This is a genomic window from Methyloceanibacter sp., from assembly GCF_041573655.1.
In the GTDB taxonomy this organism is placed as follows: domain Bacteria; phylum Pseudomonadota; class Alphaproteobacteria; order Rhizobiales; family Methyloligellaceae; genus Methyloceanibacter.
Window position 1 is genome coordinate 1 of sequence record NZ_JBFFQD010000006.1, and the last position, 56,332, is coordinate 56,332.

A 56,332-nucleotide genomic window follows, 5' to 3' on the forward strand; every position below is an offset into this window, starting at 1 on the left:
AAGCCGACATTGTCGTAGGAGACCATGGGCTCCGACATGGCGGTGATCGTCTCGGGGAGTGCCTGCAACATCTCCGCCGTGGGGATCATGATCTTGGTGTGATCGGTATCGAAATGCTCGGCGATGATGTCGGAGTATTTGAACTCGTCGCCTGCTTCGCCGTGGGCCGCCTCGAATCCAATGGAGAACGTCTTGAGGTGTTGCTGACCGGCTTCCGCTAGAAGTCCGACGATCAGGCTCGAATCGACGCCACCCGAAAGCAGCACGCCAACAGGCACGTCGGCGATCATGCGCCGGTCGACCGCACGGCGCAGCGCATCGCCCACACGCTCTTTCCACACCGCGTGGTCCAGGGTCAGGTCATCGCGCGACCGATTGAAGGCAAGCTCCCAGTAGACGCTGTCTTTGATGCGGCCGTCGGGCTCAACGATGCGCAACGTTGCTGGCGGCAACTTACGGACCCCGCGCAGAATCGTGTGCGGCGGCGGGACGACTGCGTGGAGCGTCATGTAGTAGGAGAGCCCTACGGGATCGAGCGCGGTGTCGACATCGCCTGCGGCCAGAAGGGCCGGCAGCGAGGAAGCAAAGCGCAAGCGCTTTGGACTTTGCGTGTAGTAGAGCGGCTTGATGCCGAGCCGGTCGCGGCACATGGCGATCCGGCCTGTGTCACGCTCGTGAATGACGAAGGCGAACATGCCGTTGAAGCGCTTCGGCGCCTCCGGTCCCCAGGCGTGCCAAGCCTTGAGAATGACTTCGGTGTCGCTGGTGGAGAAGAAGCGGTAGCCGCGCCCCTCCAGCTCTTCCCGCAGTTCCTTGTGATTGTAGATGCAGCCGTTGAACGCCAGGGTGAGACCCAGCTCCGAATCGACCATGGGTTGCTGGCCGCGTTCGGAAAGGTCGATGATCTTGAGCCTGCGATGGCCGAGCGCCACCTCACCGCGCGCCACGATGCCTTGCGCGTCAGGGCCGCGCGGCACCATCGCGCACGTCATGGCGCTGAGCGCCTCCAACGAAACCGGCGAGCCATCGAATGTGACTTCGCCGCACAAACCACACATAGATTAAAGCCTCGAGCCGGTGAGAATTTCAGGCCGCCTTGCGCGCATAGCGGAAGATAAGAGCAAGATTGGGGCCGATTTTCGCGTGGCTCTGGAAGCCCGCGTACCGCCATTTCAAAATCTAGCCATCTGGCTGAATGGGCGACTTATTGCATCGATGACAGCATCGATCAAATCTCCGGTGGCACAATGACTGGGCGAGGGGGGTCTCCATGCACATTTTTGGTGCAAATTTGGCCCATAGATACATCAAACTGCTTTGAGGTGGCCCGCCAATACGCCGCCAATTGCGCCTAATGGCCCAAACGGCGATTAACTGTACTTTAAGCCCCGGAAACGCCCTGTTTTACCGGTATCTGTTAGGCTTCTCGGGAGATCGTCAGTGATTTCAGGGTGGCCGTTGGCAGTCCTGCGGACTACGTTGAGGCGTTGAGGGGACCAACAAGATGGGCGGACGACCCCAAGTACTGGGGCTACTCGCTTTAGCTGTGGCGGTGTGGTTTGCGAGTCCTGTCGTGGCCCCGCCAGCGGCTGCTGAGATTCGCGTTCCGCTTCCGGGCGTCGACGCCAAAAAGAAGGTCAAGCGGAAGCGCCACGCCCGGCCCACGATGCCGCGCCGTAATCCGACCCGCGCGACGGCAGGCTTGTCCGCCAGTGCGGTGTCGCCCCCACAAGCGAAGAACAGCGAGGTCGCGACCGCGGCCGGCGCCACATCGTCAGCCACCGTGTCTCTTGCTCTGCCGCCCAAGCCCGAGCAGCGGGCCGAGACCGAACAGCAAACCAAGACAGCCGCAGTGGACACCGACGCCACGACCGAGAACGCGGAAGCGGAGGCTCCCGCACCGAGCGCGGTAGAGGAGGCCAAAGAGCAGATCGACGAAGGCGCTGATGCGCCAGAGGCTGCGGACGCCGAGACCGCTGCCGACGACGCCAAAGAAGAGATCGTCAACGAGACCGCAGAGGCTGCAAGAGAGTCTGCAAGTGAGGCAGCGGAGGCAGCAGAGGAGACCGCAGAGTCTGCCGCCGAAACCGTAGAGACGGCCACCGACGCCGCCACGGACAACGCCGAACAAGCCGCCGAAGACACCGCGCCGAGCTCTGAAACGGACGAAGCCGTCGAGCAGACGGCGGCGACTGATGCAGATGCGACGGCCGCCACGGACGACGAAAAGACGGCAGAGGCCGATGCCGCGCCCGCGCCGTCCAAAGACAACGAGGACGCGCAAGAGAACGCCGAGAATGAGTCGGTCGACTTAAAACCGGCGGATCCGAAACCGGCGGATCCGGAACCAGAGACAGCTGCAACGGAGACCAAGGAAGAGGACGGCCCGCCGAAGCCTGCCGAAGTTGCCGACCAGTCAGAGGATACCCCCGCCCCCGCAGAAGATGCGGCGGCGGACGCGTCCGCTGCGAAGGATACGGAGTCCGAAACGGTCCCAACCGAGACGGCGGCGCTGCCGGATCATGACGCGACCGTCGTTTTGGATGTCGCGCCCCCGCCGGACGACATCTCGTCTACCGAGGACACGAAACCGGCGACCGGTTCGGGCGAGAAGGACGTCGCGGTGCTAACGCCCCCGAGCACGCCGGACAAAATGACCCCGGACAGCGACGCCAAGGCAAACGAAACGGCGGAGCCAAACAGCGCACCAACGGACGCTGACTCCGAAGAGACAACGGCGGACGGTGACGCGGACGCCGTCGACGGTGAAGCCGAGGCCGAAGATGAGGTCGTGGCGGAGCCCGCCCCGCCGCCGGCCCATCCCGTGGTCGCGGAAATTCGCGAGAAGCTTCAAGACCCCGCGCTTGCCAAGACCGTTGCGGCGTCCGATTTGGAGGCGCTAAAGGCTTTCTATGGCACGCATGAGGGACCGCCGCTTTGGGTAACCGAAGACGCGTTCACGACGAACGCGCAAGGCGTGATTGCCGAGATCGGAAAAGCGGACGATTGGGGTCTTACGGCCAGTTCGTTCAAACTACCCAGCACCAACGATCCGCTGACGACGCCGGACGCGCTTGCCGACGCCGAACTTCAACTTTCCATCGCGACGCTCGGCTACGCGCGCGATGCACAGATTGGCCGCTTGACGCCAAAGCGAGTCAGCAAGCTGTTCGACCAACGCCCCTCGCTGCGCGATCCGGCGAGCGTACTGAAAGAGACTGCCGCGGCGAGCGATCCGAGCGCTTATCTCGTCTCGCTTCATCCGCGGCACGATCAGTTTAAGAAGCTGCAGAAAGCGTTGCTGAACGCACGACAGAGCGCCAAGGCAACGGGCCGCGATCCGGCAACGGACCAAAACGTGCAGTTGATTACGATCAACATGGAGCGTTGGCGCTGGTTGCCGCGCAATCTCGGCAACTACCACGTCTGGAACAACGTGCCCGAGTTCCAAGTGCAGGTCAGAAAGGACGGCCGGACGATCTACCAAGGCAAGACAATCGTGGGCCAACTCAAATACGCCACGCCGTTCTTCTCTGCGAAGATGCGTAACATCGTGTTCCACCCGAATTGGACGGTGCCTCCGACGATCGTCAAGGAGGACATCGCGCCGAAGCTACAGGGCACCGGTGGAGGGTTCTTTGGCGCCTCGAAAGAAGCCACGCTGCGGCGCTACGGCCTGAAGGCCAACTACAAAGGCAAGCCCATCAACGCCGACACGGTCGACTGGAAGAACGTCAACGTCCATGCCTACACCTTTGTCCAAGATCCCGGCCCGGCCAACGTGCTTGGAAAATTCAAGTTCAACTTTCCGAACAAGCACGCCATCTATATGCACGACACGGTCCAGCCGGAGCTGTTCTCCCAGCGGATGCGCACGTTGAGCCATGGCTGTATCCGTGTGCACCAGCCGGCCCAGTTAGCCACGCTCCTGCTGGGCCAAGACAAGGGCTGGAGCGCCGGCAATGTTCATAGCCTGGTAGCCAGGAACGAGAGCAAGGTGATCGCGCTGAAGCGCCACGTGCCGGTGCATCTGACCTACTTCACTGCCATCGTCGATGAGTACGGCAACCTCAGCAAGCCAGGCGATATCTACGGCATCGACAATCTCATGGCGCCGAAACTGTTCAGAAGTCCGGCCGCGTTCCCGGTACCGCCGCCCGCCGTCGTTGCCGAGTCCAGCCCCTCACGCACGCAGCAAAGGCGCAGCCAGCGCCGGCGGGGCGGCGGCGAATTCAACAACTTCATCTCCGGTCTGTTCGGAAATTGAGGCGGGCCAAGCCTGGCTGCTAAGTCTAGCCAACAAGCCTAGCTGCCGAGAGCGCCCAGAATATCCTTGGCGAACGCGCTGAGCGAAGGGTCGCGCGCGCCCATCACAAGAACGATATCGCCTTCGGTCGCGTCTTCGGCAATGCGCTCGATCAGCCACTCCCGCGATGGTGCGAACGCAGCCTGCGTACCGCGAGCCTCGATTTCCTCGATGATGTCGGCGGCGGAAAAGTCGCGCGTGGCCGTGCCGCCCGCATAGAACACTTCGAGCATCCACAAACGATCGTCGGCGTCGAGCTCATCTGAAAACGTCCGCACGAAGTCTTGGCGGAGAAAGCGGGTCGGGCCGTAGCCGTGCGGCTGGTAGACCGCCAGCACGCGCTTGCCGCGCAGCTTCGCGGTTCTGATTGCCGCGGCGATCTTCTCCGCGTTATGTGCGAAGTCATCCACGACTTCGATTCCGCCCGCACGCCCTACGGTCTGAAACCGCCGCCCAATTCCTGAGAAGCGCGACAGCGGCTCGGCCATTTCGGGAGGCGCAACGTCCACGGCCCGGCAGGCCGCAATCGCCGCAAGTGCGTTCATGACATTGTGCGCGCCCGGGACCGGCAGTTCGAACACCGTATCTTCGACACGGAAGCGGCTCGATTGGGGACCCATCTGGACGTCCAGCCCCCGCACATGCGCGCGTTCCGAAAGACCAAAGCGCAGCGCCCCCCCGGCGAATGGATCGAGCGCCGCGTCATCGCCGACAACGAGCGTCTCGCGCGTGCGGGCGCGCAACGTGGCAAACATCGCCGCCACCTCGTCCACCTCTTTGTGGTCGCGCTGTAGATTGAGAATGACACCGATGGCGGGTGTGTAGCGCACTAGCGAGCCGTCGCTTTCGTCCGCTTCCACGACGAGGAGGTCGGACTTGCCGGCATACGCGTTGCCGATCAAACCGTCGGCTTGAAGCGCGGGCAGGTCACCGCCCGTGATGACCGAAGGATCGCGATCGCTTCCCCGCAATATCTCAAAAACCATGCCCGTGACCGTCGACTTGCCGCTCGTGCCCGTGACCGCGATGGAGCGGTTGCGCGCAACGAAATAGGCGAGCATCTCGGAGCGATGCACGATAGGCACGCCGTTTGCGCTTGCCGTGGCGAAGTCCGGCACATGTGCCTCGACGGCGGTGGAGACGACGAGCGCCGCGCAGTCCTCGCCCACGCCGCTGCCGTCTTGAGGGTAGACGCCGATTCCCAGTGCTTCGAATTGCGCGCGCAAGTTTCCGCGCTCGCCGTTGTCGAAAGCGCGGTCGCTGCCGCTTGCCCGTGCTCCGGTCATCGCGTGGAACTGTGCGATAGCGCTCATGCCCGATCCGCCAAGCCCCGCATAGTGGAAGCGGGCGCCGGCGTAAGGGTCGGGGATCTCTCTCTGCTCCGGCGCGGCGATGAGCACGAAGTCGCCTTCGCGGACGCGGTCAAACAGCGCGCAGACATCCGCGTTCGTCAGACGAACGCAGCCGCGCGAAGTGGCCCGGCCGATCAAGTCCTCTTGATTGGTACCGTGGAAATAGATGTAGCGCTCCAGGGAGTCCTGCCCGGTCCCCCGGTTCACGCCGTCCTCCAGGCCGTCGAGCGTGAGAATACGCGTGAGAATGAGATCGTCGTCGCGTTGTTCGCCGCACCATGTGTCGCCCGTCGGTGCGCGCGACTGGAACACGGCGCCCGGGCACGCAGCTTCGCCGATGCGGGCCTGGATGCGATGCCAGCCGGGGGGAGTCTTGAAGGAATTCTCCGCGCCGCCGATACCGTTCAAGGCCGTGGAAACCGGCCACACGCCGGTGGCGCGCTCCTGCTCAAGCAGGGCAACATTCTGCCGCTCCACGTCTACCACGAGCAGGCGGTCGGGCAGCGCCTCCGGCGCGCCGGGGCGGCCAAGTGCAGCGCGCGCGATTTCGAGTGCGCGGTCGGATATCGAAGCGGGCGGGCTCACGCGGCGCACTCTGCCACAAGGAACAGGCGTAGCGTCACCCTTTAGTTTTCGCTTAGGAAAACAAAGCGAGGGGACCGGCGGGACGCCGCCGGCACGATCCCTCAGCCTGGCCGCTTAGAAGAGCGGGCCGCCATAGGGGTAGTAGAACTGCCAATAGCGGTACTGGTAGGGGCGCCAATAGGGCATGCAGGTCCACTTGGCGCGCCGCCGATACTGCTTGCAGCGGCGGACTTGACGGCGATAGCGAACCTCTTCGACGCCTGCATTGGCGCTGCCGACAGACTTGGTCAGGGCCGCGTGGTCGGACAGGGCAAGCGGTGCTGCGCTGACGACCGTAGGCGCGAGGAACGCCACCCCACATATGAGCGAGAACGCAATCACGATGCGCATGACAATACTCCCTGCAGTTCTCGAGCCTGATGGGCTCTTGTGTTCTACGGGGACTCTAGCACAAGGCCGTTTCCGGCCCGTTACAGCGTCGTTATCTATTCAGTCACCATAACGCCTCGCGGCCTCTCATAGCAGGGCCGCGGCGGTCAGCAAGATCACAATCTCGGCAGCCTGCTCCAGGGCGCCGATCACGTCGCCGGTCTGCCCGCCAATTTGCTCGCGGGCAAGGCGCACCAGGCCCAGCAGAACGAGCGCTACGAGTGCCGCGGCGATCAGCCCTGCGCCGAGGCCAAGGCAAAGTACGAGGGCGAAACCGCCAAGTGCGACGGCGATGACGACGGGCCCCCTTTGGGGCGTGCCAATGCTTGCCGAAAGCCCATCCAGGCGAGCCTGCGGGAGCATCGACATGAACAGCGGCATTACCGCGCGGGCACCCATATGCGCCGCGATCAGTGCCGCCGCGACGGGTGCCGGGGCGGCGAGGCTTGCAATGGCGCCCGCCCGCAACATGAAGGAGAGAATGAGCGCCGTGACGCCAAAGGCGCCGCTGCGGCTGTCGTGCATGATCTCGAGCTTGCGCGCCTTTGTCGCGCCGCCGCCGAAGCCGTCTGCTGTGTCGGCAAGGCCGTCTTCATGGAGGCAGCCGGTCAACAGCGTGGCGGCAGCGATGCCAAGCGTGGCGGCGACAAACGACCCAAGCGGCGAGGTCAGCCAATAGACGAGCGCCGCGACCGCGCCGACCAGGAGGCCGGCGAGCGGGAAGGTCCAGACCGCCTCGCCGAGATTTGCGTTCGGGGGCGCGGCAATCGGCAGCCGCGTGCAAAAGGCTAGGCCCGTCCTGAGGTCCGTGCTAATGCCGCCCATTCCCGTCCATCTCCTTTTCGTTCACAGCGTCAACGGGACACTACGCTGAAATGCCGAAGTTTTCTTCGATCGATGATCTGCGCGCCGCCGTGTCGGACCTGCCTGCGGCCAACCATGAGGTGGCGGACCAGGTGGCGGGGCGTGAGGCGCAGCTGACCAAGCCGCCTGGCAGCCTCGGCCGTCTTGAGGACCTCACCGCCTGGCTGGCGGCTTGGCAGGGGCAGAACCCGCCGCGGCTCGAGGTGGTCGAGATCCTGGTTTTCGCCGGCAATCATGGGGTCACAGCGCAAGGGGTCTCCGCCTATCCGGCCGAGGTGACGGCGCAGATGGTGGCGAATTTCGCGGCCGAAGGCGCTGCGATCAATCAGCTTACCCGGGAAGCGAAAGCAAACTTGCGGGTGATGCCGCTGTCGCTCGACACGCCCACGGCCGACTTCACCGAAGGCCCCGCCATGGCTGAGGCTGAATTTCTGGAGGCGGTTTCGGCCGGCTACGAGGCTGTGCCGGCGGCCGCCGACTTGCTCGTCCTTGGCGAAATGGGCATCGGCAACACCACGGCGGCGGCGGCGCTTTCAGGCGCGCTGTTCGGTGGCGGGGCGCGCTTTGCCGGAACCGGCACGGGCGTCGACGATGCTGGGCTCAAACGAAAACGCGACGTCATTGAGCGCGCATTGCAGCGTCATTCCGGCGCAATTGCAGATCCTCTGCACGCGGCAGCGGCGCTCGGCGGCCGCGAGCTCGCTGCCATGTTCGGCGCGTGTCTTGCCGCGCGTCACAATGCTATCCCCGTGCTGATCGACGGCTTCGTTTCCACAGCGGCGGTCGCACCGCTCAAGGCGTTGCGCGCCGATGCGCTCGATCATGCCCATGTCGGACATGTGTCAGCCGAGGCCGGACATTGTCTTCTGTTGCGCGAGCTTGGTATGACGCCACTGCTCGATCTCGGCATGCGTCTTGGCGAAGGTTCCGGCGCCGCCGTTGCGGTGCTGGTGCTGCGCGCCGCGCTCGCTTGCCACACCGGCATGGCGACATTCGAAGAGGCACAAGTCTCCGACAAACAAGTCTCAGACAAAGACGCGTGAGCTAGCCTACGGCGATGGCGTGAAAGAACGTGCCGGTAACTTGGCCGCGCCGTCCACCAGCGGGGCCGAGCTCGTTGCCTTCGCCATCGAACATCTCGGCCAATGGCGTATCGTTCCCGGTTTCCGTCACGCTCGCATAGTGGAATTCATGACCGCGCACCTCAGCGCCATTTTTGCCGAGCGCACAGTCGTACAGAAGCCGCGCCTCCCGATAACCGAGGTGAAGCTTGCGCTCTGCGAAGCTTGTCGAATGGCCCAACAGGCCCGTCATGGCATGCCGCTCGCCGTCCGCATCGATCAGCGCTTCTCCGAGAACCATGTATCCGCCGCACTCGCCGTGCACGGGACGCGTCTTGGCGAACGCGGCAAGCTGCGTCTTGAATGTGTTTCTTGCTGCGAGCGCGCCCGCGTGCAGCTCCGGATAACCGCCCGGGAGCCAGCAGGCATCGCAAGTGTCGTCGGGACCTTCGTCGGCAAGCGGTGAAAACGGTACGATCTCCGCGCCGTGTTGCCGCCAGCCTCGAACAATGTGCGGATAAAGAAACGTGAACGCGGCGTCCTGCGCGAGCGCGATGCGCGCACCGGGCGGCGGCAACGCGATCGCCGACCCGTTTCCCGCAATATGCGGCGGCGTGGCGCAAGACGCAATCGCATCGAGATCGAGATGCTGCGCCGCCAATTGCCCTAGCGCATCGAGCGTGGCGTCGAGGTTGTCGTGCTCGCGCGCCTGCACCAACCCAAGATGCCGCGACGGCAGGGCGATCGTCTCATCGCGCGGCAACACGCCGAAGATCGGAATCTCCAAAGCGCCGATGGCTTGGCTCAGAAACCGCGCGTGGCGGTCACTTGCGACACGATTGAGAATGACGCCGGCAATGCGCACGTTCGGATCGTGGCTGGCGAAGCCGCGTAGCAGCGCCGCTGCGGACTGCGATTGGCCGGAGGCATCGATCACCAGGATCACCGGCAGCGAAAAGCGCGCGGCGAGATCCGCCGTGGCTCCCGTGCCCGCACTGCCGACCCCATCGAACAGGCCCATGACGCCCTCGATGACGGCGATATCGCACCCCGCCGTCGCCTCGCCCATCAGCGCATCGAGCAACCCCGGCCCCATGGCCCAGCTATCGAGATTGACACTGTCTCGGCCCGTCGCCGCGGCGTGGAAGGCCGGGTCGATATAGTCCGGGCCGGTCTTCGCAGCCCGCACGCGACGCCCCCGGCGGCGAAGGCCGGCAAGCAACGCCAAGGTCGCAGTGGTCTTTCCGGCCCCGGACCGGTGGGACCCGACGATCAGAGCGGGCGCGCTCGTCGCGCTCATGAGGCTCTCCCCGCGTGACGGGAGGGCTCCGGCGCTCTATAGCCAAGAGCATGGATGAGACCGCCCGCCCGCTCCGCAAGGGCTGGACCACTGGCGCTTGTGCCGCCGCCGCCGCCAAGGCGGCGTATGCGGGGCTGCTGACGGGCGAATTCCCCGACCCCGTCGAGATCGGACTGCCGGGCGGTCAGAGGCCCGCTTTTGCCCTCGCGGCTACGGCGCGCGGCAACCGCGCCGCCACCGCGGGCGTGGTCAAGGACGCCGGCGATGATCCCGACGTCACCCATGGCGCGTTGATCCTGGCGACGGTCCAGCCCGGTGCACCCGAAAGCGGCGTGACGTTCTGTGCCGGCGAGGGCGTCGGCACGGTGACGCGGCCCGGGCTTGCTATTCCGCCCGGCGAACCGGCGATCAATCCCGTGCCCCGCCAAATGATCCGCGATGCCATCACCGAGGTCGCGACCGCGCTTCATGACGCGGGCGATGTTGAAGTGGAGATCGCCGTGCCGAACGGAGCCGCGCTCGCCGAGAAGACGCTGAACGGCCGGCTCGGCATTGTCGGCGGGCTGTCGATCCTCGGCACCACCGGCATTGTCGTGCCGTACTCCTGCTCGGCGTGGATCCATTCGATTCATCGCGGTATCGACGTGGCGCTTGCCTGCGGACTTGACCACATCGCGGCTTCCACCGGATCGACGTCTGAGGCCGCCGTGCAAAATATGTACGGCCTGCCCGAGACGGCGCTCATCGACATGGGCGATTTCGTCGGCGGCACGCTTAAATACGTAAAGACCCATCCCGTGCCGCGCGTCACGATTGCGGGCGGCGTGGGCAAGATGACGAAGCTCGCCCAAGGCTTGCTCGATCTCCACTCCAAGCGCGGCAGCGTCGATCTCGACATGCTTGGCGAGCTTGCCGCGCGGGCCGGCGGCTCGGACGAGGCGTGTCAGCGCATCCGCGCATCCAACACGGCGGCGGAGGCTTTCGATCATGCGCGCACCGAAGGTATCGCGCTTGGCGATGCGGTTGCGCGCGCCGCGCAGGAGACCGCATCCGGCGTCGTGGCCGGCAAGCCCGTTGAGATCGAAGTCGTGGTGTTCGACCGTCAAGGCGAACTCGTGGGCCAGGCGCCGTGTCCTCATGCCGGACCTTCCCGGTAGCGGCGTCGATAGTCCGGATCGTAGAGCGCGCTCTCCCGAAAATCTTCGGCTGCTAACGCGCGTCCTACCAGAATCAGCGCGGTGCGTTCGATGGGATCGCCTGCGAGTGCTGCACAAATGTCGCCGAGTGTGCCGCGAACGATGCGCTGTTGCGGCTGGCTGACATGCGCCACCACCGCGACAGGGCAGTCCGCGCCATAGAGCGGCAGCAATGTCTCCACCACATTGTCGAGTGCGTGGATAGCCAGATGGATGGCGAGCGTTGCACCCGTCGCGGCGAACGCTTCCAACGTCTCGCCGTCGGGCATGCGCGATGCGCGTCCCGGCACGCGGGTCAGCACCACGCTCTGCGCCACTTCCGGCACGGTGAGTTCGCGATGCAGCGCCGCAGCGGCGGCGGCGAAGGACGGCACGCCCGGCGTCAGCGTATAGGGAATGCCGCGCGCATCGAGCCGGCGCATCTGCTCGGCGACGGCGCTGAACACGGATATGTCGCCCGAGTGAAGCCGCGCCACGTCCTGTCCCGCCTCGTGCGCGGCGGTGTACTCCGCTTCGATCTCATCCAGCGATAGCGGCGCCGTATCTACGAGCCGCGCATCTGGTGGGCAGTGGGCCAGCATGTCCTTCGAAACAATCGATCCGGCGTAGAGACAGACCGGACAGCGCGCCAGAAGATCGCGCCCGCGCAGCGTAATGAGGTCGGCCGCGCCTGGACCAGCCCCGATGAAGTGGACGGTCACGCGCCGTCCTTGTGGCCCGCCAACGCGCAAGTGGCGGGACCGACAACGATGCGTGGCACGAGCAGCGCCGCGTCGGGGCCCGCAGCCGCTAGCGCCGCGGCCTCCGCCACGGAAGGAACGCCGAAGAGCTCCTTCACACGGGGCGATGAACTTTGCGTGCGTGGGCCTGCCGCTTCCAAGGCGGCTGGCTTCACCAGAACGAGTTGGACACCGCGCGCCGCGGCCGCCTCGATGATGCCGGTTTCGCTGCCCTTCCCGTCGGAGGTGGCGATGATCTCGATGGCTTCGCGTGTCTCGTCAGCCGCCGCGAGGGCCGCGTCGATCGCCGCCTCGACCTCCTCCACTGTCGTGCCCCGCTTGCAGCCGATCCCCGCAACAATCATGTCTTTCTCCAAACCCATTGTGTGACCGGCAGTGCCGGCCGCCATCCTGTCTTGCCGCCGACTCGGTCGGCTCTCGATATCGCCGCGCGTGTGAGCTCGCCACCGCGCAGCGCGTGCAGGGCGATAAATTCAGATTCGGTCTCAAGTGTGACGGCGTTGGCAACAAGGCGGCCACCCGGCTTCAGCGCCGCGATGCACGCATCCAACACACCCGTTGTACTTGCGCCGCCGCCAATAAAGATAGCATCGGGCGCTTCGAGGCCGGCGAGCGCGTCGGGTGCTTCGCCCTCGACCACTTCAAGATCGGGAACGCCGAAAGCGAGCGCATTGCGGCTGATGCACGCGGCACGCTCCGGCCGCGCTTCGATGGCAATGGCGCGGAGCGACCGATGCGCCAGCATCCATTCGATGGCGACGGAGCCGGCGCCCGCGCCAACGTCCCACAGAAGTTCGCTGCGCCGCGGCGCGAGCGACGACAGGGTGATTGCCCGGACTTCCCGTTTGGTGATCTGTCCGTCGTTCTCGAACAGGTTGTCGGCAAGGCCCGGCGCGTAGGCGATGATGCGTGCGTCCGGTGACGCCGCGACGACGTCGATTGCCAGCGTATTCAGCGCCGCCACGTCTTCGATATCGAAGGCGTCGGCGCGCACGCTGCGCACGCGTTCCCTCTCACCGCCAAGGGCTTCGAGAACGGTCAAGTTCGAAGCGCCGAACCCAATCTCGGTCAGAAGCCGCGCGAGCGTCGCCGGACCCTCTGCGTCCGAGGTCAACGCAAGAATGTGCGCACCCGGATGGAGGTGCGGCCGGATACGATCCACGGCTCGGCCATGCACGGAAAGCAACGTGGTTTCTGGGATTGCCCAACTCAAGCGCGCCGCCGCCAAGCTAAAGGCAGACGGCGCCGGGACGACCCAGACCTCCTCCGGTGGCACATGGCCGGCGAGAGTTGCGCCGACGCCATAGAAGAACGGATTGCCCGAGGCGAGCACGCAAATCTGCCGCCCCCGCATGCCCAGAACCTCGCCCACCGCGAGCGAGAAAGGCGATGGCCACGGCTTGGACTGGCCATTAATCAGAGGTCGCGCCAAAGAGAGATGCCGTGCGTGGCCGAACACGATCTCGGCATTGGCGATGAGGTCGCGGGCGCCCCGGCTCAAGCCCTCCACCCCGTCCTCGCCGATCCCAATGATGGACAGCCAGCGCGGCGATGAGGCAGGGTTCGGCATGGTTGGTTCAGAGCGCATCATGAATATCCTCATTCTTGGTGGCACCACGGAAGCCCGCGTCTTGGCTGGAGCGCTCGCGGGCCGGGCAGATTTGACCGTCACGCTGTCGCTCGCCGGACGCACGGCAAAGCCGTTGCCGCAAGGCGTGCCGACGCGTGTCGGCGGCTTCGGCGGGGTGGATGGGCTTATAGAATATTTGCGGGCTGAGAAGATCGGCGCGCTGGTCGATGCCACGCATCCCTTTGCGCAGATAATCTCCGAGAACGCGGCGCGCGCGGCTGAGGCGTGCGGCGTCCCCTTTCTCGCCTTGCGCCGGCCGGCGTGGGCGAAGATGGACGGCGATCAATGGATCGAGGCCGGAAGCGTCGCAAGTGCCGTTGCCGCGCTTGGGCAAGCACCGCGGCGTGTGTTCCTCGCGCTCGGCCGCAAAGAGATCGCGCCGTTCACGGCCGCGCCGCAACATACCTATCTGGTGCGCAGCGTCGATCCTATCGACCCGCCCCTTGCTGTACCTCATGCCATCTATCTTACCGCGCGCGGGCCCTTCAGCGAGGCGGATGATCGCGCGTTGCTCGAACGTCACCGCATCGACGTCATCGTCGCCAAGAACAGCGGCGGCGATGCCTCCTACGGCAAGATCGCCGCGGCACGTGCCATGCGCCTGCCTGTCGTGATGCTGAGGAGGCCTTCTCTGTCCGAAGCCCCGTCCGTCGAGACCGTCGACGCTGTTGTGGCTTGGCTCGATCATGCGCTCACCGCTGCCGCGGTGCGCGGCGTGTAGACGAGCGGCGCGTGGCCCTGGCGCGCAATGACGCGCGTCTCAGGTGATCCGACAATCACCAGCGTGGCCATGTCGGCTTTGACATCGTGAGCCTGGTCCAGCGTCGTGATGGTCATGGCTTCATCGTCGCGGCCTGCCGCGCGCCCGAACACAACAGGCGTCGTCGGCGCAAGATGTCGGGCAAGGCGCGTGAAAGCCTCGCCGAGCTGCCAGGGCCGTGCCTTGGAGATGGGATTATAGAGCGCGATGACGAAGCCGGCCGAGGCCGCCGCATCGAGCCGCCGTTCAATGAGGTCCCAAGGCTTCAGATTGTCCGACAGCGACATGGCGCAGAAATCATGACCGAGTGGTGCGCCGGCCCGCGCCGCCACCATAAGCATCGCCGTGATGCCGGGCACCACGACCACATCCAACGTGCGCCAGCTCTCCGGCCCGGCTTCGATCTCGCCGCACACGGCCGACGCCATGGCGAATACGCCAGGATCGCCGCCGGAGACCATGGCGACTTGCGCGCCGGACGCGGCGTCGCGCAAGGCAGCTTCGGCCCGCGCGCCTTCGACGCGGTTCCCGGACTCATGCCGCGCCTGGCCGCAGCGCTCAGGCACGCGATCGAGATAAGGCCCATAGCCATAGAGCGCATCGGCGCCATCGAGCGCCTCGCGTGCCTCAGGCGTCAGGTAACGGTCGTCGCCCGGCCCGAGCCCGACAATGGCGAGCCGCCCGGTCATCTGCGCTGCTCCCAGCCGGGCACCAGCACGATGGCGAAATAGGGTGCCGCCGTATCGAGCTTGTCGGTCAGCTTCATGACTGCCGCGTTCGCCATCGTGCCGCGTTCCACATAGATGGCGCGGTCGAGGCAACCGGCGCGCTCGCAGGCGCGGCGAATCTTCGGCAGATGCCGTCCGATCTTCATCACCACCGCAGCGTTGGTATCCGCCAGCCGCCGCTCCAGCTCGTATTCGGGCAGCGTCCCCGGCAGGACGGTGAAGATGTCGTCGCCTTGGGTCATGGGGGCGTCGGTCATGGACCAGCACCCGGACATCCCCGTGACGCCCGCGACAACTTCGGTGGGGTAGCGCTCGCTCAGCCGCACATGAATATGCATGTAGGAGCCGTAGAACATCGGGTCGCCTTCGGAGAGCACGGCGACGTCACGCCCGTCATCGAGGTGCGACGCCACGGCGGCGGCCGAGACATCGTAGAAGTTACGGATCGCATCACGATAGGCTGGTGTCTCTTTCGGCACTTCGGTGGTCACGGGATAGAGCAGCGGCAGCTCCTCGGCGCCATTCAGATGCGCAGCGACGACGGCGCGCGCGTTGCTCTCGTTTCCCGCCTTGGCGAAATACGCCACCACGTCCGCTGACTTCAACGCATCGAGCGCCTTGAGGGTGAGAAGCTCTGGATCGCCGGGCCCGACGCCGACGCCGATCAATCGTCCGGTCATATCCCCTCCTTGGCGAGCGCGTTGATCGCCGCCGCCGTCATGGCGCTGCCGCCCATGCGTCCGCGTACCACGAGATAGGGTACGCCATGTGTGTTGTCGGCGAGCGCGTCTTTGGACTCCGCCGCGCCCACGAAGCCCACGGGAACGCCGAGGATCGCTGCGGGCTTCGGCGCACCGGCCGCCAGCATCTCCAGCAAATGAAACAGCGCGGTGGGCGCATTGCCGATGGCGACGACACTGCCTTCGAGCCTATCGCGCCACAACTCGAGCGCAGCGGCGGAACGGGTTGTGCCAAGTTCAGCGGCAAGCGCAGGCACGCGTTCGTCACGCAAGCTGCAAACCACATCGTTGTCGGACGGCAGCCGCGCCCGGGTCACACCATGCGCCACCATCTGCGCGTCGCAGAAGATCGGCGCACCTTGTTGAAGCGCGCGCCTTGCCGCCGGCACCAGTTCCGGTGAGAAGTCGATCACCTCCGCCGCATCGACGCGCCCGCAAGCATGAATCATGCGGACCGCCACTTCCGCCTGCTCCGGCGTGAAGCGCGACAGATCCGCCTCGTCGCGAATGATGGCGAATGACCGCTCATAGATCGCCGTGCCGTCGCGGATATAGTCCAGCTCACGCATCACTGCTCTCCCCGGCAGACAACGCCATGCCCAACAGCTCATGCGGTTCGACGTAACCTTCCGGCTCGCCGCGCGCCGTGCCGTTATGCACGAAGCCGTAGCCTCGGCCGGTGCCGACGGCAGTGAGCGGCGCATGCGCGGGATGCGCGCAGCCCTTTGCACAGCCGGACACATGCACGGCGATACCGCCTTCCGAGGCCGGCAAGCTCTCCGCGATCTCGGCGGCGAGCTTGCGCGCCGGGATGAGCCCCGAGTTGCAGGCCGGCGCGCCGGGGCACGCCACCACGCGCCGCCGCGAATCTCGTGCATCAACGACAAAGCCGAGCGTGTCGGCTGCGGTTGCGAGCGCAAAGCCCGTCATTTCACCGATCGGCCCGATCAGCAATGTGCGTTCCGGCGCAGTTGCGAGCCATGCCGCCCCGTTGGCGCGCGCGATCTGAGTTAGCGCGATCAAGTCGAGCGCACGGGCCTGGCCAAACGGCAAAGCAATGCCGACGGCGCAGCGTCCATCCTTCAATCCGTGAAGCCCGATAGTCTGCGCGCGCTTGCGCGAAGACACCGCGACGGACGACTCCAACCAGTCACGCACTGCCGAAGCGAAAGCGTTGACGTCGGAGACATCGCGCGCACGCGTCAAAGCTCCGTGCGCGGCAATCACGGCCAACAAATCCGCCACGACGGCGGGCGCATCGCCAAGCCTCACCAGACCAAGCGGTATCGCTGTGGCCGCATCGCCGCCAAGCGAGACGAGAAGCTTCGGCCCATCGGATAATGCAACGGCGCGGAGCCGGATATCGGCGGGCAGTGCATCGAGATGGATGCGGCCGCCCCCATCGACGATCACGGAGACCTTCGGTGCCAAATTAAGATCGCGAGCGCCGATGCTGTGCCGGATCTCGGCGGCCAGTCCATGCGCATCGATCAGCGCTGCGGGATCGTCGGGAAGCGGCGTGGCGAGTACCGGCGTGCCGTCGCCTGCATCGAGCCCGAGCCGCGCGGCAGCGTCGGCGAATAGGGGCGCCGACTTCTGTGTGAGCCCGCGCACCTGCAAGCTGCCCCGCGCACTTATCTCCATGAGGCCGTTGCCGCAAGTCTGTGCGGCGGCGCAGAGCGCGGCGAACCCATCGATCCCGATCGGCCCAATAGGCACGATGCGTGCCAGGAGACCATCACCCGTCTCCATCGGCGCGGCAAGGCGCGGACAATCGCCGCGTGCGAGAGCAACGGTCATAACGCAGCCTCGCTCGCACGCGCGATCATCTCAGTGTTCAAGTCGTTGCGCCTTGGATGCCACAGGCCTTTGGCGCGCGCTGCCTCCAACCGTTCGGCAATGGCGCGCGCCGCCTCCGGATTTTCGGAGACGAGAAACTCGCGCACAGCCTTGTCTCCGAGATAAGCGCGATGCACTTCGTCGAACAGCGCGCTTGAGACGGCACCCGTCGTCTCGGCGAAGTCCACCAGCCGGTCCACGGTCTCGGCGAGCTCAGCGGCACCGCGCGCCCCATGGCGCATCATCCCATTGATGAATTTCGGGCTCGTGGCGCGGCCGCGAACGATGCGGGCCAGGGCCTGGGGAAGCGGCCGCGCGCGTGGGCGCTCCGGATTGGTCACGTCCAACATGACCAGATCGGGTGTGGCGCCCAGCGACCGGGCCGCCGCCGCGAACCCACCGATATGCGCCACGTCCTCCGCGCCCTCGAGGATATCGCGGCTCGGATCGTCCGAGGTGTGCAGCAGCAGGTCGGCATCCGTCACGCGGGTCGCAAACGCTCCAGGCCGGGCGAGGCCTTCCGCCTCCGCGCCGCCATAAGCATGCGAGGTGGCCGCCAGGTAAGCCGCGCCGAGAACGTCGTCCGGCGCATCGCGGCCCAGCAGGTCCTCGACGCCGGCCCCGTAGGCGCCCGGCGCATTGCCGAAGATCCGGGCCGGCGCCGCATCGTCGTCGCCCGCGCGCCGTGCCGCCGCCAGCGGATTGTCGTGATCGTCTTCGTCGCGGGCCGCGACCAGCTTCACGGCCGCATCGATCAGTGCGATCTGCGCCGGAAAGAGATCGCGGAACAGCCCCGAAATGCGCCAGGTAACGTCGACGCGCGGCCGGCCCATGACCGCAGGGGGCAAGACTTCCATGCCGGTGACGCGGCCCGTGGCCGGATCCCAAGTGGGACGGCAGCCCATCAGGACAAGCCCTTGGGCGATTTCCTCACCGCCGGTGCGCAAGGTCGCGCTGCCCCACAGATCGATGACGAGTGCGCGTGGGCTTTCGCCATGGGTTTGCATATAGCCGCGGATGACCTCATCGGCGGCGGCTGCGCCAAGTTCCATGGCCGTGCGGGTCGGCAACACGCGCGGGTCGGCGGTGAAAAGATTGCGCCCCGTGGGCAGAACGTCGCGGCGCCCGCGCGACGGCGCGCCTGCCGGCCCCGGCTCCACGCGTTTGCCGTCGAGCGCCGTAAGCAGCGCATCGCGTTCGGCATCTGCGCAAGCCAGCCACGCCGCGTCGTCGGTGTGCGGCGCGCGGCCGTAAGTGTGCAAGCCGTCCTTGACGGCGAGATCTTTGAGATCGCAAAGCCAAGCATCGATCTTGCGCAGCGCATCGTCGTCGCCTTCGTCGCGTGCAACGCCGGCTTCGCGCGCCAGCCCCGAGCCTTGCGCCTTGTCGACGATGAGCCGCGCCAAGCGCTCGCGCCGACGCCGGTCGAGCCCGTCGGCAATGGCGTACTCGTCGACGAGCTGCTCCAGTTCCAACGCCGCGCCGGACATTTCAGTGCCCGTCAGCGGCGGCGGCAAATGCCCGATGGTGACGCCAGCCACGCGGCGCTTGGCTTGCGCCGCCTCGCCCGGATTGGAAACGATGAAGGGATAGATCACCGGCAGCGCGCCGACGACGCTCTGCGGAAAGCATGCCGCCGACAGCGCGACCGCTTTGCCCGGAAGCCATTCCAGCGTGCCGTGCGCGCCGAGATGAAGCAACGCATGCGCGGCGACCTCGTGCTGCAGCCAAAGGCCAAAGGCGAGCAGCGCATGGCGCGGCGGCAAGGTCGGATCGTGATAGTCGGCGCGGCGATCATGTGTGTTGCCCCGATCGGGCGGCAGCGCCACGGTGATATTGCCGAAGCGCGCGGCACGGAACCGGAAGGCGCCATCGCGAAAATCGGGATCGTCCTCCGGCGCGCCCAAGCCGGCGTTCATCTCTTCGGAAATGCCTTCAGGGAGCGCGGCGAGCAGGCGGGCGTAGTCGTCCCGTGACAGCGCGAGCGTACCGTCCTCACCCAGCGATGCGAGAAGCGCAGGCGCATCCGCAGGTACGTGATCGACCGTGTACCCCGCCTCGCGGAGATCGGCGAGAAGCGCAAGCACGCTTGCCGGCACATCAAGCCCGACCGCGTAGCCATCGCGGCCGCCCGCGCCGGGATAGTCGGGCATCACCACGGCAATGCGCCGTTCGGCGCGCGGCGCTTCCTGGAGACGGACCAGCGCGGCGATCTTGTCTGCCGCCGCCTCGATCAGCTCCGGCTCCGGCCTGCTCACATAGGCGGTGAAAGCGAGCGCATCGTCCTTGGGGAGCGCCTCCTTGAAGGCCAGCGCGCCGGTAAGTACGCGCCCATCCAGCTCCGGCAGCACGATATGCATGGCGAGATCGGAGGGCCCGAGCCCGCGGGGGTTCTCGGCCCAGGCCGCGCGCCGCGTGGTGGCGATCACCGCTTGCAGGATCGGCGCGTCGGTGCCGTCGAATGGCGAGGCTGCGCCGTCGCCCGCGGCAAACGCAGTTGTGGTGACGACGGCGGCAGGCGAGAACATTTGCAGCGTTTCGCGCACGAACGCGGCGGCTTCTTTGTCTTTCAGGCTCGGCACGAAGAGCGGGGCTGGGGTCAATCCGCGTCCGGCAAGCGCCGCGCACAACGCATCGATCGGCGCGGTATCCGTGGAAAGCAGCGCGGCCCGGTAGAACAAGATCGGCACGAGAGGATTTCCGGTGGCGATTTCATCGCGCAGCACATGAAGCGGCACGGCGCCTTTGCCAGGAACATAGCCCGCCATGCGGGGGACGCGCGCCGGCTTCGGCACATCGAGGTTGCGTCCAGCGTGGCACGCAAGGCAGCGGAGGAGACCGCGCAAATTGTCGGGCCCGCCTTCGCGGAAATAGGCAAGCAACGTCTTGAGATCGTCTGTCCGAAGCGTTCCTGCTTCGAACAGGCGCGCATCGTCACGGTCCTCGCCGGGCAGGACCGCAAGCGCAATGCCGTGTTCATGCGCAGCCGCCGCGAGCTGTTCCACGCCATAGTGCCACCAGTCGAGCCCGCCGAGCAGTCGCACGACGATGATCTTGGCGTGGCGCGCCACCGTATCGATCCACAAATCAATGGACATCGGGTGACGCAACTCGCGCAAATGCGCGAGCCGCACGCGGGGCAGGACATCGCGCTCTGCGGCATAGGCGGACGCAAGCCCAGTGAGATCGCTGTCGACAAACGACAACACAACGATGTCGCCGGGCGTCTGGCCGAGATCGACCGGCTCGACGATGTCGTCGAGTGTCGCGGCGTCTGTCTGCAGCAAATGCATGCGCGTTACCCGGCGAGCGACTTGGTGACGGCGTCGCGATCGAGGCCTTTCAAGCCGATAACGACGACGCTGCCTTGGCGATCTTCCGATGGCCCCCAAGCGCGATCGTAATAATGACTGACGCGCGGACCAACGGCTTGGACGAGGAGTCGCATGGGCTTGCCCGCAACCGAGGCGAAGCCCTTCACCCGGAGCACATTGTGCGTCTCGGCGAGCGCGGTAATGCGCGCGGCGAGGGTCGCCGGATCGCCAACTTCGCCAAGCGGCACCACGAAGCTATCGAAATCGTCGTGGTCGTGATCCGCTTCGGCGTCGTGATGGGTCATGCGGTTCTCAATATCGTTCTCGGTGCCGACGCCGAGGCCCAGCAATGCGCCGGGGTCCACTTTGCCCTCGGCTACAGTGACGATGCCGATTGTGCGCGGCAGCGCGCCCGCAACCGTCGTCATCGCTCGTTTCATGCCAGGCTCGTCCAGCAGGTCGCGTTTGTTCAGCACGACGAGATCGGCGCAGGCGATCTGATCTTCGAAGACTTCCTCGATGGGATCGTCGTGGTCGAGCGCATCGTCCGCCGCGCGCTGCGTGGCGAGCGCTTCGAGATCGGCGGAGACTTGGCCGTCGGCGAGCGCGGCGCCATCCACCACGGCGACGACCCCATCCACGGTCACGCGGCTCTTGATCGCCGGCCAATGGAAGGCCTGCACGAGAGGTTTCGGCAGTGCGAGCCCGGAGGTCTCGATGACGATGTGATCGACTTCCGGCTTGCGCGCCAAGATCTCATCGAGCGCCGGCACGAACTCGTCCGCCACGGTGCAGCACAGGCAGCCATTGGCCAGCTCGACGATGTTCTCCTCTGAGCAGTTGGAGTCGCCGCAGCCTTTGAGGATCTCGCCGTCAATGCCCTCATCGCCGAATTCGTTTACGATGACTGCGAGCCGGCGGCCATTCGCATTGGCCAGCACATGGCGAATCAGCGTCGTCTTGCCCGAGCCGAGAAAGCCGGTGACGATGGTGCAAGGAACGCGGGCGAGTGACGTCATTTAGTCTCCTTCCGTGAAGCCGAGTGGCGGCGTGCGGGCAATCAGCCCGCGCTTGAGAATGTCGGGGCGGCCGCGCCAGGGGAGCAAGCCGTCTTCCGCGCGCGCCACGAGTTGCGCCCCCTCGATCAGGGCCTTCGCGTCGCGACCCGCCTCCAGGCCGCCGAAAATGTAGGTCCAGCTGCCGTGACAACGTAATGCGGCGCTGAGCGAACGGCTGCAATTGGCGAGGCATTCGATTTCGCACACGGCAACACCCGTCCCGTCGGCCGCTAGCGCCGTCTCGCGGGCGAGCTTGAGCCCTGGGCGCGGACCGTCCTCGGGGTCGCCCGGCCTGCGGCAAGTCACGCAGACATAGACCGTTGTTCCAGAACGGTTTTCTGCGTCATCGTCACGGGTAATGTCGGTGAAAGTCACCCCGGAAAGCCGCTCCTCGGGCACATGCGTCTGGGGTGTGGGACCGGAGTTTAGCTCCGGCCTTCGAGCTAACCGCCGCCGAGGCACCCCGCCCGGCCGGCCATCAGATCGACGGTAGGTCTCCTGGCTTTGCGGGTCTTTGCCGTTTGCCGCCTTCCCGGGAATGACCTCCCAGTGGCTTTAGGCTCCGGCTCGCCGCTTACAGTTGCGGGGGCAGCCGCGGATTTGGAGGACTTCCGTACCGCGTTCCCTGTTGGCTCGAAATGAGCGACCGTCGATCAGGCACTTAAGGGGCCGGGGCCCCCCTTTGTCAATCCGCTGTCAATGCGCCGCGCGGGGGCCCGCTTGCGGCGGCGGCGAACCCCGCTATAGTCGCTCCCGTCGTCGGTTCCCGCATGAGGCGGGACGCGAGAAGGGAACGCGGTGAGGGATTTTCCCGATTCCGCGGCTGCCCCCGCAACTGTTAGCGGTGAGCGCCCTCGTTAAGGCCACTGGAGCCAGTCTCCGGGAAGGCCGGGGGAAGGCGTTGACCCGCGAGCCAGGAGACCTGCCGGCGGCTCAACCTGGAACCGCGCCCTCGGGTGGAGGGCGAGAGGGGGACAATTGATGACGACTCATTCGACCAAGCCCGACACGACGGGCCTCGACGCCGCAGCGCTGACGACATCGCGCGCGGTCCCGATCTTTGCAGCCGCTCTGCTCGGCATCTTCATTGTTGGCGGCGTGGGATTTTCCCACATGGCGGTGTTCCATAACGCCGCCCACGACTACCGCCATTCCATGGCCTTTCCCTGCCACTGACGTCCAGGGAGGACCAGGACCATGGATTATTTCCGCAACATCGTTGTGGTGGCTGCGCTCGCCGGCGCGCTGGCCGGCCTCGGCATGACAGTCGCCCAGTACTTCGTCACCGTGCCCTTAATTCTCAAGGCTGAGACCTTCGAGGGGCAAGGCGCAACTCAGGCCACCGACGCAAGTGAGGCCACCGAAGCAACAGCGGCGGCTCACGAGCATCACGCGCACGAAGAGAATGCCGCCGCGCACGACCACGGAGAGGGCTGGGCGCCAGAGGACGGTTTTGAACGCACCTTCTTCAACTTCCTCGCCAATCTGATCACGGGCGTTGGCTTCGCTTTGCTGCTGGTCGCCGCGAGTGAATTATTCGGCGGCCTGCACGGTTGGCGCCAAGGGGTCTTTTGGGGGCTTGCCGGCTTTACGATCTTCACACTCGCGCCAGGATTAGGCCTGCCACCGGAACTTCCCGCCATGCCGGCGGCGGAGCTTGGGGCGCGGCAAGCTTGGTGGGCCGGCACGGTGGTGTCCGCTGCGATTGCGCTCGGCCTTCTATTCTATAGCCGGTCGCTGATCGCCACGATCGCGGCGATCGCGCTCCTCGTGCTTCCGCACGCAATCGGCGCGCCGCAACCGATCAGTCACGACAGCCCGGTTCCAGCGGGGCTGCATCACAGCTTCGTCGTGGCCGTGGCGATGACGACGCTCGTGTTCTGGGCGTTGCTCGGCGGGCTTGCGGGCTATTTCCGCGAGCGCTTCATCCGCGCCGCGTGACATGACACAGATTGAGGCAGCCGGGGACGAAGGGACGACCTTCGTCCTCGGCGGCGCCCGTTCCGGCAAGAGCCGCTTCGCAGAATCTCTCGTCACCGCGCGGCCTCGGCCTTGGGTCTACATCGCGACAGCCGAGCCGCATGACGATGAGATGGCCGCGCGCATCGCCGAGCATAAAGCGCGGCGCGAGGCAGGCTGGGAAACCATCGAAGCGCCGCACGAATTGCCCGAAGCTCTCGATGCGGCGCCGCGTGGTGCCACCGTCCTCGTCGATTGCTTGACCTTGTGGCTGTCCAACGTGATGCACGCCAAGTTCGATATCGAGAAGGTTACGCAGCGTTTGGAGGAGGCACTGCACGCCCGCGTCGGCACCACCGTGGTCGTCTCCAACGAAGTCGGCCTCGGACTCGTGCCCGACAATGAATTGGGCCGCGCCTTTCGTGACGCGCAAGGCCGCCTCAATCAACGCATTGCGTTTCACGCGGGCCGGGTGGTCTTCGTGGTCGCAGGCCAGCCGCTCATCGTGAAAGGATCGTCATGACCAAGGCCGTCGACGACAAGGACGCCGAGCGTCATCGCGCCAAGATGGCGAAGCGAAAGTCCGTTCAAGACGACGAGGTTGCCGGCAAGACTCTGGAGAAGGGCCTGCTGATCGTCCACACCGGAACAGGCAAGGGCAAGTCGACCGCGGCCTTCGGGCTGGCGCTGCGCATGATCGGCCGGGGCAACCGCGTCGGCATCGTGCAGTTCGTCAAGGGCGCCTGGCATACGGCCGAGCGCGATGCGCTTGAGAAGTTCGGCGATCAAGTCGCCTGGTATTCGATGGGCGAAGGCTTCACCTGGGAGACACAGGACCTTGCCCGCGATGTCGCGGCGGCGGAACGCGCTTGGGGCAAGGCTGTCGAGCTCATGGACGATCCGAGCTTCAGCCTGGTCATTCTCGATGAGCTCAACATTGCGATGCGCTACGACTACCTGCCGCTCGAACAAGTCATCGCCACGTTGAAGTCGCGGCGCCCCGATCTTCATGTCGTGGTCACGGGCCGCAACGCCAAGCCGGAACTCATCGAAGCCGCCGACCTCGTCACCCATATGACGCTGGTCAAGCACCACTTTGCCGCCGGCGTTAAAGCGCAGCCCGGCATCGAGTTCTGACCCATGACCGCCCGCACGCTCATGTTCCAGGGCACGGGCTCCGATGTCGGCAAATCGCTGATCGTCGCAGGGCTGGCGCGCGCGCTTGTCGCGCGGGGGCTGCAAGTGCTGCCTTTCAAGCCGCAGAACATGTCGAACAACGCGGCCGTGACCATAGACGGCGGTGAGATCGGACGGGCGCAAGACTTGCAGGCGCGCGCCGCACGCGTACCCCCAAGCGTGCACATGAACCCGGTTCTGTTGAAGCCGCAAAGCGAAACCGGCGCGCAAGTCATCGTGCAAGGGCGCGTTTACGCCACAGCCAAAGCGGCGGACTTTCAGTCGTTAAAAACCGAGCTCATGAAATTCGTGCAAGACAGTTTCGAACGCCTCAAAGCTGACGCCGACATTGTCCTCGTCGAAGGCGCCGGCAGCGCATCCGAAGTCAATCTTCGTAACAACGACATCGCCAATATGGGATTCGCCCGCGCGTGCGACGTGCCGGTCGTGCTGATCGGTGACATCGACCGGGGCGGCGTCATCGCTAGTCTCGTTGGCACGAAGGCCGTGATCGACGTTGGCGACGCCGCGCAGATGGTCGGCTTCCTGGTCAACAAGTTTCGCGGCGATCCCAAACTTTTTGAAACCGGCATGGAAAAGATCGCGTCCGTAACCGGCTGGCCGGCGCTTGGTCTCATTCCATTCTTTGCCGAAGCTCGTGCGCTCCCGGCAGAGGACGCGTTGGCGTTGGACGGTGCCGGCACGGAAAAGAACGACGCTGTGCTTAAAGTTGCGGTGCCCATCCTGCCGCATATCGCCAATTTCGACGATCTCGATCCGCTCGAGGCGGAGCCCGCCATTGAGCTCGTGCGTGTGCGCCCCGGCAGCGCGCTGCCCGGTGATGCGGGCCTCGTCATCCTGCCGGGCTCGAAATGCACGCGCGCCGACTTGGAGGCGCTGCGGGGCGCCGGCTTCGACATCGACATCGCCGCGCATGTTCGCCGCGGCGGTGCGGTGCTTGGCCTGTGTGGCGGCTTCCAGATTCTTGGCCGCGTGGTGCACGACCCTGACGGCATCGAGGGCGCGCCCGGCAGCACGGCAGGCCTTGGCCTGCTCGACGTCGAGACAACCTTGACCGGCGAGAAACGCCTGGAGCCTGCTCAGGGGGAGACCTTCGACGGTGCACCCTTCTCAGGCTACGAGATGCATATGGGCGAGACGCTGGGTGCGGATTGTACGCGGGCCTTCGCGCAGCTCACCGACGGAGCCAAAGATGGTGCGATGTCGCCGGATGGCCGCGTAATCGGCACCTATGTCCATGGTCTTTTCGCCGACGACCGCCAACGCGGCGCGTGGCTGGCACGGTTCGCCGCCGGCACGCCGCAGATTGCCTACGACTCATCCGTCGATGCGATCCTCGATCGTCTCGCCGAACATTTGGAAGCTCATGTCGATATCGATCGCCTGCTCACAATATCGCGGTAACTGCGACCAGCACGAACACAAGGGCGATCAGCAGCCCGTCCGCGCGGCCGTAGACGTCGAGTGCGGCTTGGACGTCGGCTGCCTTGAGATCGCGCCGCCCCTCGCCGAGCCACGCGCCGTCGGTCTCCTCGCCGTCATAGCGGTGCGGGCCGCCGAGAGACACGTCGAGCGCGCCGGCCATGGCCGCTTCCGGGTAGCCGGCATTGGGCGAGGCGTGTTTTCCGGCATCGCGCACCATCGTGTTCCAGGCGCCGCTGGCCGACGCACCGCCCGTCAGCGCGGCCGCTGCGACGATCAGAAGTCCGGACGCCCGCGAGCCCGGCAGATTAACAAGGTCATCCAGCTGCGCCGCAGGCTTGCCGAAACTTTCATACCGCTCGCTGCGGTGTCCGATCATGCTGTCGGCGGTGTTGATGGCCTTGTAGACGGCGCCGCCCGTCAGCCCAGCGAGCCAAATCCACAACACCGGCGACACGACGCCGTCGGAGAAGTTCTCGGCGAGACTTTCGATCGCCGCGCGCGCCACACCAGCCTCGTCAAGCTCTGCCGTATCGCGTCCGACAATATGCGCGACCTCCTTGCGGGCCTTGACCAGATTGCTGGACTCAAGCGCATCGGCAACGTTGGCGACATGCATATAGAGGCTGCGCTGCGCGATGAGCGTGCTGCAGGCGGCCCCGGCGAAGATCAGCCCGAACGGCAACAGCAGCAGCGCGGTCTCGGCGATAAAGGCGATGGCGCCGACCACGAGGATCAGGACGAAGAGCGCGATGGCACCCGTCCGGCGGCGCGACTCCGCAGGCGCGCCGTCCTTGTTCAGGCTCTTGTCGAGGAAACCGATCAAATGGCCCATCCAGGTGACGGGATGGCCGATCTTCTTCATGATCGCGTCCGGGTAACCGACGACGAGCTCGATCAGCAAAGCGAGAAGCGCTAGCGGTGCGGCCATGATCCCTCCCAACGCCTATGCGCCGCTCGTTCACGGCGGCGATCTGAACGCCGCGCGGCGCCTGTTCCCCGACGCGCCCGAGCCGTTTCTCGACCTATCGACGGGGATCAATCCCAATCCCTACCCTATTCCCCCGCTTTCGCCGCAGGTTTTTGCGCAGCTCCCACAAGAGGACACGCTCGCAAAGCTGTTAGCCTGTGCAGCAGCCGCTTATGGCGCGCCAGATGAGTCCAATGTGGTTCCGGCCGGGGGCATGCAGATCCTCGTGACCTTGATTGCAGGAGCGGCTCCACCAGGCCTTACCCGTATTGTCGGACCGACATACGCGGAGCATGCGCGCGCGCTTGTTCTCGCCGGTCATGACGTCGAGACGGTGCCTGACCTTGCCCCGCTCGGCGAGGCCGCGCTTTCACTGGTGGTCAATCCAAACAACCCCGATGGCCGGGTCTTTGCCCGCGAAGATCTGCTTGCCATTGCGGCGCGGCAACGCAAGTCCGGCGGGATGTTGATCGTCGACGAAGCGTTTATGGAGATTGGGCCGCGCGAAGAGAGTCTCGCCGGTGACGTCGAGGAGGCCAACGTCATCGTTCTGCGCTCTCTTGGCAAAGCATATGGGCTGGCGGGTCTTCGTCTCAGTGTCGCGCTTGCTGCAACGACGGCGGCCGCGCGTCTTCGCGCCGCGCTCGGCCCCTGGCCATTGTCAGGGCCCGCGCTCGAGGTCGGCGCGCAAGCATTGTCCGACATGACTTGGCTGACCGCAACGCGCGCCGCGCTGGCGAAAGACGGGAAGCGTCTCGATGAATTGCTGGAGACCGCAGGCTTGGCGCGGGTCGGCGGCACGCCGCTCTTCACGCTGGTCCGGCACGATGACGCACCGCAAGTCTTCGATCGTCTGGGACGTGCAGGGATCTTCGTGCGCCGGTTCGCCGAGGAACCAACATGGCTGCGCTTCGGTCTTCCCGGCGCGGAGGCCGACTGGCAACGTCTGGAAGTCGCGCTGCGCGGTTAGTGCGCCCAGCGGCGGCTGTAGTGCTCGGCGAGCTCGAGATTGCCTTGTGCTTCCTCAGGCAGGAGCCTGGCGATCACACCCATGGCAAGCTCGACGGAAATCTCGCTGCCGCCGCACTCTTTGAGTTGGTCGCGCAGCCAGCCATAGACTTCCTCATCGCCGGCCTTGAGCCCGATGGCGATCTCTTCAAGCATTTGGACCAACGATTCGGCTGCCATCGCGCCCCTCCAATCGAACCAAGCCCAAAGGCTTATGGCTGCGGTCTTGCGTTACTCCCGGTGCGAATCCCCGAAGAGGACCATATCGCCAATTCGCCAGGCGCGACGTTGCCCGCAGGCCACAGTGGAGGGGTTTCTGGTGAAGATTAGTCCGGCGGGCCGGTGAAGGGGATCGGCTTGATGGAGGCGGTGGAGACCGGGTCGGCCGCCAGACCGCCTGCCTCCGCGAACAACCCGCGGCGGGGCTTGGGCCGGCAGTAATGGCGTCCCTTGGACACGTTGGTCACGAGCAGGTCTAAGTGGAAGTGATTGTAGTGGTGACGGTCGCTGCCCGGGCCGAGCACGGTGTAGAACTCATCGCAGGCGCCAGCGAAGACGTCCCGGAGGAAAGCCTTCTCCCGCCGAGAGCCGCGCCACCAGCCCTTGACCACGGTGATCTGCCTGCCATCCGAAAGGCGGAACCCGGCGATGTCGATGGCGTTGCCGTAGGAGTGTTCGGAAAGCGGACCCCGCTTGCGGCCGTTCCGCCCTCGGCAGCTATAGGATGAGATCTGCTTGATCTCGACCACCGGCTTGCCGAATTGGCGATAGGCAGCCTTCTGCACCGATTTGTGAATCCAGCGATCGAGGCTTGCCGTTACCGGGCAGCCAATGGTCGCGGTCGGAGTGATGCGCACGCGACCCCCCAAGGCAGCTGACACCTTGAGCGGTGCCCGGATGCCGCAAGAGCTCGGCCCGCTGATCATGGAGACCTGGCTCACATAGGACGATTTGCGCACGCGGCCCGAGGCCATGCATTGCGCCTCCGCCCGGTCGCGCCATTCCGCGCGATCCTCCCGCGGAACGCTGCCCCCGCCACATGCCTTGAGGAAGGCGGCCGTCACCAGAAGTGCGGCCACAAACGCAATACGAACACCCACCATGGACGCCACAATGGGGCCAAGGGTCTGAAAAAATACTCAATGGCAGGAGTGCGGAGCGCCTAGATATGCGGCGCGGGCGGCACAAAAAGAGAACGCATCAGGCAAACAACAGCCAGAGCCCCATGCCGATCAGCGCCAGGGTCCAGGCGAGATCGAGATTGATCCAGCGCCGTTTCAGGATCTCAAGCCCTGCCGACTGGTAGACCAGGATCGCGATGCAGCCGGTCACAATCAGCATGGCGAGGGTGTGGACGATGACCCCCAGTGCGGCAACTCCAAACGAGTCCGTCGACACCATATGACCGCCGTGCCCGCCCATATGGGTGTGCACATGCCCCATCGGCATGAGCACCGGGATCAGCATCATGCCGGCGCCATGCGCCATGGCCATGAGGAACGACCACACGCCGATTCCTGTAAGCCCCGTCGCCGCCGTGATGCGGAGGTGATGCTGATGGCCGAAGAACCAGTGATAGAGCCCCCACGCGATCAGCAGGGCGCCTGAGAGGATGCGGAACGTGTCGGCATCGATGGTGAACCCGAGCCCGATCGCCGCGAACACCACGACGGCAATAGCGGCGGCATGGCCCAATGCAATGGGGATCAGCGAAAGCAGGATCACGCTACGGCTCTTGCGGAAGAGCCCGAGGGACGCGGCAAAGAACCAGCCCATGGCCGGGTTGAGGCCGTGGAAGGCGCCGAGCGCGATAAGGATGAGCCAGGGGGAAGAGTCAGACATGAGGCCGCGTTGTTGACACGAAAAGCCAGCCGAATGGACGTGAGATTGAGGGCACGCGTCCTTGATCGAGCGCAAATACCTCGCGGCACGAGGTCTCAGTCAAGGCCGAGAGCCTTCCGAGCCTTTGCCGTGATCGACTGGCGTGTGCTGAAAAAATCTTCCCAAGGGTCGGACTTCAGACGCTTGAGGCGCGCGGGCACACTCTCGACAGTGTAAGGCGCGCCGCTTTTTAGCCTCTTGAGTTCGTCCCAACGCAGCGGCGTTGCCACGGTTGCTTGCCGTTTCGCGCGCGTCGAAAAATTGCAGATCGCCGAGCTGCCACGCTGATTGCGAAGATAGTCGACGAAAATCTTGCCGACGCGCGTCCGCTTCAGCGGGTTCGCCGTGTAGCGGTCGGGCCGCGCGACAACGAGCGCATCCGCCACAGCTTTGGAAAAGGTCTTGACCTCATCCCAACCGGCCTTCGGGGTGAGCGGTGCGACCACATGCAAGCCCTTGCCGCCGGTCGCTTTGAGAAAGCTCGTGAGCCCCAGGTCGTCAAGAAAGCCGCGCACCTCTGCTGCGGCAGCCTTCATCACCGCGAAGTCCAGCTCTTCGTCCGGGTCGAGGTCGAACACCAGTCGGTCGGGTTTGTCGAGAGCTTTGAGTGACACGCCCCAATCATGGATCTCGAGCGCGGCGATCTGCACCAGCCCATACAGCCCGTCCACGTCGTCGATATAGAGATACGGCTTCTTCGATTGGCCGCCCGGTATCGGGATCTGCTTGATCGCCCTGCTCATGCCCTTCATGGCATGGCGCTGAAAGAACCGCTCACCGTCGACGCCCTGCGGGCAGCGCACCAGGCTGATGGGCCGGCTCGCTGCGTAAGGCAGCATGGCCTTCGCGATGCCGTCGTAGTAGCGCGCAAGGTCAAGCTTGGTGAAGCCGATTTCGGGATAGAGCACGCGGTCGGGGCTTGTCAGGGTCACCTCGCCGAATTGCACATTGCGTGCAGCTGTCTTCGCCTTCGCGGCCATGGCGGTCTCCGGATTGTTCGACGCTTCGCGGGTGACGTCGCGCGCAGGCTTGTCATCGCGTAGGCCCTGAAAGCTCGGATGGCGCAAGCGTCCGTCGCGCGTCCACTCCGCATAGTTGATCATGCAGACGAGCTTCGGACTAAGCCACACCGCGCCTTTGCTCTCCGACGCCGGCACGCTCACGAACGGCGAAGTCTTGCGGATGAGCGGTTTGAAGCGCTTGGCGAGGGCCGCATAGTCCTGCGCCTTGAAACCGGTGCCGACCTTGCCGGCATAGTTGAACGTGTCGCCATCGAACCTGCCGAGCAAGAGCGAAGCGAAAGGCTTGCCGCGCACGTCCGACTTGGAAAAGCCGCCGATGACGAACTTTTGGCTCTTGATGCATTTGGTCTTGAGCCAATCCCGGCCGCGGCCGGAGCGGTAAGGTCCGTCCGCCTTCTTCGATATGACGCCTTCAAGATGCGCCGCGGACGCGGTCTCAAAGAAGGCGGGTCCCGATCCCACGACGTGATCGGAGTAGATGAGAAAGTCCGAGACGCCCTTGGCCGCCAACAGGTCACGCAGCTTTGCCTTACGTGTCGTGAGCGGTTCTCTCCGCAAATCCTTGCCGTCGAGAAACAGAAGGTCGAACGCGAAGTAGCGGATCGCGCCATGCGGCGTATCGATGTGCTCTTGAAGCGACTTGAAGTCGGTCAATCCCGACGGCAGCACGAACGCGGCCTCGCCGTCGATCAGAGCGCTTTTGCAGGGAAGCGTCTGCATCGCCCGCGCGATTCCAGGAAAGCGCTGCGTCCAGTCGAGCCCGCTACGGCTGAACAGGGTGATGTCGTCGCCGGCTTTGCGCGCTTCGATGCGATAGCCGTCATACTTGATCTCGTGCAGCCATTCCTCGCTCGTCGGTGTGTCGGCGGCGAGCGTGGCAAGCTGCGGCGCGACGAAGGCGTGCGCTTTGACCTTTCGGGCACGCTTGGACTTTACGTGTGCTGTGCCGCTGGAGTTTTTTTTTGAGCCGCGCGCGAGGACCACACGGCAGAGTCCGCGCCTGTCGCGATTTCGTCCATGGTACGGCCTGATCTGACGCTGGTGTCGTAGTCCTCCGTGGGCTCCGCGCCATCGCCGGCGTAAGCGTCGCGCTTCTTGATCAGTAGCCAGTTCTCGCGCTTGCCGCCCCTGCGATCCTTTTTCATGCGGACCAACACATAGTCGCCATGGAGGCGCTTGCCGTGCAGCCGGAACTTCAGATCGCCTTTGGCCAGCCCTTCGTCGGGATCGTCGAGGGGTTCCCACGTCCCTTCGTCCCAGATCATCACCGGGCCGCCGCCATATTCGCCCTTCGGGATCACGCCCTCGAAGCCGCCATATTCGAGCGGGTGATCTTCGGTCTGAACGGCAAGCCGCTTCTGGGACGGATCGAGGCTCGGGCCTTTGGTGACGGCCCAGCTCTTCAGCACGCCGTCATGCTCCAGGCGGAAATCGAAATGGGTCCGCCGCGCCGCGTGCTTCTGGATGACGAAACTGTTGCCTGTCTTACGCACGCGCTTCGGCCCGGGCTCGGGCGTTTTGCCGAAGTCCCGCTTTGCCTTGTAGGTGGCAAGCGGATCGTCACTTCGGGCGCGCGTCATAGCTTAAGCCGATTTGCGCTTCGCGCCGCGCGCTGTCTTCTTGGCGCTCGACCGCGAGGGCGCGGTTTTTTTGGCGCGCGGCTTCGCGCCTGAACCTTTGCGCTTGCCTACGCTCTTCTTCAGCGCGTCCATGATGTTGATGACTTTCGCGCCGCCCGGCTCTTCGGTGACGATGTCCGGCGCGCGGTCCTCGAGCTTAGCCTGGATGAGTTCCCACACGGCGGCGGCGTATTCGTCCTTGAACTGCTCGGGCTCGAACTCGCCTGATTTTCGCGTGACGAGTTCCTTGGCCAGCTCGAGCGCTTCCTTGTCGATCTTCACATCTGGAATTTCATCGAAGAGTTTCTGAGCGGGCCGAATAGCGTCCGCATGGCGCAACACCTCCAAGAGTAGGCCCTCCTCGAAGGGCTTGATGGCGACGATGTTGCCGTGGCCGCGCAAAATGAATTGTCCGACACCGACTTTCTTTGTTTCAGTTAGCGCGCGGCGTAGGAGCACATAGCCTTCGTCGGCCATGTCGCCGTCCGGCATCAAATAGTAGGGCGTCTGGAAATAGCGCGTATCGATGGAGTCCTCGTCGACGAAGCGGACGATTTCGATCGACTGCTTGGACTCCAGTTTGAGCTCGTCGATCTCCGTGGGGTCGATCAGGACATATTTTCCCTTCTCGTACTCGTAGCCCTTGACGATCTCCTCGTTCTCGATCGCGCCGACCTCGGGCACGATCTTTTGGTAGCGCACGCGCTTGCCCGTCGGCTCGTGAATCTGGTGGAAGGCGATTGCCCGCTCGGACGTGGTGGCCGGATAGAGCCTGACCGGGATGTTGACGAGCGACAGCCGCAAATGGCCGGTCCAGAAAGCGCGCGGTGCCATGCGCCGTACTCCTTACATGAACGCGTAAAACCTCCCCGGATCCCTTGGCAGGTAAGGCCAGGTTGGGAAGGGCGCCGGCCCCGGCGTTTGCTTGAGGGCGGGCTCAGCCCCCTATCATATAGCCGTTTTTGTTAAGCATGCGTTTGAGCGCCTCAGGAAACGTGACTTTCGTGGTCTGGCCAGGGCATTCCCCGCCCTCGTCGCGTTCTGTATCGCAGACTTCCAGCCCCCAATCGGCGCTCCGGTCGTGGTGCCGGAGCATCAAGTCCCAGGCCTGCTTGCCCTCGCCGAGCCGGATTTTCTGGCCCACATAGCCAGCCAGAAAGCCGTTCACGTCCTCTTCGGGTACGCCCACGATCATATCCTTGAGCCAGGCCGCATGGGCCGGCTTGAAGCGGGGCTCCGCGCTGACGTTCTTGATCTTGCCGCTGCGAAGCGCAAGCACCTGAAGCGGCGCCTGCGAGCATGCATAGCAGGCAAACGCATAAAGGAAGGCGTTGTCACGCGTCTCGAACTCGTAAGTGCCGTCGCCGTCGAGATCGACTGCCAATAAAGGCCCGCCGTCGAATTCACCGACATCGACCGTGGTCCATTCGGAGCCGTCGGCGTTGCCGGTCACAACCTGACTCACCGAGCAGCAATGCGCGCCGCCGGTGAAGAACGACACCACCACTTCTGGATGGGCATTGCCTGGATCGAGCTCCGCGATCTGGATGCTAACCGGCGGATCGGAAACGCCGGTGCTCGGGCCGCGAAGTTCGGCGACGACACGTGGACCGGTGGCCTCACCGTCCGTCTGGTCGGAACCGCCGATCTCCGATTCAGCGCTTGCCGCGACGCGATCTGCTGCGTTGGGGTCTTCGAGATGGACCCTCACGACGGCCAGGCGCGCGACCGTTTCTCCAAGGTCGAACTCTCCCGGCAGCATGGCATCCGCCGGGATGTCCTCCAGGGGAATCTCGCCGTTGTCGGCCGGTGCCCCGCCACCCAGTCCTTCCTCGACATAGGTCAGCGTCACGCGCAAGGGACCGAGGACGAGTTCCTCGTCCACGGGCGGCAGGCCTTCCTCGCCGCCGCCGGCAACGATTTTGAGCGTGTCGTCAATGGTGCGGCTCTCCGGACCCGCCAGATAGCTGGCATCGGCGGTCTCGATCGCCTCGCTTAGGCTGGGTTCGGCGAGGGCGGGCGCGAGGCCCACAAGCGAAAGCGTCCCGAAAAGGAGAAGATACAAGGAAGCGATTGGTGACATTGCGCAGCGTTTTCCAAGTCTGACAAATAACAGCCAACGTGAATCAGTAACATTCTAGCGCGGCGCCCAGCCGGCCCCCAACCCATTGGAGGCATGAGGGTTACCGGAATACACGGCGCCCGCGCGCGGCCACAGATGGTAGGGTATGGGCTTGCGTGCAAGGGGTGCTCGGACGTATCTGAGCGCTCAGCAAGTGGCATTGGATGGACATGAACGCATCTGGTGAAACACCGCAGCCGCTGGCGCCTGCCTCCATCATCACCGGCGCGACGCAAGGCATTGGCCGCGCGCTCGTGGATGAATTCGCCAAGGGCGGCCACACATTGCTGCTCGTCGCCCGCACCGAGACGGCGCTCGCTGAGATCGCGCGCGAGACGGCGGACAAATACGGCGTCGCTGTTCACTACGTGCCGTGCGACCTGTCGACGAGCGAAGGTTGTGACCGCGTGGCCGAGGCTCTCGACGCAAACGGGCTCTACTGCGAGTCGCTGGTCAACAACGCCGCGATTATGACGGCCGGCTTCTTTCACGATCTGGACAAGGACATCCTTGTACAAAAAGTCGATCTCAATGTGCGCGCGGCGGTCGACCTCACGCGCCGGTTCCTGCCGGACATGATCGCGCGGGGGCAAGGCGGCGTGCTTAACGTGGCCTCGTTGGAAGGCTTCATGCCCGTCCCCTATCAAGCCACTTATGCCGCCACCAAGGGGTTCCTGATCGCCTGGAGCCGATCGCTCGCTTGGGAGGTCTTCGGCACCGGGGTTCGCATTTGCGTCGCCACCCCTGGTCCCATCGACACCACGATCCACGAGAAGGGCGGCGCTCAGCATTCGCGCTACATGGTCTATCTGCCCCGGCACAGTGCCGAACAGGCGGCCGAAGCGGCTTACCGGCGGTTCATGCGCGGCAACTGGGTGATTGTCGAAGGCTGGGTCAACCGGATTATCGCGAGCGGCGTGCGCTTCATCCCAGGTGTGATGCTGATCCCCGCGGTGGGCTGGTTCTTCCGGGTCCGCGACGCGGCGGGAAACCTGAAAGAACCGAAGCCCCAGAAGCATCCCGATCAGGCTTCAGGCGACTGAGCTCCGCGCGGGTATGACGATTGGGGATTTGGTGGAGCCGAGGGGAATCGAACCCCTGACCTCAGCAGTGCGATTGCTGCGCTCTCCCAACTGAGCTACGGCCCCAGGAAGTCCGCATTTAGGGAATGGCCTCCATACCTGTCAAGCGATGGCCCGCCGCGGCAGTGGAAGCGGGACAAACGGCATCCAGGCCCTCTCAAGGCTTGCCCTCGCCTACACCTCTCCGCTACATGGACCACACGGCCGCGCCAGGAGGGGTCTTTTATGGTGCCTTTGATCGGATTTCTCGTCCTTGTGATCGATCTCTACATCTGGGTGGTGATCGCGAGCGCGATTCTGAGCTGGTTGATCGCCTTCAACGTGGTCAACACCAATAACCGTATCGTCCTGACCATCGCGGACGCGCTCTACCGGATCACCGAACCGGCCTTGCGCCCGATCAGGAGTATCTTGCCCAGTCTCGGCGGCATCGACATCTCGCCGGTGATCCTGATTCTCCTGCTGTTGTTCATCCGCGACGTGGTGCTGCTCGGCTGGATCCTGCCGGCTGTCGTCTAGCCAGGGCCGACGGCACGGCCTCAAGCCTCAATATCCGCAAGACCGCCAAAGGCGTCATCCTGCCCGTTCGCCTGACGCCAAAGTCGGCGCACGATGCGGTCGAGGGCCTTCAGGACTTTGCCGGCGAGACGGTGCTGAAGGCGCGCGTGGCCGCAGTGCCCGAAGCAGGCCGCGCCAATGCCGCAGTGGAGACGCTGATCGCCAAATGGCTTGGCGTCCCTGCCTCAAAGGTCACGGTCAGCCATGGCGCCAATTCGCGCCTGAAGCAGGTCGCCATCGAAGGCGATGCGGTCATGCTCTCAGCGTTGATCGCAGCGCGGATCGTGGCGCTCTGATCAGCCGGCCTCGATTGCGCCGGCGATCTCCTCGGCAATCTCTTGCGCCGCCGCGCGCGGGTCGTCGGCGCGCGTAATGGGACGGCCGATGACGAGATAATCCGCGCCCGACTGGACCGCGATCGTCGGTGTCACCACGCGAGTCTGATCCTGAACGTCGGTGCCCGCCTGGCGGATCCCCGGCGTCACGATCAAAAAGTTGCGCAAGCGCTCATGGAGCGCCGCCGCCTCCTTGCCCGAAGCGACGATGCCGTCGAAGCCCGCATCTTGCGAAAGCCGCGCGCGCTCCTGCACCAGCGCCAGCGGTGGCATGTCGATGCCCTGTTCGGATAGATCCGAGCGGTCGAGATTGGTCAGCACCGTCACGCCGAGAAGCTTGAGCGCAGAATCGCCGCGGCCGCGCACGGCGGCGTTGAGCGTCTTGCGGTCAGTCGCATGCACGGTGAGAAAATGTGCACCGGTCTTGGCAATGGCGGCCGTGGCACGCTCGACCGTTGCCTCGATGTCGAGGAGCTTTGCGTCGAGAAACACACGATGTCCGTCTTTTGCAAGTTCCTCGGCAAGCGCCAAGCCGCCCGCGTAGATCAGTTCGAGCCCGATCTTGAACACGCCGACGCTGTCGCCAAGCTTCTTGATGAGCGCGCGCGCCTCGTCCACGTGGGGGACGTCCAGCGCCACGATGATGCGGTCCTTTGGAGATACGGTGTCCGTTGTCATGCGGCAAACTTCCTCGTAGCGACTGCCAGCGCTTCGACCACGTCGGCAAACATCTTTTGCTGATTGTCGTCCTTCAAGCTGCCGTCTTCTTCGAACGCCTGCATGGCTCGCGGCAGCGCCATCTGTTGCGGGATCACGGTGGCGCCAAGGCCCACGCTGAGAATCTCGCGAAGTTGCAACAGGCTTCGCATGGCACCGTAATAGCCGGGCGACGCACCTGAGATCGCGAAGACGCGCGTCTTGAACACGTCTTCCTCCGCTTTGACCCGCGACACCCAATCGAGCGTGTTCTTCAAAAGCGCCGGAACGGAGGCGTTGTACTCCGGGGTCACGATCATCACGCCATCATACTCGTCGAGCAGCGCCTTGAAGGCACGGGCGCGCTCGGGCACACCCTCTGCTTCCTCCAGGTCGCCGTGATAAATCGGCATGTAAAAGTCGGCGAGATCGACAAAGACGGCCTCGATTCCGTTCGCTTCGGCGATGTGTTGCCCCAGTCGGGCAAGTTTCTTGTTGTGTGAGCCCTTCCGGGCGCTGCCGGCAAAGAACAATAGACGCATACAAGTCTCCCGTTATGTCTTCTTGGTGTTGCCGTTCTCGCCAATACCGAACACCTCACGTAAAGGCACGGTAGCGGCGGCGGCGAGCGGCGTGGCCAGCGCGAGCCCGACAAGGCCGAACACGGCGCCAAACACGAGCTGGTTGAGGATCACGGCCGCCGGCGGCATAGACACCGCGCGCGCCTGGATAAGCGGCGTTAGAAGATAGCTCTCCAGAAACTGGACGCAGACGTAAAGGCCGAGCGCCCAGAGCGCCATGTGGAAGCTCTCGCCGCCCGCGACCAGGAGGATCGGAATCGCCCCGATTATCGGGCCGAGATAAGGCAGGAAGCACGCTAAGCCGGCGAACATTGCGAGCACGAAGGCGATGGGCACACCGAGGATCAGAAGGCCGACAAAGGTGAACCCGCCGATCACCGACATGGTGATCGACTGGCCGATCAGCCAGCGCCGGAGCAACTCGCCCGTCTCATACAGAAGCTCCACCACCCTGCCGCGCTTCTCGGGCGGGGCGAGCCGCGCGAGGAGGTTGACGTAAGTGTGTGGGTCCGCCGCGAGGTAGACGCCGAAGAACACGACGATCAATCCGGCACTGAACAAGCCGAACAGCGAAATCGCCACGGACGTGGCGCCGGTGGCGATGCCCCACTGGCTCATGAAGTTTCCGAGCAGCTGGGCGAGATCGATACTCTTTAGAAACGCCGTGTGCTTGACGAAGCTGGAAAGCTCGGTCGTGAGTGTCGTCACACCGGCAGCCACGCTTTCCGCCAGCAATGCGATCTGATTGGCGAGCGTCGGTCCCGCCGTCCAGGCGGCAAGCGCAAGGCCTAACGCCACAGCGATCGAGACAATCGCGAGCATCAGGAGGCGGGGCAAGCCGGTCAATTCGCTAAGGTCGTGGCTGGCGCCGTAGAGCACGATGGCGAGCAGGATGCCGGCGAACAAGAGCAGAATCGCCGTTTGCGCGTACCACAGCGCAAATGCGAGCGCGATGACGGCGAGTACCGCCACGGTGATCTTCGCGGCCTGACCAGCACTCATGGGCGCTGGAGAGCTTGCGGGGCGTTTGGTGCTGCGCTTTGCGGGCTCGCGGGCCATGGCGGTCCTGCTTGGCTATGGCGCGCGGCACTGAGGTGAAACGGGCGCGCGGAAGAAGGGCTCGTCTCACCAATCTACGTCAAAGGAGGTGGGAAGGGATAGGCGCTAGTCGCTGATACCCTCAAAGAACTCCTTCACCCGGGCAAAGAATCCGGCCGAGGCCGGGCTGGTATCCGGGTTGGAGGCATCTTCGAAGTCTTTCAGCAGGTCGCGCTGCTTGCGCGTGAGGTTCTTCGGCGTCTCGACCTCGACCTGAATGTAGAGGTCGCCTTGCAGCTTCGAGCGCAGCACCGGCATGCCTTTCGACTTCAGGCGGAACTGCTTACCGCTCTCGGTGCCTTCGGGAATCTTCACGCGGCTTCGGCCGCCGTCGATGGTCGGCACCTCGACTTGTCCGCTAAGTGCCGCCGTCGTCATGGCGATCGGCACACGGCAAAACAGATCGGCGCCGTCGCGCTGGAAGAACTCGTGCGGCTTGATCGACAGGAAGATGTACAGGTCGCCCGGTGGGCCGCCGCGCAAGCCCGCTTCGCCTTCGCCGGCGAGACGGATACGCGTTCCGTCCTCCACGCCGACGGGAATGCTGACGGACAGAGTGCGTTCGCGCATAACGCGGCCGGCGCCGTTACACGACGGGCACGGCGTCTCGATCGTCTCACCACGGCCCTGGCAGGCGGGACAGGTACGCTCGATGGTGAAGAAGCCCTGGCTCGCGCGGACCTTTCCCATGCCGTTGCAGGTGCGGCACGCCGCTGGCACCGTGCCGGCTTTCGCGCCCGATCCTTCGCAAGAATCGCAAGTGACGGATGTGGGAACGCAAATCTGCGCCGTCTTGCCTTCATAGGCTTCGGCGAGCTCGATCTCCATGTTGTAGCGGAGGTCGGCGCCGCGCTCGCGGCCTGAGCGCTGACGGGGACGCCGCGCGCCCGCACCCGCACCCATGAACTCACCGAACAGATCGTCGAACATCGCCGACATGGAGGCGGAGAAATCCGAGCCGAAGCCATGTCCGGGACCGCCGAAGCCGCCGCCGCCGTTCTCGAATGCGGCATGGCCGAACCTGTCATACGCCGCCCGGCGTTGCGGGTCCTTCAGGGCCTCGTAGGCCTCGTTGACTTCCTTGAAGCGTGTTTCAGCGCTGGGGTCGCCGTTGCACCGGTCGGGATGGCATTCCTTGGCGAGCGAACGGAACGCGGACTTGATCTCAGGATCGCCCGCGCTGCGCTCAACGCCCAGAATGTCGTAATAACAACGTTTAACCATCACCCCTCCGGACCTTCGCGACCGCTCATCCTAAGCGGCGCGCGGGACCTCTTGTTGGGCGCAAGTGGAGCCCTCTTTCACTCGAGAGCTCCACGCCGTGAAATACCGTTACGCCGACTTCTTGTCGTCGTCGTCCTTGACCTCTTCGAAGTCGACATCGACGACATCTTCGTCGGGGCTGCCGGCTTCGGCGGACGGTCCGCCTTCTTCTTCACCGCCAGCAGCGCCCTGGCTCGTCTGATACATCGCCTCGCCTAGTTTCATGGAGGCTTGGGCGACCGCGTCGACCTTCTGCGCGATGGCCTCGGGGTCTTCGCCCTCGGCAGCGGTCTTGAGCTCGGCCACGGCCGCTTCGATCGCGGCTTTGTCCTCGGCTGAAACCTTGTCGCCGAAATCGGCGAGCATCTTGTCGGTGGAGTGAACCAACGCCTCGGCCTGGTTTCGGGCTTCCACCAACTCGCGGCGCTTCTTGTCCTCCTCGGCGTGGCTCTCCGCTTCCTTGACCATGCGGTCAATGTCAGCGTCGGCGAGGCCGCCGGAGGCCTGGATGCGGATCGACTGTTCCTTGCCGGTCGCCTTGTCGGTTGCCGACACGTTGACGATGCCGTTCGCGTCGATGTCGAATGTGACTTCGATTTGCGGCACGCCGCGCGGCGCCGGCGGAATGCCAACGAGATCGAACTGACCGAGCATTTTGTTGTCCGCCGCCATTTCGCGCTCGCCTTGGAAGACGCGAATGGTCACGGCGTTCTGGTTGTCCTCCGCGGTGGAGAACACCTGGCCCTTCTTGGTCGGGATCGTGGTGTTGCGATCGATCAGGCGCGTGAACACGCCGCCCAAGGTCTCGATGCCGAGCGACAGCGGCGTGACGTCGAGCAGCAGGACGTCCTTGACGTCGCCCTGCAGCACGCCGGCCTGGATGGCGGCGCCGATGGCGACGACCTCGTCCGGGTTCACGCCCTTATGCGGCTCTTTGCCGAAGAACGTCTTCACGGTGTCCGCGACCTTCGGCATGCGCGTCATGCCGCCGACCAGGATCACTTCGGTAATCTCGCCGGGCTTGAGACCGGCATCCTTCAGCGCAGCCTCGCACGGCGCGATGGTGCGCTTGATCAGATCCTCTACCAGGCTCTCCAGCTTGGCGCGAGTGAGTTTCATGGTCAGATGCTTCGGGCCGGACTGATCAGCCGTGATGAAGGGCAGGTTCACCTCGGTCTGCTGCGTCGACGACAGCTCGATCTTGGCCTTCTCGGCCGCTTCCTTCAGGCGCTGAAGCGCGAGCTTGTCCGAGCGCAGGTCGATGCCTTGCTCTTTCTTAAACTCATCGGCCAGGTAATCGACGATGCGCATGTCGAAATCCTCGCCGCCGAGGAAGGTGTCGCCATTGGTCGACTTCACCTCGAACACGCCGTCGCCGATCTCCAGGATCGAAACGTCGAATGTACCGCCACCCAGATCGTAGACGGCGATGGTCTGGCCTTCCTTCTTGTCAAGCCCGTAGGCGAGCGCTGCCGCCGTCGGCTCGTTGATGATGCGCAGGACCTCAAGGCCGGCGATCTTGCCGGCATCCTTGGTCGCTTGGCGCTGGGCGTCGTTGAAATAGGCCGGGACGGTGATGACCGCTTGCTCAACGGTCTGGCCGAGATGGGACTCGGCGGTCTCCTTCATTTTCTGAAGGATGTAGGCGGAAATCTGAGAGGGCGAATATTTCTTGCCGTGAGACTCGACCCAGGCATCGCCGTTGTCGGCCTCCACGAGTTTGTAGGGGACGAGCTTCTGATCCTTGGCGACCGTGGGGTCGTCCCAGCGGCGGCCGATCAGGCGCTTGATGGCGAAGAAGGTGTTCTCGGGATTGGTGACCGCCTGGCGCTTGGCCGGCAGTCCAACGAGGACCTCATCGTCGTCGGTGAAGGCCACCATCGATGGGGTCGTGCGCATACCCTCGGCATTCTCGATGACTTTGGGGTTTGCCCCGTCCATGACCGCGACGCACGAGTTGGTCGTGCCGAGGTCGATTCCAATCACTTTCGCCATTTGCGAGCCTCTCTTTTCTGGCAAACCGTCCGGGCCCTGGTGCGGCACCCATAAAAATCGCGCATCTTTCGGCGCTGATCGGTCCCCAATCGTTTCGCTGCCCCTGGCCGCCGGCCAAGGGCGGCAGGGCTCCGCGGTTATATAGGTGGCAACCCTATGGCTCGCAAGGAGAAGCGGGGTTAACGCACCGGTCTCTGCCAGGTGTTTCAGGAGACCCGTTTCCAACGGCCCTCCTCTTGCCCCACCGCAAGGCGTGGTAGGACCAAGTGTCAGGTATTACAGCGAACCAAGGACGGCGTGAGACACTCCCCGCAAGCCCTCAATGAGGCCGGCCAAAGGGCCCTTTTGGCCGAGATCAGGGCTGTGATCGCGAAGGCCCCGCTCTTCGTGCCCACCATGCCCCGCTCCGGCAATCCGATGTCCGTGCGCATGACCAACGCAGGGCCGCTCGGCTGGGTCACCGACAAGACCCATGGCTACCGCTATCAGGCCACGCACCCGGTCACGGGCGAGCTTTGGCCGCCAATGCCGCAAACGGTGTTGGATCTCTGGGAGGCGCTGGCGGGTCACCCGCATCCGCCGGAGGCTTGCCTCATCAACTATTACGGGGGCGCCGCCAAGATGGGGCTGCATCAGGACAAGGACGAGGAGGACTTCGATGCGCCCGTCCTCTCGGTCTCGCTTGGGGACACCGGCATCTTCCGGGTCGGCGGCAAGACGCGAAAAAGCCCGACGGAGAAATATGAGCTGAAATCCGGCGATGTCTTCCTGCTCGGCGGCGAAGACCGTCTCGCCTATCACGGCATCGACCGCATCCTGGCCGGTACGTCGGATCTCTTGGAAGAAGGCGGCCGCTTCAACCTCACCTTGCGGCGGGTGACAAAGCCGGGATGAGCGAGGCGCTAGTCGCCGCCGCCCGGGATGTCGTCGTCAGCCGGGCCGCGCTGTGGCGCCTCAGGGGCCGGCTTAGGGCCGCCTTTTGAGACCGCAACGAGGGCCGGACGCAGCACCCGGTCGCCGATCGTATAGCCGGCCTGCATGACCTGGACCACGGTGCCTTCCGGCACTTCGGTGGTTGGCACTTCGTACATCGCCTGCTGCTGATTGGGATCGAAGCGCTCGCCGAGGGGCTCGAGTTTGGCGACGCCGTGCTTCTCCAGCATTTTCAGCATATCGCGCTCGGTGAGCTCGACCCCCTCCACGATGCTCTTGAGCGTGGGGTCTTGCGCCACGGCGTCTTCAGGCACGTGCTCAAGGGTCCGCCGTAAATTGTCGCCGATGGCGAGCACGTCGCGTGCGAAATTGGAGATGGCGTAGCGCGCCGTGTCTTCCTTCTCGCGCTCGGTGCGGCGGCGCAAATTCTCCATGTCCGCCATGGTGCGCAACAGCTTGTCGCGCATGTCGGCATTCTCGGTGAGCAGCCCCTCGAGGTCTCCGGCAAGCTCCGCGCTCGCATCCGGGTCGACAGCCGTCTCCGGCGCATCAGGCTGGGCCTGATCCTCGCCCGTCTCACGTGGATCGGAATTGTCGTCCGCCATCAGACGCCTCGACGCTTGCGGTTCGAATGGGAGGCCCGGATATCAACCGTGCGCGCCAAAAAATCAAGAGGGTGGCGGCAGCTCAAGGAACCAGGCGCCCGAGTAGCCGTGCCGTGTAGTCAACCATGGGGATGATGCGCGCATAGTTGAGCCGGGTCGGCCCGATCACGCCAAGGACGCCCACGATCCTCTGCTCCGAATCCTCGAAGGGCGAGACGATCAGCGCCGAGCCCGACAGCGAGAACAGCTTGTTCTCCGAGCCGATGAAAATACGAACGCCATCGGCGCTTTCGGCGAGGCCCAGAAGCTGAATCAGGTCCTTCTTGGCATCGAGGTCCTCGAACAGGTGCCGCACGCGTTCGAGGTCCTCCATCGCCCTGACGTCCTCCAGCAGGTGCGCCCGCCCACACACGATCAGGCTCTGACGGTCGTCCGCGTCGCCCGACCAAGTGGCAAGCCCCTCCGTCACCACACGCGCCGTGAGCTCGTCGAGCTGTGCGCGATGCGCCTCGATCTCCCCTTCGATGCGGTTGCGCGCCTCCGCCAGTGTCAGCCCGGCGATCCGTGCATTGGTGTAGTTCGTGGCGGCGCTGAGCGCCGAAAGTGGCAACCCCTCGGGCAGAGTGACGATGCGGTTCTCCACGTCGCCATCCTCCGCGACGAGCACCGCCAGGGCCTGGCCCTTGCCGAGATCGACGAACTCGACTTGGCGCAGCGTCTTGGCCTGCTGCTGTTCCGCCAGGACGACGCCGGCGCAGCGCGATAGGCCCGACAGCATTTCACCTGCCTCGGCGAGAAAGTCCTCGACCCCGCGCCGCCGGCCGCCACCGGCCATGCGCGTCTCGATCTCCTTGCGCTCCGCCTCGGTGATGTCGCCGATCTCCAAAAGGCCGTCGACGAACAGCCGCAAGCCTGTTTGCGTTGGCAGGCGTCCGGCGCTCGTATGTGGCGCGTAGACCAGGCCAATGCTCTCCAGATCGGACATGACATTGCGCACGGACGCGGGCGACAAGGTCATGGGTAGCGCCCGGCTCAAATTGCGCGAGCCGACAGGTTCGCCGGTCTCGAGATATGTCTCGACGATGCGCTTGAAGACTTCGCGCGAACGCTCGTTGAGTTGGCGCAGATTGACGGCGGCCTCGGCGGCGGCCTTCGCGCCTTTGACGTCGGTATGACCCATGGTCCTAGAAATCTAGGAGGCGTCCGCACCGGCGTCAAACGGGCACACCAGCCTGGTTAAGCCAAGCTAAGCAAGCCAGTGAGCCTTAGTTCAGTGCGCCGGTCTTCGGCGCAATCTGGGAATTGAGTTCGTCGGGCGCGCCGAAATGCGCGAAGTAGCGCGAATTGATATGTTTGACCGGCATGATGACAAATATGTCGGTCGTGCCGAATTGGTGATCGATCACCGCCCCGTCGCCGACAAAAGCGCCGACCCGCAAATAGCCCTTGATCAAAGGCGGCAAGGCTTTGAGCGCAGCACGCGTATTCACCGCATCCTTGGGCATCATGTTCATGTCGACCCGCAAATGGTCGTGCGCCCGCACACGCCAATCTTCGGGCGCCAGCGAGTTATGGTGCAGGAAGCTCAAGGCCAGCGCGTGCGCGGATGGGTCCGTCCCCGGGAAGCTGGCGCAGCCGATCATCACGTCGGCGCCGTGCTCGCGCACATACGACCAGACGCCCTGCCACAGAAGCTCGAGCGTACGCCGGTTGCGGTAGGGCTTGAGCACGCAAGAGCGGCCGAGCTCGATGAAGCTGTAGTCGGCTTTCGCCCGGATCAGCGGGGCGATGTCGTATTCGCCTTGCGTGTAGAAGCCGTCATGCAGTTCGGCGATGTCTTGGCGCAGCATGCGATAGGTGCCGACGACACTCGGCCGCCGCCAGCCTTTCTTGTTGGGATCGCCCTGGTCCATGACGAGGAGGTGATCGAATATCGGATCGAAGGCATCTTCGTCGCGGCGCGACAGCATAGCGAGCGCGCCTGGCGTGGCCGACATCTCTTCGTAGAACACTTTGTAGCGGAGGCGCTGTGCCCGTCGGAGTTCGCTCTTCTTTTGCGCGAGCCGGACTTCGAGGGGGCCCATGCGGCCGTAGATTCTCGGCTGCTGGAAGCGCCCGCGAAAGCCGGCAGGCGCACGGCGCCATCCCATGAAGGGGAGCCCGCCAATCTGGTTCGGCTTGAAGTTCAATCCGGGAAACATGGCTCCACTACGCTGTTTGCCCAAGGGTCCTTGAGTTGTCTTCATCGGCATGCCTCAGCCCGTCACTCGAGTTATCTGGGAACGCGCCAATTCGGGGATCCACCCTGGGGTGCCGCCAGCGACGGATGCAATGCAAAGCCTCGCGATTGCCCGATTCGGCCATAACACAAGCCGGTTAGCAAACCAATTCGAAGTCTATGTGACAGCCTGGGGAAAGCCTGGAGATGCGCTTGGCGCGTGTGTCAGGCGGCGCCTGCACCCGTCTCTTCTGTCTCGCGAATGTGCCAATGGGACAGGAGCGCCGCCAGGTCCCGCGTTTCGAAGGGCTTGGCGAGGTAATCGTCGAGGCCGGCCGCGAGATAAGCAGTGCGGTCCTCGGCGAAGGCATTGGCGGTAAGCGCCACGATGGGCGGCCGCCCTGCGCCGGGGCCCGCATCGTCCGGGTAAAGCGCCCGAATGCGGCGTGCGGCCTCGACGCCGTCCATGCCCGGCATATGGATATCCGTCAGCACGAGGTCGAACCCTCGCGCAGCCGTTAGGGCAGCGCGGGCTTCGGCAATGGCATCGGCGCCGTTGCGGGCACGCACGACGCGCGCGCCACCTTTCTCCAGGACGGTGCGGGCGAGAAGGGCATTGATGTCGTTGTCCTCGGCAAGAAGGACGGAGAGTTCGGCGAGACAGTCTGGTTCGTCCAATGTCGGGGCGGGGAGCGCTTCGGGCGTCGCGGCGCATGGCGCTTGGTCGTGTGACGCTTGGTCCTCTGGCGCGTGGTCTTGCGCCGTGTCGCCGAAGAGTTGGGTCAGCACGGAGAGCGGCCGGACCGGACGCACCAGATAGCCGCCAAAGCCGTGCTCACGGAACTTGGGCATGTCCGCACGCTCGCTCGGATCGATCACGACGACGGCGCGCGGGTGCTCGCAACCTTTCGCTGCGACAAGCGCTGGAAGGCGATCCGCGCCGGCCTCGATGCTCGGCTTGTCGGTCAGCACCGCGGTGAATGGCATGCCTTTGCGCGCGGCGTCACTCACCGTTCGCGCGGCGTCCTCGGGCCTGGCGCGCACCACGCTTGCACCCATGCCCAACAGGAGTTTGCCCACGAGCGCCGCCTCCATACTGCCATTCAGCACGATCAGGACATGTTCGGTGATCTGGGGGCCGGGCCAGCTCTCGCCGACCCGCTCGGGTGGCGTTGGCGTTTCAAACGGGAGGTCCGCCGTAAATGTTGCGCCGGCACCGGGCACGCTCGTCACGTCGATATTGCCGCCCATCTCGTCCACGAGCCGTTTGGAGATGGCAAGGCCAAGCCCCGTTCCGCCATGCTGGCGGGCGCGGCCCTGATCGGCCTGCTCGAATTCCGAGAAGATGCGTGTCAAAGCCTCCGGTGGCACACCGGGGCCTGTGTCGCGCACGGCGAAGCGCATCACCGCGCGGTCGTCCTGCTGTGAACCAGGGGCCATATTGAGCGTGAGTGCAACGCCGCCATGATCGGTGAACTTGATCGCGTTGCCGACCAGATTCAACAGGATCTGCCGGACACGCAACTCATCGCCGATGACAGTCTTTGGCAGGTCCGGCGCAACGAACCCGCCGATCTCAAGGCCCTTGTCGCGCGCGCGGGGGGCCAACAGCTCAACGACGTTTTGCGCTGCGTCTGCAATGTCGAACGGCGCGTTGTGCAGCTCGATCTTTCCGGCCTCGATTTTGGAGAAGTCCAGCACTTCGTCGATGAGCGACAAAAGCGTTGTTGCCGATGTGGAGATGGCCCGCGCGTAGGTGTGTTGCTCCGGGGACAGATCCGTGTCGAGCAAGAGACCGGTCATGCCGAGAATGCCGCTCATGGGCGTGCGGATCTCGTGACTCACCGAAGCGAGAAAACGCGACTTGGCGTCGCTTGCGATCATTGCATCGTCGCGCGCTTGCGCCAGCTCAAGCTCCGCGGCCCGTTGTTCGGTGACGTCGCGGCCGACGCTTTGAACTTCGCTCATATTGCCGTCATCGTCGGCGATGGCGAAGTCCTCCCACACGAACCAGCGTGCGCCTGACACAGTGGAAATCTCCACAACACGGCTGTGACGTCCACCGCCCTTCATCGCGGCGGCAGTGCTGTCGCAGCTGAGTACAGGAAGCTCGAAAACTTGACCGAGGGCGGCGTCCCGCGACGTTCCGAACGTTTGGCAGAACGCGTCGTTGACGAAAGACAGATGGCCGTCGACGTCACGGCGCAGGATCACGTCGCCCTGGTGATCGAGAAGATCGCGGTAGCGCGCTTCGCGCTCGCGGACTTCCCATTGCAGATCTTTCAGGGCTTCGAGGTTGGAGTCCAGTCGTGATGCAAGGCTTTCGACCCGCGCGTTGCCAGTCTTGCCGTTTTGCCGGAGGGCTAGGATCAAAAGCACCACGCCCGCGCCCAAGGACGCCAGCGCGAATGTCGTTATCGCGCCGAGCAGCACGGCCGACAGCGCAACAAGCGCCACGGCCAAGCCGCTCAAGGCAACCCGCGCACCAATCCCACCGGCGCAATCCGCGCCGAAGCTCTGCCAAGTCTTACGCTGCACTGTTTGACGCCGTTTTGTTATGGCCGCCGGGCGTTTTCGCCCTGACGTTTCATTGGCGCCGAGGATGGCAGAGAAAGCTTGAAAAAGGCTTTAGGGGATGCGTTTAAGCGGCGGCCTTGGCCCGGCGCAAGGTCTCGCCGCGATAGCTCAAGGCCTCGGCCACATGGATTCGGGCCACGTTTTCCTCGCCGTCGAAATCGGCGAGCGTCCGGGCCACTCGCAGCGTCCGATAATAGCCGCGCGCGCTCAAAGACAGCGCGTTCGCCGCATCGCGCAAGAGAGACAGACCTTGGGAATCGGGCGCGGCGATCTCTTCGAGCAAAGCCCCATCACATTCGGCATTGGTGCGAATCCGCGGCTGATCAAGCGCTGCATAGCGCGCCGTTTGTGCCGCGCGCGCGGCCGCGACGCGGACCCGAACCTCGGCGCTTCCTTTCTGAAGGCTGCGGCAGCACCAGATCGACGGCGGAAACGGCGGGCACTTCGATCTCAAGATCGATGCGAACGAGCATCGGCCCGGACACCCGAGTCAAGTATGCATATGCCCCGTCGCTGCAAGAACAATAAGTGAACACTCACTGCAAACCGCACAGAAGCAACGCATCTGTGCTTTGCTGGCCGCCATGCCTCGGGATCCCCGCACGCTCGCGCTTCTTGCCCACCTCGCCGCCTATCTGGTGGCCGTGGCCATCAGCGCCGCCGTGAATCTGTGGCTTAGCCCCGACAGGCTGTGGTTCGTCTGGATCGCGGCAGGCTGGGGGATCGGCGTCGCCGCGCACGCGCTCGCCTTCTGGCTGGCGCATACCCGCCGCCGCGAGCGCGTCTTTCTCGACCCGCACGCGCGCGGCTTCGCGGTCCACGCCTTCGCCTATGTGGCGGTGGTCGTGCTGCTGTTCATCGTCAACGTGACAGTCACGCCAAAAGTCTGGTGGTTCTATTGGGTCGCGCTCGGCTGGGGCGCCGGCGTCCTCGCCCATGGCTGGTGCGTGTTCTTCCGCAAATGTGCGCCTAGCGGCCGGCGGCCACCTTCTCCTCGATTACGTCCCAGATCATTGCGGCGATATCCACGCCGTCGAACTCCTTGACCTGGCGGATGCCCGTCGGCGAGGTGACGTTGATCTCGGTGAGGTAGTCGCCGATCACGTCGATGCCGGCGAAGATCAGCCCGCGCTTCTTGAGTTCAGGTCCGAGCCGTGCGCAGATCTCATCCTCGCGCGGCGAGAGCGTCGTCGCCTTGGCGGTTCCCCCCACATGCAGGTTGGAGCGCGTCTCGTCCGCGGCCGGGACGCGGTTAATCGCGCCGGCCACTTCGCCGTCGACTAGGATGATGCGCTTGTCGCCCGCGCGTACCTCCGGCAGGTAGCGCTGCACCATGATGGGCTCGCGGAAGGTCAGCCCAAGCAACTCGATCAGCGAGTTGAGGTTGGTGTCGCCCTCGGCGATGCGGAAGATCGCCGCGCCGCCATTGCCGTAAAGCGGCTTCACCACGATGTCCTTGTGCTTGTCGCGGAAGCGCAAGATCTCGTCATGCGATCGCGTCACCAGGGTCGGCGGCATGAGGTCGAGAAAGTCGAGCACGAAGACCTTCTCCGGCGAATTGCGCACTTGGGCCGGATCGTTCACCACCAGCGTGTCGGGCTGCAACCGCTCCAGAAGATGTGTCGTCGTGATATAGGCCATGTCAAAGGGCGGATCTTGGCGGAGCTGCACCACATCGTAGTCCGCGAGGTTCTCAGAACGTGGATGCGCGAGCCAGTAGTGGTCGCCCGGTTTGTCCTCCACCGTGAGGCTGTGGCCTCGCGCCATCAGCTTGCCATCGCGCAAAGAAAGATCGGCAGGCGTGTAGTAGAACACGTCATGGCCACGCCGCTGCGCTTCGAGCAACAGCGCGAAGGTCGAATCGCCCTTGATATCGATGCGCTCGATCGGGTCCATTTGAAAGGCGACTTTGAGAGCCATTTCTTGCCTGCCGCGAATGTGGATGTCTGCCGCGAGAAGCTCGCGCCGAAGTGGGCTTACGTCAAACGGGAAATGCGTTCTCGATGTGTCGAGGACACGCCCAAGGCGCCGCAAGCACCACGTCGAAAGCAATCGTGTAGGTCGTGAAATCCGGGTAGCTTGCCAGCCAGTACTGCGCCGCCCGCACGATACGCCGCTTCTGCTTGGCCGGCACGGTCCAGGCGGCTTCATCGAGTGCCTTGCGCCGCTTGACCTCGACGAACACGAGACGTCTGTCCTTCAGCGCCACGAGATCGATCTCGCCCACGGGCGAGCGATAGCGCTGCGCCACGATTCTGTAGCCCTTGAGGCGGAATAGTAGCGCGGCCAGCGTCTCGGCAAAGACACCCCGGCGATAGGATTTAGCGCGTGCGCTCATATCCCTACGTTTTGTCCGTCAGCCCAAGACCAAGTTCGTAGACGCGCGCGCGCTTCACTTTCAGCGCCTCCGTGACACTGCGCACCGCATCGCGGAAGCTGTTCGTCTCAAGCGCCAACTTGAGCTCCGATAAGATACGTTCGTCGGTAACCGCGGTTCCCACCCCGGCGTGCGGGGCGACAACCACAACGATTTCGCCCTTCAAAGTCTCGGTCTCAATGTCTTCGCTGAGCCCATCAAGCGTACCGCGTATCACGGTCTCATGAAGCTTGGTCAACTCACGCGCGATAACGGCCTCGCGCGCCCCAAACACCTCCGCCATGTCTGCCAGAGATTTGGCAAGACGCTGCGGCGTCTCGAAGAAGATGAGCGTTGTGGGCGCATCCTTCAGGGCGGCAAGGCGTGACTGGCGCGCGCCGGATTTCGGCGGCAGGAAGCCGGCGAACAGGAAAGAGTCCGTGGGAAGCCCCGCGCTCGTCAGAGCGGCAAGCGCGGCGGACGGGCCGGGCACGCTCGTTACGTCCAGTCCTTCGTCCAGGGCTTCACGCACCAGCTTGTAACCGGGATCAGAGACAAGAGGCGTACCGGCGTCTGAGATTAGCGCCACCGCATCGCCTGCACGCACGCGCGCCAAGATCTTCGGCCGCTCCCGTTCCGCGTTGTGCTCGTGATAGGGCGTGAGCGCGTTTCGCAGTCCGAAATGCGACAACAGCTTCTTGGAGTGACGCGTATCCTCCGCGGCAATCAATTGCGCACGCGCAAGGACGGCCAGCGCCCGAAGTGATGTATCGCCCAGATTGCCAATGGGTGTGGCGACGAGATAAAGCCCCGGCGCGAGCGGCCGGTCGAGGAGTTCGCCCAAGGCCTCGCCGACCCGTGCGAGGATCGCGTCACGATCGTCCTTGTTCTGATCGTGCTTTGCCATTGTCGAGGCCTCAGGCGGCGAGTTCGAGGATCAGCCGTTCGAGCACAAGCCGGCCGGACGGTGTTGCTTTGAGCTGCGCGCCGTTCCGCGCCAGCAGGCCATCGCCTTCCAGCGCATCAAGCCGGGTCGCGTCGATGGCGCGCCCGCTCAAGACCGAGAGGCGTTCAAGGTCCAGCCCCTCGGTGAGCCTCAGCGCCATGAGGAGATACTCCTCCGCCGTCTCTTGGCGGCTCAGTGCCTCATCGCCGCAAAGCCCATGGCCCTCCGCTTCGACCTGCGTCAGCCAGCCCTCCGGCGATTTCAGGGTGGAAAGCGCACGCTTCACGCCGTTCTCTGTGAGGCGTGCATGGGCGCCGGCGCCGATACCCGCATAGTCGTGGCCGCGCCAATAAAGAAGATTGTGCCGCGACTCCGATCCGGGGCGCGCGTGATTGGAGATCTCATACGCAGGCAGCCCCGCCGCCTCGCAGAGCTCTTGCGTCAAGAGATACATCGCGCTGGCCTCGTCGCTCTCCGGCACACGCAATGTCCCCGCGGCATGACGCGCGGCGAACGGTGTGCCGTCCTCGATGGTGAGCTGGTAGAGCGAGAGATGATCGGCGGCATAGTCAAGCGCGCGGGTCAGCTCCGCGCGCCAGTCTTCGAGTGACTGACCTTCGCGCGCATAGATCAGATCGAACGATACGCGGCCGAAGGCCTGCTTGGCGAGACCGAGTGCGGCGAGCGCCTCGTCCGCTGTGTGCTGGCGGCCAAGCGCCTTCAGGCTCGCATCGTCGAGTGCTTGCACGCCGAGCGACAGACGGCTGATGCCGGCAGCCGCATAACCGGCGAAGTTCTCCGCCTCGACGCTGGTGGGATTTGCCTCGAGCGTGATCTCCACGTCGTCGGCAATCGTCCAATGCGAAGCGATCGCATCGAGGATCGCCTCGACGGTGTGTGGACGCATCAGCGACGGCGTGCCGCCGCCGAAGAAGATGCTTGAGACGGCGCGCCCTGGTGCGCGCAATCCGAAGTGCCGCAGCTCACTCAGATAGCCGTCGAGGAACCGTGCCTCTTCGATGCCGCCATGGCGCACATGCGAATTGAAGTCGCAATAGGGGCATTTGGCCATGCAGAACGGCCAGTGCACATAAACTCCGAACGGCTCGTCATTCGACATTGGAGTAGGCAGCCTCGATCAACTGCTCGAAAGCGCGCATGCGGTGCGACAGCGCGTTCTTTAGCTCGCGGTCCATCTCGCCGAAGGTCTCGTCGTGACCATCCGGCATGAAGATCGGATCATACCCGAAACCGCGGTCACCGCGCGGTGGCCAGTGGATCGCGCCGAAGACTTTGCCTGTGAGCACCATGTCTTCGCCGTTCGGTGCGGCGAGAGCCAGCGCGCAGGTGAAGTTGGCGCGTGTATAGGCGCCGCCGGTCTTCTCAAGTTCCTCGTGCACTTTGACCATGGCCTTGGCGAAGTCTCTCTCCGCCCCGCCCCAGCGTGCGGAGTAGATCCCGGGTGCGCCGCCGAGCGCCTCCACTTCAAGCCCAGAGTCGTCGCCCAGCGCCATCAATTGGGCATCCGCCGCCGCCGCGCGCGCCTTGAGGAGCGCATTCTCCTCGAACGTGCTGCCGGTTTCCTCGGGCTCGGGCAGGTCAAGACTTCCGGCCGAGACGCATTCAATGCCGTAGGGTTCAAACAGTTCGCCCAGCTCGCGCACTTTGCCTTCGTTGTGGCTGGCGATGACCAGCTTCGAGCCGCGGTGAAGGGCGCCGGGCTTAAGCAACTGTGAGCTTCTGGAGTTCGACGAGCTCGGCGATCCCGCCCCGCGCGAGCAACATCAGCTGATCGAACTGCTCTTGGGCAAACGGCTCCGTCTCAGCCGTACCCTGGACCTCGACGATGCCGCCGGAGCCCGTCATCACGAAGTTGGCGTCGGCGTCGGCCTCCGAATCCTCGGCGTAGTCGAGGTCGAGCACCGCCTCGCCGCCATAAAGACCGCAGCTGACGGCCGCCACATGATCGCGCAGCACTTTGCCCTTGATCATGTTGCGCGCTTCCATCCAGGCGACCGCATCGTGGAGTGCCACCCAGGCGCCCGTGATGGCGGCCGTGCGGGTGCCGCCGTCGGCCTGGAGCACGTCGCAGTCGATGATGATCTGCTTCTCGCCGAGCGCGGCGAGATCCGTCACCGCGCGCAAGGAACGGCCGATCAGGCGTTGGATTTCCTGGGTGCGGCCAGACTGCTTGCCCGCCGCCGCCTCGCGACGCATGCGCTCATTGGTGGCGCGGGGCAACATGCCGTACTCCGCCGTCACCCAGCCGCGGCTCGACCCCTTCAGCCAGGGCGGCACCGACTCGCCGGCCGTGGCCGTGCACAAGACATGGGTCTCGCCAAAACGAACGAGGCAAGAGCCCTCCGCCTGGCGCGACACGGCGCGTTCGAGGGTCACGGGACGAAGCGCGTCAACGGCGCGGTTGGACGGACGGGTAATGGCTAAACTCCTGGAAAATAGGCCAAGGCCGCGCACCCTAGAGGAGGCACTTGCCGGGGAAAAGCCCTTTCCCCAACTCTGCCGTGGCGCGGGCTTGTGCGGTCCGGAACGAGAAGATACCACCCTTGGAACATGGCCCAGAGCGAGACCACGGCCGGAGGCGCACGCGCGGCCTCGGGGAGCGCTGCCACCAAAGCGGGGGCTGTTAGCGCCACGCCGGTTCAAGGCGCTACGCCTATGATGGCGCAGTACCTGGAGATCAAGTCGGCCAACGCCGACAGCCTGCTGTTCTACCGCATGGGCGATTTCTATGAGCTGTTCTTCGAGGACGCGGCAATCGCCTCGCGCGCGCTCGGGATCGCGCTGACCAAGCGCGGCAAGCATCTTGGGCAGGACATCCCCATGTGCGGCGTGCCGGTGCACGCGGCGGACGATTACCTCCAGCGGCTGATCGCCCAAGGGCACCGGGTTGCCGTGTGCGAGCAGACCGAGGACCCGGCGGACGCCAAGAAGCGCGGGCCGAAGGCCGTGGTACGGCGCGATGTCGTCCGCCTGGTGACGCCCGGGACGCTCACCGAGGAGTCGCTGCTCGATGCCCGGGCACATAATTTCCTCACCGCGCTGTTCCGGGCACCTCATAAGGAAGGCGCCGAACCCGTCTTCGCGCTTGCCTCCATCGACATCTCCACCGGAGAACTCCTTGCCGCCTCTGCGCGTCTCACCGATCTGCCCGGGGAGCTGTCGCGCATTCGCCCCGGCGAGGTTCTCGTTGGTGAGGATCTCGCGGGCGATGACGATATTCGCCGCCATGTCGATGAGGCCGGCGCCGCGCTCACGCCTTGCCCGCGCGCCCATTTCGACTCCGTGCGCGGAGAACGCGCGCTCAAAGAGCGGCTTGGCGTGGCCGCGCTCGATGCCTTCGGCGACTTCACGCGGGGCGAATTGGCCGCGCTCGCCGGCCTCCTCACTTATGTGGAGATCACGCAAGTGGGGCGTGCGCCGCTGCTGCGACCGCCGCGAAAAGAAGCGGCAGGGAGCCTCCTTCTTATTGACGCCGCGACTCGCACCAATCTCGAGCTGTCGCGCTCCAACCAGGGCGCACGGAACGGCAGCCTTCTCGCCGCCATTGACCGCACCGTCACCGCCGCCGGCGCACGCGAGTTGGGCAGCCGTCTCGCCAGCCCCTTGACGAATGTCGAGGCCGTGAATGCACGCCTCGATGCGGTCGCCTATCTCGTTGACGAGCCGCGGTTGCGCCAGGAGCTCCGCGAGGCGCTGAAAGCCGCGCCCGATCTTTCTCGCGCGCTTGCACGGCTGGCGTTGGGCCGAGGCGGCCCCCGCGATCTCGGCGCTGTAGCGGCGAGCATCCGCGCCGCGCACGATCTCGCCACACATATTTTGCGCGCAAGCGAGGCGCTCGGCCTGCCGCGCGAGTTGATGGGGATCGCCGAACGCCTTGCCGCCGCGCCGTCCGGGATGGAACAGGCCTTGGTTGCGGCGCTTGCCGACGCGCTTCCCGTCAACGCCCGCGACGGCGGCTTCATCCGT

54 protein-coding genes, 1 tRNA gene, 1 pseudogene and 2 riboswitches (1 of these 58 cut by a window edge) are annotated in these 56,332 nt (G+C 64.7%); of the genes and pseudogenes, 16 read left to right on the forward strand and 40 right to left on the reverse strand.

Features of this window, described 5'->3' with window-relative positions; all coding sequences use genetic code 11:
- The coding region (asnB, locus tag ABY454_RS02500; RefSeq protein WP_372928595.1) for an asparagine synthase (glutamine-hydrolyzing) at positions 1-1,058 on the reverse strand (1,058 nt) is incomplete at its 3' end.
- 515 nt (positions 1,059-1,573) lie between these two features.
- Between asnB and ABY454_RS02505 the strand changes: the two genes are divergently transcribed.
- Positions 1,574-4,267: a L,D-transpeptidase family protein gene (locus tag ABY454_RS02505; protein ID WP_372928596.1), complete on the forward strand. Its 2,694-nt coding sequence runs from the start codon at positions 1,574-1,576 to the stop codon at positions 4,265-4,267.
- 38 nt (positions 4,268-4,305) lie between these two features.
- Here the strand turns inward: ABY454_RS02505 and ABY454_RS02510 are convergent, their stop codons facing one another.
- The 3 genes from ABY454_RS02510 to cobS form a co-directional block, all read right to left on the reverse strand.
- Positions 4,306-6,243 (reverse strand): glutamate ligase domain-containing protein, encoded by a 1,938-nt coding sequence (locus tag ABY454_RS02510; RefSeq protein ID WP_372928597.1) that lies wholly within the window; start codon positions 6,241-6,243, stop codon positions 4,306-4,308.
- Between the two features lie 114 nt (positions 6,244-6,357).
- Positions 6,358-6,633, reverse strand: a complete 276-nt coding sequence (locus ABY454_RS02515) for a hypothetical protein (RefSeq protein ID WP_372928598.1) — start codon at positions 6,631-6,633, stop codon at positions 6,358-6,360.
- A gap of 126 nt (positions 6,634-6,759) precedes the next feature.
- Positions 6,760-7,497, reverse strand: coding sequence for an adenosylcobinamide-GDP ribazoletransferase (cobS, locus tag ABY454_RS02520; RefSeq protein WP_372928599.1), 738 nt, complete (start codon positions 7,495-7,497; stop codon positions 6,760-6,762).
- A gap of 50 nt (positions 7,498-7,547) precedes the next feature.
- On the opposite strand from cobS, the gene cobT reads away from it, so the two are divergent.
- On the forward strand, positions 7,548-8,579 hold the full coding sequence (gene cobT / locus ABY454_RS02525; RefSeq protein WP_372928600.1) for a nicotinate-nucleotide--dimethylbenzimidazole phosphoribosyltransferase: 1,032 nt from the start codon (positions 7,548-7,550) through the stop codon (positions 8,577-8,579).
- A 1-nt stretch (position 8,580) separates the two neighbouring features.
- Here the strand turns inward: cobT and ABY454_RS02530 are convergent, their stop codons facing one another.
- Positions 8,581-9,897 carry a cobyrinate a,c-diamide synthase gene (locus tag ABY454_RS02530; RefSeq protein WP_372928601.1) on the reverse strand — a complete coding sequence of 439 codons (1,317 nt, stop codon included), beginning with the start codon at positions 9,895-9,897 and terminating at the stop codon, positions 8,581-8,583.
- Positions 9,898-9,947: 50 nt separating this feature from the next.
- On the opposite strand from ABY454_RS02530, the gene ABY454_RS02535 reads away from it, so the two are divergent.
- Complete coding sequence (locus ABY454_RS02535; protein ID WP_372928602.1) at positions 9,948-11,054, forward strand: cobalt-precorrin-5B (C(1))-methyltransferase; 1,107 nt, start codon at positions 9,948-9,950, stop codon at positions 11,052-11,054.
- Here ABY454_RS02535 and cobM read toward each other — a convergent pair.
- Genes cobM through cbiE form a run of 3 tightly spaced genes read right to left on the reverse strand, consistent with a single transcriptional unit; the run spans position 11,033 to position 13,424 of the window.
- Positions 11,033-11,794, reverse strand: coding sequence for a precorrin-4 C(11)-methyltransferase (gene cobM, locus ABY454_RS02540; protein ID WP_372928603.1), 762 nt, complete (start codon positions 11,792-11,794; stop codon positions 11,033-11,035). The genes ABY454_RS02535 and cobM overlap by 22 nt on opposite strands.
- Positions 11,791-12,177, reverse strand: coding sequence for a cobalamin biosynthesis protein (locus ABY454_RS02545; RefSeq protein ID WP_372928604.1), 387 nt, complete (start codon positions 12,175-12,177; stop codon positions 11,791-11,793). The genes cobM and ABY454_RS02545 overlap by 4 nt, the downstream gene beginning before the upstream one ends.
- Positions 12,174-13,424: a precorrin-6y C5,15-methyltransferase (decarboxylating) subunit CbiE gene (cbiE, locus tag ABY454_RS02550; RefSeq protein ID WP_372928605.1), complete on the reverse strand. Its 1,251-nt coding sequence runs from the start codon at positions 13,422-13,424 to the stop codon at positions 12,174-12,176. Before cbiE ends, ABY454_RS02545 begins: the two co-directional genes overlap by 4 nt.
- Here cbiE and ABY454_RS02555 point away from each other — a divergent pair.
- Positions 13,402-14,184, forward strand: coding sequence for a cobalt-precorrin-6A reductase (locus ABY454_RS02555; protein WP_372928606.1), 783 nt, complete (start codon positions 13,402-13,404; stop codon positions 14,182-14,184). The genes cbiE and ABY454_RS02555 overlap by 23 nt on opposite strands.
- Here ABY454_RS02555 and ABY454_RS02560 read toward each other — a convergent pair.
- From ABY454_RS02560 to ABY454_RS02590, 7 genes are read right to left on the reverse strand one after another with little or no spacing between them, the layout of a single operon-like run.
- A complete protein-coding gene (locus ABY454_RS02560) occupies positions 14,148-14,912 on the reverse strand; it encodes a precorrin-3B C(17)-methyltransferase (RefSeq protein WP_372928607.1) in 765 nt (254 codons plus the stop codon). The genes ABY454_RS02555 and ABY454_RS02560 overlap by 37 nt on opposite strands.
- A complete protein-coding gene (locus tag ABY454_RS02565; RefSeq protein ID WP_372928608.1) occupies positions 14,909-15,631 on the reverse strand; it encodes a precorrin-2 C(20)-methyltransferase in 723 nt (240 codons plus the stop codon). Before ABY454_RS02565 ends, ABY454_RS02560 begins: the two co-directional genes overlap by 4 nt.
- Positions 15,628-16,260, reverse strand: a complete 633-nt coding sequence (locus ABY454_RS02570) for a precorrin-8X methylmutase (RefSeq protein WP_372928609.1) — start codon at positions 16,258-16,260, stop codon at positions 15,628-15,630. The genes ABY454_RS02565 and ABY454_RS02570 overlap by 4 nt, the downstream gene beginning before the upstream one ends.
- On the reverse strand, positions 16,253-17,491 hold the full coding sequence (gene cobG, locus ABY454_RS02575; protein WP_372928610.1) for a precorrin-3B synthase: 1,239 nt from the start codon (positions 17,489-17,491) through the stop codon (positions 16,253-16,255). Before cobG ends, ABY454_RS02570 begins: the two co-directional genes overlap by 8 nt.
- Positions 17,488-20,823, reverse strand: coding sequence for a cobaltochelatase subunit CobN (gene cobN, locus ABY454_RS02580; RefSeq protein ID WP_372928611.1), 3,336 nt, complete (start codon positions 20,821-20,823; stop codon positions 17,488-17,490). The genes cobG and cobN overlap by 4 nt, the downstream gene beginning before the upstream one ends.
- Before the next feature lie 5 nt (positions 20,824-20,828).
- Positions 20,829-21,863, reverse strand: a complete 1,035-nt coding sequence (gene cobW / locus ABY454_RS02585; protein WP_372928612.1) for a cobalamin biosynthesis protein CobW — start codon at positions 21,861-21,863, stop codon at positions 20,829-20,831.
- On the reverse strand, positions 21,864-22,277 hold the full coding sequence (locus ABY454_RS02590) for a DUF1636 family protein (RefSeq protein ID WP_372928613.1): 414 nt from the start codon (positions 22,275-22,277) through the stop codon (positions 21,864-21,866). It abuts the gene before it with no gap.
- 95 nt (positions 22,278-22,372) lie between these two features.
- Positions 22,373-22,568: riboswitch (cobalamin riboswitch) on the reverse strand.
- A 77-nt stretch (positions 22,569-22,645) separates the two neighbouring features.
- A riboswitch (cobalamin riboswitch) is annotated at positions 22,646-22,847 on the forward strand.
- Positions 22,848-22,883: 36 nt separating this feature from the next.
- On the opposite strand from ABY454_RS02590, the gene ABY454_RS02595 reads away from it, so the two are divergent.
- The 5 genes from ABY454_RS02595 to ABY454_RS02615 are packed head-to-tail and all read left to right on the forward strand — an operon-like array spanning position 22,884 to position 26,462.
- Positions 22,884-23,078 carry a CbtB domain-containing protein gene (locus ABY454_RS02595; protein ID WP_372928614.1) on the forward strand — a complete coding sequence of 65 codons (195 nt, stop codon included), beginning with the start codon at positions 22,884-22,886 and terminating at the stop codon, positions 23,076-23,078.
- A gap of 21 nt (positions 23,079-23,099) precedes the next feature.
- The gene (locus tag ABY454_RS02600) at positions 23,100-23,843 is read left to right on the forward strand and encodes a CbtA family protein (RefSeq protein ID WP_372928615.1); all 744 of its coding nucleotides are present in this window, start codon (positions 23,100-23,102) and stop codon (positions 23,841-23,843) included.
- A 1-nt stretch (position 23,844) separates the two neighbouring features.
- Positions 23,845-24,384, forward strand: coding sequence for a bifunctional adenosylcobinamide kinase/adenosylcobinamide-phosphate guanylyltransferase (gene cobU, locus ABY454_RS02605; protein WP_372928616.1), 540 nt, complete (start codon positions 23,845-23,847; stop codon positions 24,382-24,384).
- Positions 24,381-24,998, forward strand: a complete 618-nt coding sequence (cobO, locus tag ABY454_RS02610; protein ID WP_372928617.1) for a cob(I)yrinic acid a,c-diamide adenosyltransferase — start codon at positions 24,381-24,383, stop codon at positions 24,996-24,998. The genes cobU and cobO overlap by 4 nt, the downstream gene beginning before the upstream one ends.
- Positions 24,999-25,001: 3 nt before the next feature.
- On the forward strand, positions 25,002-26,462 hold the full coding sequence (locus tag ABY454_RS02615; RefSeq protein WP_372928618.1) for a cobyric acid synthase: 1,461 nt from the start codon (positions 25,002-25,004) through the stop codon (positions 26,460-26,462).
- On the opposite strand, the gene cbiB is transcribed toward ABY454_RS02615, so the two are convergent.
- Positions 26,446-27,411, reverse strand: coding sequence for an adenosylcobinamide-phosphate synthase CbiB (cbiB, locus tag ABY454_RS02620; RefSeq protein WP_372928619.1), 966 nt, complete (start codon positions 27,409-27,411; stop codon positions 26,446-26,448). The genes ABY454_RS02615 and cbiB overlap by 17 nt on opposite strands.
- Between cbiB and cobD the strand changes: the two genes are divergently transcribed.
- Positions 27,410-28,420 carry a threonine-phosphate decarboxylase CobD gene (cobD, locus tag ABY454_RS02625; protein WP_372928620.1) on the forward strand — a complete coding sequence of 337 codons (1,011 nt, stop codon included), beginning with the start codon at positions 27,410-27,412 and terminating at the stop codon, positions 28,418-28,420. The two genes, cbiB and cobD, sit on opposite strands and share 2 nt — an antisense overlap.
- On the opposite strand, the gene ABY454_RS02630 is transcribed toward cobD, so the two are convergent.
- The 7 genes from ABY454_RS02630 to ABY454_RS02660 form a co-directional block, all read right to left on the reverse strand.
- Entirely contained in the window at positions 28,417-28,638 is a 222-nt protein-coding gene (locus tag ABY454_RS02630) for a hypothetical protein (protein WP_372928621.1), read from the reverse strand. The two genes, cobD and ABY454_RS02630, sit on opposite strands and share 4 nt — an antisense overlap.
- 146 nt (positions 28,639-28,784) lie before the next feature.
- Positions 28,785-29,561 carry an extensin family protein gene (locus ABY454_RS02635; RefSeq protein WP_372928622.1) on the reverse strand — a complete coding sequence of 259 codons (777 nt, stop codon included), beginning with the start codon at positions 29,559-29,561 and terminating at the stop codon, positions 28,785-28,787.
- A gap of 97 nt (positions 29,562-29,658) precedes the next feature.
- On the reverse strand, positions 29,659-30,300 hold the full coding sequence (locus tag ABY454_RS02640; protein WP_372928623.1) for a hypothetical protein: 642 nt from the start codon (positions 30,298-30,300) through the stop codon (positions 29,659-29,661).
- A 95-nt stretch (positions 30,301-30,395) separates the two neighbouring features.
- Positions 30,396-32,345: a DNA ligase D gene (ligD, locus tag ABY454_RS02645; protein WP_372928624.1), complete on the reverse strand. Its 1,950-nt coding sequence runs from the start codon at positions 32,343-32,345 to the stop codon at positions 30,396-30,398.
- Entirely contained in the window at positions 32,294-32,941 is a 648-nt protein-coding gene (locus ABY454_RS02650; protein ID WP_372928625.1) for a DNA polymerase ligase N-terminal domain-containing protein, read from the reverse strand. Before ABY454_RS02650 ends, ligD begins: the two co-directional genes overlap by 52 nt.
- 3 nt (positions 32,942-32,944) lie before the next feature.
- On the reverse strand, positions 32,945-33,814 hold the full coding sequence (locus tag ABY454_RS02655; RefSeq protein WP_372928627.1) for a Ku protein: 870 nt from the start codon (positions 33,812-33,814) through the stop codon (positions 32,945-32,947).
- 103 nt (positions 33,815-33,917) lie between these two features.
- Positions 33,918-35,045 carry a hypothetical protein gene (locus ABY454_RS02660; RefSeq protein ID WP_372928628.1) on the reverse strand — a complete coding sequence of 376 codons (1,128 nt, stop codon included), beginning with the start codon at positions 35,043-35,045 and terminating at the stop codon, positions 33,918-33,920.
- A 227-nt stretch (positions 35,046-35,272) separates the two neighbouring features.
- On the opposite strand from ABY454_RS02660, the gene ABY454_RS02665 reads away from it, so the two are divergent.
- A complete protein-coding gene (locus ABY454_RS02665; RefSeq protein WP_372928629.1) occupies positions 35,273-36,145 on the forward strand; it encodes an SDR family NAD(P)-dependent oxidoreductase in 873 nt (290 codons plus the stop codon).
- A 29-nt stretch (positions 36,146-36,174) separates the two neighbouring features.
- Here ABY454_RS02665 and ABY454_RS02670 read toward each other — a convergent pair.
- Positions 36,175-36,250, reverse strand: a tRNA-Ala gene (locus ABY454_RS02670).
- Between the two features lie 159 nt (positions 36,251-36,409).
- Here ABY454_RS02670 and ABY454_RS02675 point away from each other — a divergent pair.
- Both ABY454_RS02675 and ABY454_RS02680 read left to right on the forward strand, forming a co-directional pair.
- Positions 36,410-36,703, forward strand: a complete 294-nt coding sequence (locus tag ABY454_RS02675) for a YggT family protein (protein ID WP_372928630.1) — start codon at positions 36,410-36,412, stop codon at positions 36,701-36,703.
- Between the two features lie 59 nt (positions 36,704-36,762).
- Positions 36,763-37,038, forward strand: a complete 276-nt coding sequence (locus tag ABY454_RS02680) for a DUF167 family protein (RefSeq protein WP_372928668.1) — start codon at positions 36,763-36,765, stop codon at positions 37,036-37,038.
- On the opposite strand, the gene pyrF is transcribed toward ABY454_RS02680, so the two are convergent.
- The 5 genes from pyrF to dnaK all read right to left on the reverse strand — a co-directional run bounded on the left by pyrF (position 37,039) and on the right by dnaK (position 42,710).
- Positions 37,039-37,755, reverse strand: a complete 717-nt coding sequence (pyrF, locus tag ABY454_RS02685; protein WP_372928631.1) for an orotidine-5'-phosphate decarboxylase — start codon at positions 37,753-37,755, stop codon at positions 37,039-37,041. It lies immediately after the preceding gene.
- The gene (locus tag ABY454_RS02690; RefSeq protein ID WP_372928632.1) at positions 37,752-38,315 is read right to left on the reverse strand and encodes an NADPH-dependent FMN reductase; all 564 of its coding nucleotides are present in this window, start codon (positions 38,313-38,315) and stop codon (positions 37,752-37,754) included. The genes pyrF and ABY454_RS02690 overlap by 4 nt, the downstream gene beginning before the upstream one ends.
- A gap of 12 nt (positions 38,316-38,327) precedes the next feature.
- Positions 38,328-39,356 carry an AI-2E family transporter gene (locus ABY454_RS02695; RefSeq protein WP_372928633.1) on the reverse strand — a complete coding sequence of 343 codons (1,029 nt, stop codon included), beginning with the start codon at positions 39,354-39,356 and terminating at the stop codon, positions 38,328-38,330.
- Positions 39,357-39,518: 162 nt separating this feature from the next.
- A complete protein-coding gene (gene dnaJ / locus ABY454_RS02700) occupies positions 39,519-40,676 on the reverse strand; it encodes a molecular chaperone DnaJ (protein ID WP_372928634.1) in 1,158 nt (385 codons plus the stop codon).
- Positions 40,677-40,784: 108 nt separating this feature from the next.
- On the reverse strand, positions 40,785-42,710 hold the full coding sequence (gene dnaK, locus ABY454_RS02705; protein WP_372928635.1) for a molecular chaperone DnaK: 1,926 nt from the start codon (positions 42,708-42,710) through the stop codon (positions 40,785-40,787).
- Between the two features lie 297 nt (positions 42,711-43,007).
- Here dnaK and ABY454_RS02710 point away from each other — a divergent pair, with 297 nt between their 5' ends.
- On the forward strand, positions 43,008-43,604 hold the full coding sequence (locus tag ABY454_RS02710; protein WP_372928636.1) for an alpha-ketoglutarate-dependent dioxygenase AlkB: 597 nt from the start codon (positions 43,008-43,010) through the stop codon (positions 43,602-43,604).
- A gap of 8 nt (positions 43,605-43,612) precedes the next feature.
- On the opposite strand, the gene grpE is transcribed toward ABY454_RS02710, so the two are convergent.
- The 5 genes and pseudogenes from grpE to ABY454_RS02735 all read right to left on the reverse strand — a co-directional run.
- Complete coding sequence (gene grpE, locus ABY454_RS02715; protein WP_372928637.1) at positions 43,613-44,248, reverse strand: nucleotide exchange factor GrpE; 636 nt, start codon at positions 44,246-44,248, stop codon at positions 43,613-43,615.
- A gap of 82 nt (positions 44,249-44,330) precedes the next feature.
- Positions 44,331-45,428, reverse strand: a complete 1,098-nt coding sequence (hrcA, locus tag ABY454_RS02720) for a heat-inducible transcriptional repressor HrcA (RefSeq protein ID WP_372928638.1) — start codon at positions 45,426-45,428, stop codon at positions 44,331-44,333.
- Positions 45,429-45,513: 85 nt separating this feature from the next.
- Entirely contained in the window at positions 45,514-46,398 is an 885-nt protein-coding gene (locus ABY454_RS02725) for a GNAT family N-acetyltransferase (RefSeq protein WP_372928669.1), read from the reverse strand.
- 293 nt (positions 46,399-46,691) lie between these two features.
- Positions 46,692-49,004: an ATP-binding protein gene (locus tag ABY454_RS02730; protein WP_372928639.1), complete on the reverse strand. Its 2,313-nt coding sequence runs from the start codon at positions 49,002-49,004 to the stop codon at positions 46,692-46,694.
- Positions 49,005-49,107: 103 nt separating this feature from the next.
- Positions 49,108-49,540, reverse strand: a pseudogene (locus ABY454_RS02735) (ATP-binding protein); the annotation flags it as partial.
- Positions 49,541-49,627: 87 nt separating this feature from the next.
- Between ABY454_RS02735 and ABY454_RS02740 the strand changes: the two are divergent.
- Entirely contained in the window at positions 49,628-50,089 is a 462-nt protein-coding gene (locus ABY454_RS02740; protein ID WP_372928640.1) for a 2TM domain-containing protein, read from the forward strand.
- On the opposite strand, the gene gshB is transcribed toward ABY454_RS02740, so the two are convergent.
- The 6 genes from gshB to rph all read right to left on the reverse strand — a co-directional run bounded on the left by gshB (position 50,013) and on the right by rph (position 54,784).
- Positions 50,013-50,963, reverse strand: coding sequence for a glutathione synthase (gene gshB / locus ABY454_RS02745; RefSeq protein ID WP_372928641.1), 951 nt, complete (start codon positions 50,961-50,963; stop codon positions 50,013-50,015). The genes ABY454_RS02740 and gshB overlap by 77 nt on opposite strands.
- 61 nt (positions 50,964-51,024) lie before the next feature.
- On the reverse strand, positions 51,025-51,381 hold the full coding sequence (locus ABY454_RS02750) for a YraN family protein (RefSeq protein WP_372928642.1): 357 nt from the start codon (positions 51,379-51,381) through the stop codon (positions 51,025-51,027).
- 4 nt (positions 51,382-51,385) lie between these two features.
- A complete protein-coding gene (gene rsmI, locus ABY454_RS02755; protein ID WP_372928643.1) occupies positions 51,386-52,306 on the reverse strand; it encodes a 16S rRNA (cytidine(1402)-2'-O)-methyltransferase in 921 nt (306 codons plus the stop codon).
- Positions 52,307-52,316: 10 nt separating this feature from the next.
- Positions 52,317-53,465 carry a radical SAM family heme chaperone HemW gene (hemW, locus tag ABY454_RS02760; RefSeq protein ID WP_372928644.1) on the reverse strand — a complete coding sequence of 383 codons (1,149 nt, stop codon included), beginning with the start codon at positions 53,463-53,465 and terminating at the stop codon, positions 52,317-52,319.
- Positions 53,455-54,075: an RdgB/HAM1 family non-canonical purine NTP pyrophosphatase gene (rdgB, locus tag ABY454_RS02765; protein ID WP_372928645.1), complete on the reverse strand. Its 621-nt coding sequence runs from the start codon at positions 54,073-54,075 to the stop codon at positions 53,455-53,457. Before rdgB ends, hemW begins: the two co-directional genes overlap by 11 nt.
- Positions 54,068-54,784, reverse strand: a complete 717-nt coding sequence (gene rph, locus ABY454_RS02770) for a ribonuclease PH (protein ID WP_372928670.1) — start codon at positions 54,782-54,784, stop codon at positions 54,068-54,070. Before rph ends, rdgB begins: the two co-directional genes overlap by 8 nt.
- Before the next feature lie 132 nt (positions 54,785-54,916).
- Between rph and mutS the strand changes: the two genes are divergently transcribed.
- Positions 54,917-56,332, forward strand: the 5' portion of a protein-coding gene (mutS, locus tag ABY454_RS02775) for a DNA mismatch repair protein MutS (protein ID WP_372928646.1). The gene runs 1,350 nt beyond the window's last position; 1,416 of the gene's 2,766 nt are visible here — the first part of the coding sequence; the start codon lies at positions 54,917-54,919; its stop codon lies beyond the right edge, outside the window.

Coding starts and splice junctions, on each gene's coding strand:
- ABY454_RS02515 (WP_372928598.1), bottom strand. CDS start 6,633: ATGCGCATCGTGATTGCGTTCTCGCTCATATGTGGGGTGGCGTTCCTC.
- cobS (WP_372928599.1), bottom strand. CDS start 7,497: ATGGGCGGCATTAGCACGGACCTCAGGACGGGCCTAGCCTTTTGCACG.
- cobT (WP_372928600.1), top strand. CDS start 7,548: ATGCCGAAGTTTTCTTCGATCGATGATCTGCGCGCCGCCGTGTCGGAC.
- ABY454_RS02530 (WP_372928601.1), bottom strand. CDS start 9,897: ATGAGCGCGACGAGCGCGCCCGCTCTGATCGTCGGGTCCCACCGGTCC.
- ABY454_RS02535 (WP_372928602.1), top strand. CDS start 9,948: ATGGATGAGACCGCCCGCCCGCTCCGCAAGGGCTGGACCACTGGCGCT.
- ABY454_RS02545 (WP_372928604.1), bottom strand. CDS start 12,177: ATGATTGTTGCGGGGATCGGCTGCAAGCGGGGCACGACAGTGGAGGAG.
- ABY454_RS02555 (WP_372928606.1), top strand. CDS start 13,402: ATGGTTGGTTCAGAGCGCATCATGAATATCCTCATTCTTGGTGGCACC.
- cbiE (WP_372928605.1), bottom strand. CDS start 13,424: ATGATGCGCTCTGAACCAACCATGCCGAACCCTGCCTCATCGCCGCGC.
- ABY454_RS02560 (WP_372928607.1), bottom strand. CDS start 14,912: ATGACCGGGCGGCTCGCCATTGTCGGGCTCGGGCCGGGCGACGACCGT.
- ABY454_RS02565 (WP_372928608.1), bottom strand. CDS start 15,631: ATGACCGGACGATTGATCGGCGTCGGCGTCGGGCCCGGCGATCCAGAG.
- ABY454_RS02570 (WP_372928609.1), bottom strand. CDS start 16,260: ATGCGTGAGCTGGACTATATCCGCGACGGCACGGCGATCTATGAGCGG.
- cobG (WP_372928610.1), bottom strand. CDS start 17,491: ATGACCGTTGCTCTCGCACGCGGCGATTGTCCGCGCCTTGCCGCGCCG.
- cobN (WP_372928611.1), bottom strand. CDS start 20,823: ATGCATTTGCTGCAGACAGACGCCGCGACACTCGACGACATCGTCGAG.
- cobW (WP_372928612.1), bottom strand. CDS start 21,863: ATGACGTCACTCGCCCGCGTTCCTTGCACCATCGTCACCGGCTTTCTC.
- ABY454_RS02595 (WP_372928614.1), top strand. CDS start 22,884: ATGACGACTCATTCGACCAAGCCCGACACGACGGGCCTCGACGCCGCA.
- ABY454_RS02600 (WP_372928615.1), top strand. CDS start 23,100: ATGGATTATTTCCGCAACATCGTTGTGGTGGCTGCGCTCGCCGGCGCG.
- cobU (WP_372928616.1), top strand. CDS start 23,845: ATGACACAGATTGAGGCAGCCGGGGACGAAGGGACGACCTTCGTCCTC.
- cobO (WP_372928617.1), top strand. CDS start 24,381: ATGACCAAGGCCGTCGACGACAAGGACGCCGAGCGTCATCGCGCCAAG.
- ABY454_RS02615 (WP_372928618.1), top strand. CDS start 25,002: ATGACCGCCCGCACGCTCATGTTCCAGGGCACGGGCTCCGATGTCGGC.
- cobD (WP_372928620.1), top strand. CDS start 27,410: ATGATCCCTCCCAACGCCTATGCGCCGCTCGTTCACGGCGGCGATCTG.
- cbiB (WP_372928619.1), bottom strand. CDS start 27,411: ATGGCCGCACCGCTAGCGCTTCTCGCTTTGCTGATCGAGCTCGTCGTC.
- ABY454_RS02630 (WP_372928621.1), bottom strand. CDS start 28,638: ATGGCAGCCGAATCGTTGGTCCAAATGCTTGAAGAGATCGCCATCGGG.
- ABY454_RS02635 (WP_372928622.1), bottom strand. CDS start 29,561: ATGGTGGGTGTTCGTATTGCGTTTGTGGCCGCACTTCTGGTGACGGCC.
- ABY454_RS02640 (WP_372928623.1), bottom strand. CDS start 30,300: ATGTCTGACTCTTCCCCCTGGCTCATCCTTATCGCGCTCGGCGCCTTC.
- ABY454_RS02650 (WP_372928625.1), bottom strand. CDS start 32,941: ATGACGCGCGCCCGAAGTGACGATCCGCTTGCCACCTACAAGGCAAAG.
- ABY454_RS02655 (WP_372928627.1), bottom strand. CDS start 33,814: ATGGCACCGCGCGCTTTCTGGACCGGCCATTTGCGGCTGTCGCTCGTC.
- ABY454_RS02665 (WP_372928629.1), top strand. CDS start 35,273: ATGAACGCATCTGGTGAAACACCGCAGCCGCTGGCGCCTGCCTCCATC.
- ABY454_RS02675 (WP_372928630.1), top strand. CDS start 36,410: ATGGTGCCTTTGATCGGATTTCTCGTCCTTGTGATCGATCTCTACATC.
- pyrF (WP_372928631.1), bottom strand. CDS start 37,755: ATGACAACGGACACCGTATCTCCAAAGGACCGCATCATCGTGGCGCTG.
- ABY454_RS02690 (WP_372928632.1), bottom strand. CDS start 38,315: ATGCGTCTATTGTTCTTTGCCGGCAGCGCCCGGAAGGGCTCACACAAC.
- ABY454_RS02695 (WP_372928633.1), bottom strand. CDS start 39,356: ATGAGTGCTGGTCAGGCCGCGAAGATCACCGTGGCGGTACTCGCCGTC.
- dnaJ (WP_372928634.1), bottom strand. CDS start 40,676: ATGGTTAAACGTTGTTATTACGACATTCTGGGCGTTGAGCGCAGCGCG.
- dnaK (WP_372928635.1), bottom strand. CDS start 42,710: ATGGCGAAAGTGATTGGAATCGACCTCGGCACGACCAACTCGTGCGTC.
- grpE (WP_372928637.1), bottom strand. CDS start 44,248: ATGGCGGACGACAATTCCGATCCACGTGAGACGGGCGAGGATCAGGCC.
- hrcA (WP_372928638.1), bottom strand. CDS start 45,428: ATGGGTCATACCGACGTCAAAGGCGCGAAGGCCGCCGCCGAGGCCGCC.
- ABY454_RS02725 (WP_372928669.1), bottom strand. CDS start 46,398: ATGGGATGGCGCCGTGCGCCTGCCGGCTTTCGCGGGCGCTTCCAGCAG.
- ABY454_RS02740 (WP_372928640.1), top strand. CDS start 49,628: ATGCCTCGGGATCCCCGCACGCTCGCGCTTCTTGCCCACCTCGCCGCC.
- gshB (WP_372928641.1), bottom strand. CDS start 50,963: ATGGCTCTCAAAGTCGCCTTTCAAATGGACCCGATCGAGCGCATCGAT.
- ABY454_RS02750 (WP_372928642.1), bottom strand. CDS start 51,381: ATGAGCGCACGCGCTAAATCCTATCGCCGGGGTGTCTTTGCCGAGACG.
- rsmI (WP_372928643.1), bottom strand. CDS start 52,306: ATGGCAAAGCACGATCAGAACAAGGACGATCGTGACGCGATCCTCGCA.
- hemW (WP_372928644.1), bottom strand. CDS start 53,465: ATGTCGAATGACGAGCCGTTCGGAGTTTATGTGCACTGGCCGTTCTGC.